At 67.4% G+C, this 57,054-nt stretch carries 51 protein-coding genes and 1 pseudogene (2 of these 52 only partly in view); 33 read left to right on the top strand and 19 right to left on the bottom strand.

Annotated elements, in window-relative coordinates:
* The 5 genes from nbtC to ACWEKR_RS16535 all read left to right on the top strand — a co-directional run.
* On the top strand, nt 1-57 hold the 3' portion of the coding sequence (gene nbtC / locus ACWEKR_RS16515) for a nocobactin polyketide synthase NbtC (protein WP_452355178.1). 2,985 nt of this gene lie to the left of the window's left edge; only the last 57 of its 3,042 coding nucleotides appear in the window; its start codon lies off the left edge, out of view; the stop codon is at nt 55-57.
* A gap of 35 nt (nt 58-92) precedes the next feature.
* Nucleotides 93-4,628 carry an amino acid adenylation domain-containing protein gene (locus ACWEKR_RS16520; protein ID WP_452355179.1) on the top strand — a complete coding sequence of 1,512 codons (4,536 nt, stop codon included), beginning with the start codon at nt 93-95 and terminating at the stop codon, nt 4,626-4,628.
* A gap of 56 nt (nt 4,629-4,684) precedes the next feature.
* The gene (locus ACWEKR_RS16525; protein ID WP_452355180.1) at nt 4,685-9,721 is read left to right on the top strand and encodes an amino acid adenylation domain-containing protein; all 5,037 of its coding nucleotides are present in this window, start codon (nt 4,685-4,687) and stop codon (nt 9,719-9,721) included.
* 88 nt (nt 9,722-9,809) lie between these two features.
* Nucleotides 9,810-10,886: an MAB_1171c family putative transporter gene (locus tag ACWEKR_RS16530; protein WP_452355181.1), complete on the top strand. Its 1,077-nt coding sequence runs from the start codon at nt 9,810-9,812 to the stop codon at nt 10,884-10,886.
* Between the two features lie 113 nt (nt 10,887-10,999).
* A complete protein-coding gene (locus ACWEKR_RS16535; RefSeq protein WP_452355326.1) occupies nt 11,000-14,482 on the top strand; it encodes a non-ribosomal peptide synthetase in 3,483 nt (1,160 codons plus the stop codon).
* Nucleotides 14,483-14,525: 43 nt separating this feature from the next.
* On the opposite strand, the pseudogene ACWEKR_RS16540 reads toward ACWEKR_RS16535, so the two are convergent.
* Nucleotides 14,526-15,576, bottom strand: a pseudogene (locus ACWEKR_RS16540) (SagB family peptide dehydrogenase); the annotation flags it as partial.
* A gap of 47 nt (nt 15,577-15,623) precedes the next feature.
* The gene (locus ACWEKR_RS16545; protein ID WP_452355182.1) at nt 15,624-16,604 is read right to left on the bottom strand and encodes an ABC transporter substrate-binding protein; all 981 of its coding nucleotides are present in this window, start codon (nt 16,602-16,604) and stop codon (nt 15,624-15,626) included.
* Between the two features lie 144 nt (nt 16,605-16,748).
* Between ACWEKR_RS16545 and ACWEKR_RS16550 the strand changes: the two genes are divergently transcribed.
* Both ACWEKR_RS16550 and ACWEKR_RS16555 read left to right on the top strand, forming a co-directional pair.
* Nucleotides 16,749-18,551 carry an MFS transporter gene (locus tag ACWEKR_RS16550; RefSeq protein ID WP_452355183.1) on the top strand — a complete coding sequence of 601 codons (1,803 nt, stop codon included), beginning with the start codon at nt 16,749-16,751 and terminating at the stop codon, nt 18,549-18,551.
* Between the two features lie 69 nt (nt 18,552-18,620).
* Nucleotides 18,621-19,754: an MAB_1171c family putative transporter gene (locus tag ACWEKR_RS16555; protein ID WP_452355184.1), complete on the top strand. Its 1,134-nt coding sequence runs from the start codon at nt 18,621-18,623 to the stop codon at nt 19,752-19,754.
* Here ACWEKR_RS16555 and ACWEKR_RS16560 read toward each other — a convergent pair.
* The 3 genes from ACWEKR_RS16560 to ACWEKR_RS16570 form a co-directional block, all read right to left on the bottom strand.
* The gene (locus ACWEKR_RS16560; protein ID WP_452355185.1) at nt 19,703-20,140 is read right to left on the bottom strand and encodes a nuclear transport factor 2 family protein; all 438 of its coding nucleotides are present in this window, start codon (nt 20,138-20,140) and stop codon (nt 19,703-19,705) included. The two genes, ACWEKR_RS16555 and ACWEKR_RS16560, sit on opposite strands and share 52 nt — an antisense overlap.
* 104 nt (nt 20,141-20,244) lie before the next feature.
* Nucleotides 20,245-20,553, bottom strand: a complete 309-nt coding sequence (locus ACWEKR_RS16565) for a cupin domain-containing protein (RefSeq protein WP_452355186.1) — start codon at nt 20,551-20,553, stop codon at nt 20,245-20,247.
* Nucleotides 20,554-20,560: 7 nt separating this feature from the next.
* Nucleotides 20,561-22,072, bottom strand: a complete 1,512-nt coding sequence (locus ACWEKR_RS16570) for an MFS transporter (protein WP_452355187.1) — start codon at nt 22,070-22,072, stop codon at nt 20,561-20,563.
* A gap of 51 nt (nt 22,073-22,123) precedes the next feature.
* Between ACWEKR_RS16570 and ACWEKR_RS16575 the strand changes: the two genes are divergently transcribed.
* On the top strand, nt 22,124-22,804 hold the full coding sequence (locus tag ACWEKR_RS16575) for a TetR/AcrR family transcriptional regulator (RefSeq protein ID WP_452355188.1): 681 nt from the start codon (nt 22,124-22,126) through the stop codon (nt 22,802-22,804).
* A 48-nt stretch (nt 22,805-22,852) separates the two neighbouring features.
* Here ACWEKR_RS16575 and ACWEKR_RS16580 read toward each other — a convergent pair whose 3' ends face one another.
* Nucleotides 22,853-24,901 (bottom strand): M13 family metallopeptidase, encoded by a 2,049-nt coding sequence (locus tag ACWEKR_RS16580; RefSeq protein WP_452355189.1) that lies wholly within the window; start codon nt 24,899-24,901, stop codon nt 22,853-22,855.
* 336 nt (nt 24,902-25,237) lie between these two features.
* On the opposite strand from ACWEKR_RS16580, the gene rplN reads away from it, so the two are divergent.
* From rplN to ACWEKR_RS16600, 4 genes are read left to right on the top strand one after another with little or no spacing between them, the layout of a single operon-like run.
* Complete coding sequence (gene rplN / locus ACWEKR_RS16585; protein ID WP_039795505.1) at nt 25,238-25,606, top strand: 50S ribosomal protein L14; 369 nt, start codon at nt 25,238-25,240, stop codon at nt 25,604-25,606.
* Between the two features lies 1 nt (nt 25,607).
* On the top strand, nt 25,608-25,925 hold the full coding sequence (rplX, locus tag ACWEKR_RS16590) for a 50S ribosomal protein L24 (protein ID WP_039795507.1): 318 nt from the start codon (nt 25,608-25,610) through the stop codon (nt 25,923-25,925).
* A 1-nt stretch (nt 25,926) separates the two neighbouring features.
* On the top strand, nt 25,927-26,490 hold the full coding sequence (gene rplE / locus ACWEKR_RS16595) for a 50S ribosomal protein L5 (protein WP_063021292.1): 564 nt from the start codon (nt 25,927-25,929) through the stop codon (nt 26,488-26,490).
* Between the two features lie 4 nt (nt 26,491-26,494).
* Nucleotides 26,495-26,680, top strand: a complete 186-nt coding sequence (locus ACWEKR_RS16600) for a type Z 30S ribosomal protein S14 (RefSeq protein ID WP_014981705.1) — start codon at nt 26,495-26,497, stop codon at nt 26,678-26,680.
* Between the two features lie 162 nt (nt 26,681-26,842).
* On the opposite strand, the gene ACWEKR_RS16605 is transcribed toward ACWEKR_RS16600, so the two are convergent.
* Together ACWEKR_RS16605 and ACWEKR_RS16610 are read right to left on the bottom strand one after the other, a co-directional pair.
* Entirely contained in the window at nt 26,843-28,084 is a 1,242-nt protein-coding gene (locus ACWEKR_RS16605) for a helix-turn-helix transcriptional regulator (protein WP_452355190.1), read from the bottom strand.
* A 224-nt stretch (nt 28,085-28,308) separates the two neighbouring features.
* The gene (locus ACWEKR_RS16610) at nt 28,309-29,517 is read right to left on the bottom strand and encodes a cytochrome P450 family protein (RefSeq protein ID WP_452355191.1); all 1,209 of its coding nucleotides are present in this window, start codon (nt 29,515-29,517) and stop codon (nt 28,309-28,311) included.
* Between the two features lie 720 nt (nt 29,518-30,237).
* Between ACWEKR_RS16610 and ACWEKR_RS16615 the strand changes: the two genes are divergently transcribed.
* The 6 genes from ACWEKR_RS16615 to ACWEKR_RS16640 all read left to right on the top strand — a co-directional run bounded on the left by ACWEKR_RS16615 (nt 30,238) and on the right by ACWEKR_RS16640 (nt 35,209).
* Nucleotides 30,238-30,552: a WXG100 family type VII secretion target gene (locus tag ACWEKR_RS16615; protein WP_452355192.1), complete on the top strand. Its 315-nt coding sequence runs from the start codon at nt 30,238-30,240 to the stop codon at nt 30,550-30,552.
* 10 nt (nt 30,553-30,562) lie between these two features.
* Complete coding sequence (locus tag ACWEKR_RS16620; RefSeq protein ID WP_452355193.1) at nt 30,563-30,862, top strand: WXG100 family type VII secretion target; 300 nt, start codon at nt 30,563-30,565, stop codon at nt 30,860-30,862.
* Nucleotides 30,859-32,199: a WXG100-like domain-containing protein gene (locus ACWEKR_RS16625; RefSeq protein ID WP_452355194.1), complete on the top strand. Its 1,341-nt coding sequence runs from the start codon at nt 30,859-30,861 to the stop codon at nt 32,197-32,199. Before ACWEKR_RS16620 ends, ACWEKR_RS16625 begins: the two co-directional genes overlap by 4 nt.
* Nucleotides 32,200-32,544, top strand: coding sequence for a hypothetical protein (locus ACWEKR_RS16630; protein ID WP_452355195.1), 345 nt, complete (start codon nt 32,200-32,202; stop codon nt 32,542-32,544).
* A gap of 148 nt (nt 32,545-32,692) precedes the next feature.
* Nucleotides 32,693-33,100 (top strand): HEAT repeat domain-containing protein, encoded by a 408-nt coding sequence (locus ACWEKR_RS16635; protein WP_452355196.1) that lies wholly within the window; start codon nt 32,693-32,695, stop codon nt 33,098-33,100.
* Between the two features lie 819 nt (nt 33,101-33,919).
* The gene (locus tag ACWEKR_RS16640) at nt 33,920-35,209 is read left to right on the top strand and encodes a Fic family protein (protein WP_452355197.1); all 1,290 of its coding nucleotides are present in this window, start codon (nt 33,920-33,922) and stop codon (nt 35,207-35,209) included.
* A 153-nt stretch (nt 35,210-35,362) separates the two neighbouring features.
* Here the strand turns inward: ACWEKR_RS16640 and ACWEKR_RS16645 are convergent, their stop codons facing one another.
* The 4 genes from ACWEKR_RS16645 to ACWEKR_RS16660 form a co-directional block, all read right to left on the bottom strand.
* Nucleotides 35,363-35,569 carry a DUF397 domain-containing protein gene (locus tag ACWEKR_RS16645; protein ID WP_452355198.1) on the bottom strand — a complete coding sequence of 69 codons (207 nt, stop codon included), beginning with the start codon at nt 35,567-35,569 and terminating at the stop codon, nt 35,363-35,365.
* Entirely contained in the window at nt 35,559-36,458 is a 900-nt protein-coding gene (locus tag ACWEKR_RS16650; protein ID WP_452355199.1) for a helix-turn-helix domain-containing protein, read from the bottom strand. The genes ACWEKR_RS16645 and ACWEKR_RS16650 overlap by 11 nt, the downstream gene beginning before the upstream one ends.
* A 674-nt stretch (nt 36,459-37,132) precedes the next feature.
* On the bottom strand, nt 37,133-37,459 hold the full coding sequence (locus tag ACWEKR_RS16655) for a helix-turn-helix domain-containing protein (RefSeq protein ID WP_452355200.1): 327 nt from the start codon (nt 37,457-37,459) through the stop codon (nt 37,133-37,135).
* Between the two features lie 29 nt (nt 37,460-37,488).
* A complete protein-coding gene (locus tag ACWEKR_RS16660; RefSeq protein WP_452355201.1) occupies nt 37,489-38,142 on the bottom strand; it encodes a Uma2 family endonuclease in 654 nt (217 codons plus the stop codon).
* Nucleotides 38,143-38,425: 283 nt separating this feature from the next.
* Here ACWEKR_RS16660 and rpsH point away from each other — a divergent pair, with 283 nt between their 5' ends.
* The 9 genes from rpsH (at nt 38,426) to map (ending at nt 43,966) form a co-directional block, all read left to right on the top strand.
* Nucleotides 38,426-38,824, top strand: coding sequence for a 30S ribosomal protein S8 (gene rpsH / locus ACWEKR_RS16665; RefSeq protein WP_039795549.1), 399 nt, complete (start codon nt 38,426-38,428; stop codon nt 38,822-38,824).
* Nucleotides 38,825-38,837: 13 nt separating this feature from the next.
* The gene (rplF, locus tag ACWEKR_RS16670; protein WP_159839641.1) at nt 38,838-39,377 is read left to right on the top strand and encodes a 50S ribosomal protein L6; all 540 of its coding nucleotides are present in this window, start codon (nt 38,838-38,840) and stop codon (nt 39,375-39,377) included.
* A gap of 2 nt (nt 39,378-39,379) precedes the next feature.
* Nucleotides 39,380-39,787 (top strand): 50S ribosomal protein L18, encoded by a 408-nt coding sequence (gene rplR / locus ACWEKR_RS16675; protein ID WP_159839640.1) that lies wholly within the window; start codon nt 39,380-39,382, stop codon nt 39,785-39,787.
* Nucleotides 39,788-39,818: 31 nt separating this feature from the next.
* The gene (gene rpsE / locus ACWEKR_RS16680) at nt 39,819-40,478 is read left to right on the top strand and encodes a 30S ribosomal protein S5 (protein WP_063021309.1); all 660 of its coding nucleotides are present in this window, start codon (nt 39,819-39,821) and stop codon (nt 40,476-40,478) included.
* A complete protein-coding gene (rpmD, locus tag ACWEKR_RS16685; protein WP_039795559.1) occupies nt 40,478-40,657 on the top strand; it encodes a 50S ribosomal protein L30 in 180 nt (59 codons plus the stop codon). Before rpsE ends, rpmD begins: the two co-directional genes overlap by 1 nt.
* Before the next feature lies 1 nt (nt 40,658).
* A complete protein-coding gene (gene rplO, locus ACWEKR_RS16690; RefSeq protein WP_195084588.1) occupies nt 40,659-41,102 on the top strand; it encodes a 50S ribosomal protein L15 in 444 nt (147 codons plus the stop codon).
* Between the two features lie 172 nt (nt 41,103-41,274).
* Nucleotides 41,275-42,597 (top strand): preprotein translocase subunit SecY, encoded by a 1,323-nt coding sequence (gene secY, locus ACWEKR_RS16695; protein ID WP_159839638.1) that lies wholly within the window; start codon nt 41,275-41,277, stop codon nt 42,595-42,597.
* The gene (locus ACWEKR_RS16700; RefSeq protein WP_063021312.1) at nt 42,594-43,139 is read left to right on the top strand and encodes an adenylate kinase; all 546 of its coding nucleotides are present in this window, start codon (nt 42,594-42,596) and stop codon (nt 43,137-43,139) included. The genes secY and ACWEKR_RS16700 overlap by 4 nt, the downstream gene beginning before the upstream one ends.
* A 29-nt stretch (nt 43,140-43,168) precedes the next feature.
* On the top strand, nt 43,169-43,966 hold the full coding sequence (map, locus tag ACWEKR_RS16705; protein ID WP_195084590.1) for a type I methionyl aminopeptidase: 798 nt from the start codon (nt 43,169-43,171) through the stop codon (nt 43,964-43,966).
* Between the two features lie 432 nt (nt 43,967-44,398).
* On the opposite strand, the gene ACWEKR_RS16710 is transcribed toward map, so the two are convergent.
* From ACWEKR_RS16710 to ACWEKR_RS16725, 4 genes are all read right to left on the bottom strand, one after another.
* Entirely contained in the window at nt 44,399-45,199 is an 801-nt protein-coding gene (locus ACWEKR_RS16710; protein WP_452355202.1) for a class I SAM-dependent methyltransferase, read from the bottom strand.
* A gap of 36 nt (nt 45,200-45,235) precedes the next feature.
* A complete protein-coding gene (locus ACWEKR_RS16715) occupies nt 45,236-45,664 on the bottom strand; it encodes a DUF4254 domain-containing protein (RefSeq protein WP_452355203.1) in 429 nt (142 codons plus the stop codon).
* A complete protein-coding gene (locus ACWEKR_RS16720; protein WP_159839633.1) occupies nt 45,661-46,119 on the bottom strand; it encodes a DNA-directed RNA polymerase subunit beta in 459 nt (152 codons plus the stop codon). The genes ACWEKR_RS16715 and ACWEKR_RS16720 overlap by 4 nt, the downstream gene beginning before the upstream one ends.
* Before the next feature lie 349 nt (nt 46,120-46,468).
* Nucleotides 46,469-47,992, bottom strand: a complete 1,524-nt coding sequence (locus ACWEKR_RS16725; RefSeq protein ID WP_228829427.1) for a hypothetical protein — start codon at nt 47,990-47,992, stop codon at nt 46,469-46,471.
* Between the two features lie 168 nt (nt 47,993-48,160).
* On the opposite strand from ACWEKR_RS16725, the gene dtd reads away from it, so the two are divergent.
* Complete coding sequence (gene dtd / locus ACWEKR_RS16730) at nt 48,161-48,604, top strand: D-aminoacyl-tRNA deacylase (RefSeq protein WP_452355204.1); 444 nt, start codon at nt 48,161-48,163, stop codon at nt 48,602-48,604.
* Nucleotides 48,605-48,871: 267 nt separating this feature from the next.
* On the opposite strand, the gene ACWEKR_RS16735 is transcribed toward dtd, so the two are convergent.
* Together ACWEKR_RS16735 and ACWEKR_RS16740 are read right to left on the bottom strand one after the other, a co-directional pair.
* Nucleotides 48,872-49,474 carry a GNAT family N-acetyltransferase gene (locus ACWEKR_RS16735; protein WP_452355205.1) on the bottom strand — a complete coding sequence of 201 codons (603 nt, stop codon included), beginning with the start codon at nt 49,472-49,474 and terminating at the stop codon, nt 48,872-48,874.
* A gap of 3 nt (nt 49,475-49,477) precedes the next feature.
* Nucleotides 49,478-50,281, bottom strand: coding sequence for a GntR family transcriptional regulator (locus ACWEKR_RS16740; protein ID WP_452355206.1), 804 nt, complete (start codon nt 50,279-50,281; stop codon nt 49,478-49,480).
* Between the two features lie 358 nt (nt 50,282-50,639).
* On the opposite strand from ACWEKR_RS16740, the gene ACWEKR_RS16745 reads away from it, so the two are divergent.
* On the top strand, nt 50,640-50,951 hold the full coding sequence (locus tag ACWEKR_RS16745) for a DUF4254 domain-containing protein (RefSeq protein ID WP_452355207.1): 312 nt from the start codon (nt 50,640-50,642) through the stop codon (nt 50,949-50,951).
* A gap of 50 nt (nt 50,952-51,001) precedes the next feature.
* Here the strand turns inward: ACWEKR_RS16745 and ACWEKR_RS16750 are convergent, their stop codons facing one another.
* Nucleotides 51,002-52,273 (bottom strand): nucleotide-binding protein, encoded by a 1,272-nt coding sequence (locus ACWEKR_RS16750; protein WP_452355327.1) that lies wholly within the window; start codon nt 52,271-52,273, stop codon nt 51,002-51,004.
* Between the two features lie 3,328 nt (nt 52,274-55,601).
* Between ACWEKR_RS16750 and infA the strand changes: the two genes are divergently transcribed.
* The 4 genes from infA to rpsK form a co-directional block, all read left to right on the top strand.
* Entirely contained in the window at nt 55,602-55,823 is a 222-nt protein-coding gene (gene infA, locus ACWEKR_RS16755; protein ID WP_003418601.1) for a translation initiation factor IF-1, read from the top strand.
* A gap of 148 nt (nt 55,824-55,971) precedes the next feature.
* Nucleotides 55,972-56,085, top strand: coding sequence for a 50S ribosomal protein L36 (gene rpmJ, locus ACWEKR_RS16760; RefSeq protein WP_011207363.1), 114 nt, complete (start codon nt 55,972-55,974; stop codon nt 56,083-56,085).
* A gap of 248 nt (nt 56,086-56,333) precedes the next feature.
* Complete coding sequence (gene rpsM / locus ACWEKR_RS16765; RefSeq protein WP_039795645.1) at nt 56,334-56,705, top strand: 30S ribosomal protein S13; 372 nt, start codon at nt 56,334-56,336, stop codon at nt 56,703-56,705.
* Nucleotides 56,706-56,714: 9 nt separating this feature from the next.
* On the top strand, nt 56,715-57,054 hold the 5' portion of the coding sequence (gene rpsK / locus ACWEKR_RS16770) for a 30S ribosomal protein S11 (RefSeq protein ID WP_039795647.1). 74 nt of this gene lie beyond the right edge of the window; 340 of the gene's 414 nt are visible here — the first part of the coding sequence; it begins with the start codon at nt 56,715-56,717; the stop codon falls past the right edge of the window.

A 57,054-nucleotide genomic window follows, 5' to 3' on the forward strand; every position in this document is an offset into this window, starting at 1 on the left:
ATGGGCGGCGCGTCCCTCGACGACGTCGTCGCGCTCATGTCCGAGAACCGAGGCTGATGGTGCCCGAGAACACAGGCTCAGGAGGCCGCTCAATGTCGGAGAACACGCAGGCGCCCATGCCCGAGATCGAGGACGTGCTCGCGCTGAGCCCGTTGCAGGAGGGGTTGTTCTCGCTGGCCAGGCTGGCCGGGGAAGGTGATCTGTACGCCCTGCAGTTCGTCTACGAGATCTCCGGCCCGGTCGATGCGGCGTTGCTGCGCCGCAGCGTCGAGGTGATCCTGCGGCGGCACCCCAACCTGCGCGCCTCGTTCTGGGATCGCGACCTCCCGCGGCCGGTGCAGATCGTGCCCACCAGCGTGGAGCTGCCATGGGCCGAACGCGCGATCGACCCGGCCGAACTCGACGCGGTCATCGCCGCGGAGACCCGGGCGCCGTTCGACCTGGCCCGCGGCCCGCTGCTGCGCGTGCTGCTGCTGCGCTTGCCCGACGACACACGGCGACTGGTGCTCACCGCGCACCACATCCTGCTCGACGGGTGGTCGCTCGGCGTGTTCTTCCGAGAGCTGTTCGCCCTGTACCAGACGGGCGGCGCGGCGGACGCGCTGCCCCGGCCCCGGCCTTACCGGGATTACATCGGCTGGCTGTCGGCCCGCGACAACGACGCCGCGTTGCGCGCCTGGCGCGACTACCTCGAGGATCTCGATCCGCTCATCGTCGCCGACCGGGGCGATGCGGCGGTGAACACCATTGTGCCCAGCATCGATACGGTCACCCTGGACGCCGCCGACACCAGCCGGTTGACGGCATGGGCGCGGTCGAACGGCCTGACGATGAACACCGTCGTGCAGTACGCCTGGGCCGTCCTCCTCGGCAGGTTGACCGACCGCCGCGACGTGGTCTTCGGCACCACCGTCTCGGGCCGGCCGGACGAGTTGTCCGGTGTCGAGACCATGATCGGGTTGTTCATCAACACCGTCCCCGTCCGTGTGGCGGTCGGCGCCGAGAACGTGGTGCGCGATTGCGCGCGGCTGCAACGCGAGTCGGCTCCGATGCGCGATCTCGCCTACGTCAGCCTGTCGGCGATCCAGCGGTCGATGGGGTCCGGCACGCTGTTCGACACGCTGTTCGTGTTCGAGAACGCGCCCATGTCCGACATCCTGCGCCCCATCGACCTGGCGGACGGGGTCCGGGTCGAGCCGATCACATCGGAGAGCCTGACGCACTATCCGCTCGCGGTGACCTCGTTCGTCTACGAGGGGCAGTTGGTGGTGACGATCGAGGCGGTCCAGGCGGCGCTGCGCACCCTCTCCGGTCCCGACATCGGGGCGCGGTTGATCTCGGTGCTGCGGCAGTTGCCCGCGATCGGCGAGTACGGGCCCGACGCACTGGACGTGCTGCTGCCGGGCGAGAGCGCGCGGCCACCGGCCGAGATCGCGGCGGACGCGCGAGGCGTCACCTTGTGGGAGCTGTTCGCGCGCCAAGCGGCCGCCACGCCGGACGCGCTCGCGCTCAGCACCGAGCACGACCGCTATACCTACCGCGAATTGGCCGACGCCGCAGTCCGAACCGCGGGTGTGCTCGCAGCACACGGCGCCGGTCCGGAAGAGGTTGTCGCGCTGGCGTTGCCGCGTTCGGCACGGTCGATCGTCGCGATCCTCGCCGTCCTCGCCGCCGGAGCCGCCTATGTGCCCGTCGATACCGCCCTCCCTGCCGCCCGCATCGAATCGATCCTGCGCCGATCCCGTCCGCGCTTGATCCTGGTCGACGGTTCCGCCCCGCCCGTGCTCGGCGACACCGTGGACGGCGCGCGGATACTGCGGATGGACGACATCTCCGGTAGCGGGGCGGCGTTCGCGCCTGCGCCCGGCCGAGCGGACCAGTCCGCCTATCTGATCTTCACCTCCGGTTCCACCGGGGAACCCAAAGGCGTCGTGGGCACGCACGCCGCGCTGGCCGCGTACTTCGCCGACCACCGCGACCGGGTGTACCGGCCCGCCGTGACGCGGCTTGGGCGGCCGCTGCGGATCGCGCACGCCTGGTCGCTCAGCTTCGACGCATCCTGGCAGCCGCTGATCGGATTGTTCGACGGACATGCCGTGCACCTGTTCGACGCCGAGGAAATGCGCGACGCCCACCGCCTCGTCGACGGCATCGTGCGGCACGGCTTGGACATGATCGACACCACACCGTCGATGTTCGCCCAGCTCGCCGCGGCCGGGCTGGTCGACGAGGGCACGACGCCGCTGTCCGTGCTCGCGCTCGGCGGCGAGGCCATCGGGGTGCCGCTGTGGAAGCAGCTGTGCGCGCTGCCCGGCACCGCCGTGCACAACTGTTACGGCCCCACCGAGACGACGGTGGAGGCGGTGGTCGCCGCGGTAGCCGACGGCGAGGCCGAGCCGTCCATCGGGGCGCCGGTCACCGGAATGACCGGCTACGTCCTGGATTCGCGCCTGCGGCAGGCGCCGGTCGGCGTCGTGGGCGAGTTGTATCTCTCCGGCGCGCAGGTTGCCCGCGGCTACATCGGCATGCCGGAGAGCACCGCAGGGCGATTCGTCGCCGATCCGCATCGCGCGGGCGAACGGATGTATCGGACCGGCGACTTGGTGCGCCGTTTGCCCTCGGGCGATCTCGCCTACGTCGGCCGCGCGGACGACCAGGTGAAAATCCGCGGCTACCGGATCGAGATCGGTGATATCGAGACGGCGCTGCTCGCCCTGCCTGGCGTGCGAACCGCCGCGGTGATCGTGGTACGTCGCGCGGGCGGTCCCAGCCTGGCCGCGTTCGCGGTGGGTGACGGTCTGGACGCGGTGCGGCTGCGCGCGGCGCTGGCCGGGCAGCTGCCCGGATACATGGTGCCGAACCGGATCCTGGTCGTCGAGCGGCTGCCGGTGACCAGCAACGGAAAGCTCGACGCTCAGCGGCTCGCGGTGCTGGCCGACGACCGTGCCGCCGATACCGGAGCCGGGGCAGCGCCCGCGCGCACCGGCACCGAACACCGCCTGTGCGCCGCGGTGGCCGAGTTGTCCGGCGGTCCCGTTCCGGGCATCGATGACGATTTGATCAGCCTCGGCTTGGACAGCATCGTGGCCATCTCGCTGGTGAACCGGCTACGGCGTGACGGTCTCTCGGTCAGCCCGAAGGCGGTGCTGAGCGCTTCGACGATCCGGGAGCTCGCCGCGCGGATCGACGCCGGAGGCGACCGGGGACGCACGACGGCCTCGGAGGGCTACGGGCTGGTCGATCCGACCCCGATCGTGTCGTGGATGCACGAGTACGGCGGCTACCGCAGGCTCGCGCTCAGCAACCTGCTCGAGCTGCCCGACGGCATCGATCAGGACGGGCTGATCGCCGTGTTGCAGGCGCTGCTCGACGGACACGACATGTTGCGTGCCCGCTTCGTCACGACGCCGCCGGGATACGAACTCCAGACGCGTGCGCCGGGCAGCGTGCGCGCGCAGGACATCTTGTCCCGGGTGGAGGAAGGCGAGCACTTCGAGGCGACATTGGCGGCTCGTGGTCGTGCGGTCGCCGACGAGATCGATCCCCGCACCGGTGATCTGGTGCGCGCTGTCCGGTTCGTCCGGTCCGGCGCCCCCGACGTGCTGCTGCTGACCATCCATCACCTGGCCGTCGACCCGGTCTCCTGGTACGTCATCTCCGCCGACCTCGCCGCCTACTGGGCCGAGGTCGCCGCGGGGCGCACGCCGACGCCGGCGGTCGAGCACACCGGCTACCGGCGATGGGCCCGGCTGCTCGGCACCCGCGTCGGCACGGAAGCCGTTGTGTCGCAACGCGAATACTGGGCCCGCCAAGTCGCCGCGCCGGATCCGGTGCTCGGGAGCCGGCTGCCCGACCCGAGAACGGACACCTGGGCTTCCTACCGGGTCCACCCCGTGCCCACCTCGACGGCAACCAGCGCGGCGATTCTGGACAACCTCGGTGGCGGCGCCGCGGGAGTACGCGAGTTCCTGCTCGCCGCGCTGACCATGACGCTGGCGAGCTGGCGCCTGGAACGCGGCCAGGACGCGGCGGCGGGCGCGTACGTCGCGATGGAAGGTCACGGCCGGGAGGACGCGGTCCTCGGCGCCGATGTGGACAGCGCGCACACAGTGGGCTGGTTCACCAGCATCGTGCCGGCCAGGCTCGCGGCGGGCGCGCAAAGCGTGGATGTCGCGACGGCGCTGGCGGATCCGGCTCGTGCCGCCGCGCTGCTCGAACACGTCACGGCGCATCTGGCGGACCTGCCGAACGGCGGTATCGATTACGGCGTGCTGCGTTATCTCGGCGAAGCGCCCGAACTGGTGGACGCACCGCAGCCGCAGGTGCTGTTCGACTACCTGGGCCGGTTCGACCTGGCCGGCGCGGGCCGGCCCTGGGCGCCGATCCCGGATCTGGCGCTGCACGAATGCCTGCCGCTCGTGGCGGAGCCCGACTTCCCCCTGCGCTATGCGCTCGACGTGGTTTCGGCGGTGCGCACCACCGGAGAAGGGCCGCAGCTGGTCACCATGCTCCGCTGGAGCGAAGCGGTGTTCACCGCGGCGGACGTCGACCGGCTCGCCGAACTGTGGCACGACGCCGTCGCGGCACTCGAGCGGGCGGTCTCCGCGGTGACCGTCGGCGCCGACTGACCGCGATTCCACCAGCCACTCAGCCCCCTTCGAACCCCCAGCCTGGAGGACCCACCATGTCAGACGAGATCCTCGAGCGGCGCAAGCGGCTGCTCCAGCAGCGACTGCGTGATCAGCAACTCGCACCCGCGGCGAAATCGGAGCCGCGCAGGCGTCCCGGGGAACCGTCCGCGCTGTCCTCCGCGCAACAGCGCATGTGGTTCCTGCAGACTGTGGCGCCGGAGGACACCACGCTCAACGTCTGCGTCGGCTATCGTCTCGACGGTCCGCTGGACGTCGCGCGCCTGCGCGCCGCCTTCGGCACCGTCGTCGCGCGGCACGAGATCCTGCGCACCACCTACCACGTCGGTGCGGATGGGAACCCCTACCAGGTCGCGCACGCCGACCTGGGACCGGGATGGCGGCAGCACGATCTGACCGATCTCACCGAGGAAGGCCGCGGCAGGCGGCTCGAGGTGTTGGCGAGGCGGGAGTTCACGCGCCCGTTCGACCTGACCTCGGAGTCTCCGCTGCGGGTGACGCTCGCGCGCACGGGTCCGGCCGAACACGTACTGGTGCTGACGATCCACCACATCGGCTGGGACGACGATTCCTGGTCGGTCTTCTTCGCAGAACTCAATGCCGCCTACCGCGGTGACTCGCTCGCGGAGATCCGATCGCAGTACGTGGACGTGTCGCCGGCCGAGCGACCTGCCGAGGACGACGCCGACCTGGCGTACTGGCGCGAGCGGTTGACGCCGCTGCCGGACCGGCTCGAGCTGCCCGGCGCGCTCGGCGCGAACGGGGCCACGCGCAACGCCGACAAGTGCGTGCTGCCGTTGCCGCCGGAACTGCTCGATCGGGTCACCGAAGTGGCGCGTGATCGCTCCGCCACCCCGTTCATGGTGCTGCTGGCGGCCTTCCAGGCGCTGGTGCAGCGGTACACCGCGGCGACGGACTTTCTCGTCGCGGTGCCGGTGACCGACCGCCGCGGCCGCGACGCCGAGGCGCTGATCGGCTATTTCGGCAACACGCTGCTCTTGCGCGCCCGGATCGATCCGGCGCGGACTTTCGGCGAACTGGTCGACGCGACGCGCGACGCCGCCCGCGACGCGTTCGCGCACCAGGGGGTCGGCGTCGAACGGGTCGTCCGGGAGGTGAGCGCCGACCGGATCGCCGGCAGCGACGGGCTGGCCCAGCTCGTGCAACTGAGCTTCAGTGTGCGCGGTGGGGCCAACGGCTTCGATCTCGCCGATGTCCGCTCCACCGAACTGTCCTGGGGCAGCGCGGTCGCCCAGGAGCCTTTGGGGCTGATGGTCGTACTCGACGACGCGGGCGCGCGGGTGGAAGCCACCTATCTGGTCGACGAGCTGGACCGGTCGGTGGTGGCCCAATTGCTGCGCCACTACTTGGCCTTGCTCGCGGGTGCGGTGGGCGATCCGCGGCAGCCGGTCCGCGCGATCGATATGCTCGGCGCCGCCGACCGCGCCGAGATCCTCGCCGCCTCGCACGGTCCGCTCGTCGACGCGCCCGCGACCACCTTGGTGGAACTGGTGCAGCGGCAGGCCGCGGCGACCCCGGACCGCGTCGCGGTGGTGTCCGAGAAAGCCGAGTTCACCTACGCCGAGTTGAATCAGCAGGCCAACCGCCTGGCGCACTGGCTGATCCGGCGCGGTGTCGGCGCCGAGCGGCTCGTCGCGCTGCGTATGGCGAACTCCGTGGAGTTCATCGTCGCGGCCCTCGCGGTGCTCAAGTCGGGCGGCGCGTACCTGCCGATCGATCCGGCCTATCCACCGGACCGCATCGAGTACCTGCTGTCCGATGCGCGGCCTGCGCTGTCGTTCGACGCCGAGGCGATCGCCACGGCGATGACGGAGGCCGCCGGGTTGCCGCACACCGATCCGACCGACGCCGACCGCGAATCGCCGCTGCGCCCGTCGAACATCGCCTACGTCATCTACACCTCGGGTTCCACCGGCCAGCCCAAGGGCGTGCCCGTCCCGCACGACGCGATCGCCGATCACCTGGTGAACTTCGCGGCCGACTGGGATGCGAGCATTCCGGAGCGGGTGCTGCAGGCGACCTCGGTGAGCTTCGACGCGTCGCTGGCCGACATCTTCCTCCCGCTCATCGCGGGCGCGAGCATCGTCGTTCCGAAACCGAATGCCTACCGCGACATTCCGTATGTCGCCGAGCTGATCGCCGAGCACGGGATCACCGTGTTGCACATGGTGCCCTCGCTGCTGGCGACGTTCCTCATGCTCCCGGAGGCCAACGACTGGCGGGCGTTGCGGCACGTGCCGGTCGGCGGCGAGGCGTTGCCCGGCGAGATCGCCGACCGCTTCGCCGCGCAATTCGATGCCGACCTGCGCAACCACTACGGCCCGACCGAAGCGGTGGTGTGCTCCACCTCGATGCCGGTCGACGGGCCGCAGGGAACCAGGATCGTGCCGATCGGGTACCCGAACCGCAACGTCTACGTGTACCTGCTCGACGAGTCGATGCGGCTGGTGCCGCCGGGCGTGATCGGCGAGATCTATCTCGGTGGACGCCAGCTCGCCCGCGGCTACCTGGACCGGCCCGCCCTGACCGCGGAGCGGTTCGTCGCCGATCCGTTCCTCCCCGGCGGCAGGCTGTACCGGACCGGCGACCTGGCCCGGCGCACCGCCGAGGGTGAGATCGAATTCGTCGGCCGCGCCGACGAACAGGTGAAGGTCCGCGGTTTCCGCATCGAACTCGGTGAGGTGGAGGCGGCGGTGGCCGACCATCCCGGCGTCGCCCAGTGCGTGGCGATCGTCACCGAGCACGAGCGGCTCGGCCCGATCCTGGCCGCGTACCTGGTACCAGCGCCGGGACACGAGATCGATGTGCAGCAGGTGCGCGCGACGGTCGCGGCGACACTGCCCGAGCACATGGTCCCGGCGGCCTTCGCCGTGATCGATGAGGTGCCGCTGAGCGCGCACGGCAAACTCGATCGCCGCGCTCTACCGGAGCCGGTGCTGGCGAAGACCCGCACCTACCGGGAACCCGAGTCGCCCACCGAGATCCGGGTCGCCGCGCTGTACGGCGAGTTGTTCGACACCGATCGGGTGGGCGCCGACGACTCGTTCTTCGAACTCGGCGGCCATTCCCTGCTCGCGGCCCGGTTGGTCGCGCTGATCCGCGATGCCTTCGGGGTCGACGTCGACGTGCGCGCGCCGTTCGACACCCCGACGGTCGCAGGTCTGGCCGCGCATCTGGTCGCCCGGTATCACGATCAATTCGGGGAGAATCTGGACGAAGTCGTTCCCACCGGACGGCCCGTCGGCGAGGACCTCACGACGCCGACGAAACAGCAACGCCCCGAGCGAGTTCCGTTGTCGTACTCGCAGCGGGCGTTGTGGCTGCGCCGCAAGCTGGAAGGCCCGTTCGGATGGGAGAACTTCCGGTTCGCCATCCGCTTCGACGGCGAACTCGACGTCGCGGCGCTCGCCGACGCGGTCGCCGATGTCGTCGCCCGCCACGAGTCGTTGCGCACCACCTTCCCGGAGCACGACGGGACGCCGTATCAGCGGGTGGCTCCGGCCGGACCGGTCGAGGTGCCCCGCACCGTGCTCGAGGGCGCCGCGGACACGGTCGCGGTCCGTCTGGAGGAGGCACTGGAAGCCGAGGCGAACCATGTCTTCGACTTGGCGGGGGAGTCGCTGGTCCGCTTGCGGCTGTTCGTCCTGGACGAGCGGACCCATGTGCTGTCGGTGCTGGCCCATCACATGGTCACCGACCGGGAATCGTGCCGGGTGTTCATCGAGGATCTCACCGCCGCCTACCGGGCGCGGGTGAGCGGCACGGCTCCGTCCTGGCCGGAGCTGACGCTGCAATTCGCGGACTTCGCGGTGTGGCAACGAAACACCTTCGATCACGCGCCGGGCCGCGACGACCTCAGCGACCACGGCAGGAGCCGGCTCGACTACTGGCGCGGCGCACTGGCGGGGCTGCCGGTGGAGATCGCGGTCGGGCACGATCGCCCGCGTCCCGCGCGGCTCGGCTACACCGGGGTGAGCGCGACGAGGGTGCTTCCGGCCGAGACATGGCAGGCATTGCGAGCGCTCGCCGAGACGACGGGCGCGACGGAATTCATGCTGTGCCAGGCGGCGGCCGCGGTGCTGGTGCACGCGCTGGGCGGCGGTGACGACGTGCCGATCGGGGCCACGGTCGCCAACCGGCCCGGACGGTCGGTGGACCGGCTGATCGGGCTGTTCGCCGACATGATGGTGCTGCGCAACGATCTGTCGGGCGACCCGACGCCCCGGACCGTGCTGGAGAAGGTGCGCGAGTCCGCGCTCAGCGCCCTCGGCCACCAGGACGTGCCCTTCGAGCGGATCGTCGAAACGCTCAACCCGCCCCGGGTACTGGGTCGCAATCCCTTGTTCCAGGTGATCATGCAGTTCGGGCACACCGCGCCGACCGTCGAGTTCACCGCGCGCGGCGAGACCACCCTGACCCCGCTCACGCCGCAGTACGACGCCGCGTTCATGGACTTCCATCTGGACTTCCTGGTGCAGCCCGGCGGCGAGCTGCTGACCCGGGTCGTGGTCAACTCCGAGCTCTACGAGCCCGCCACAGGCGAGATCTTCGCCGACACGCTGGTGCGAATCCTGACCGCGTTCGCCACGCAACCCGATACGGCGCTCGCTGACTCGAATGTCGTGCCGGAGGGATGGGACAGCTCGCGCACCGTGGTACGCCATTCGGCGACCGAGATCGCGGTCGGCGACGCCGAGGCGGGCCCGCCGCAGACCGACACCGAGCGCGCCCTCGCCGAACTGCTCGAGGAATTGCTGGAGATCACCGACGTGAGCCGCACGGACGGATTCTTCGCCCTCGGCGGCGACAGCGTCATCGCCATCCAATGGGCGGCGCGCGCGGGAGAGGCGGGTCTTGCCCTGACGCCGCAGATGATCTTCGAGCACTTCACGCTCTACGAGCTGGCGGCGGCGGTGGATGCGGCCACCGCTCAGGGCGCGGACGTGCCGGCGCGGGCCGCGCAGGAGCATCGGTACGAGCCGATGTCGGCCTCGGGCCTGTCCGGTGACGCGCTGGCTATGCTGCGCGAATCCTGGTCGGCGCAGCGGTGATCCGCGGTGAGCCGGTCGCGCACCCGGCCGGCTCACCGCGATTGGCGCGGCGGGCGGCGGCGATTAGGGTCTGATGCCGATGGATTCGGTGCCTGTTTGGATCATGTTCCCGGTCATTCTGGTGATCGCGGCGATCGCGGCGGGGCGATGGCTCCTGGTCGCGGATACCTTCACCGATCGCATGATCAACCATGCCTGGACCTGGAATCTCGGTGGCCTGGCGCTGTATGTCCTCGCTGCGGCGGCGGGCTTTCCCGGGCTCGGGCAGCGGCTGTTCCTGTGCTGCGGCTTGATGACCACCGCCATGGTCCTGGTGCTCGCGCAACTGGCCGCGGGCGCGGAGCCGGAGGTGATGCTGCGCAGGCAAAAGGTCTACAGCGTCGTCGCCGCCGTGACTTCGGCAGTACTGCTGACGTTTGCACCCGCCGCGCGGGATGTGTTGCACGTCGATCTCGACGAGATCGTGTGGACGCTGTCGGAGCTGCCTATGGCTGCCAGCGGATACCTCCTCGCGCGAGCCAGTTTCCGTGAACTGCGCACCGCGGCTCGTATGGTGAAAGAGAAGCTGACGTATTCGGTCCTTTTCGTCCTTGCGGTGTACTGGGCGGCGGCGGCACTGCTGACTATCGTCCGCGCGCTCTGTGGTGTCCCGCCGAGCCATCCGGGCAACGTTCTGGCGGTCTCGTCGTTCGTCTGCGTGCTCGTCATCGCCACACTCACGGCGATACCGCTTGTGACAGCCTTGTTGGCCCGCGCGGGGCTGGATCGAGCCGGCCGGCGCTGCCGTCGTCTTCGTCCGCTGTGGTGTGACCTGACCGCCGCGGTCCCGGAAGTCGTCTTGAGCCGAACCGACGACGGGGACAGCGGCGCGGCATCCCGGCTGTATCGGATGACGGTGGAAATCCAGGACGCCCTGCTGCATTTGAAGCCGTACATGCCGTCCCCGGGGCAGGGGTCGGGAGCCGCCGACGCCGGGCAAGGTGCCGGCGACTATGCACGTCGAGTCGCCTATGCCGTCCGATGCAGAGCCGCCGGACTGCGTCCGGTGGCGCAGACCGCGCCGCCCGCCGCCCTGCCGACCGGCGGCCACGATCGGGCCAATGGCCTGCGGCAATTGCTCGACTTGGCGCTCGAATGGCCGAAAGCACGGGCCGATGTAGGTTAGGCAAACCTATTTAGGCTCGGCTAAGCTATGCCCCGGCAGTCTCGGTCCGCCGGTTGCGGTGGCAGGCAAGGAGTGGCAGCGCGATGGAGTCGACACAGCGTCGGGCAGAGGGAATGGTGGACATCGGCCTGGAGGAGATCCGGGCCGCGGTGGCCGGTCAACTGGGGCTCGACGCCACGGAGATCGCCGATCACGACGACCTCATCCAACTGGGTCTGGACTCGATCCGCACCATGAAGCTGGCGGGCGGCTGGCGTAAACGCGGCGCGGACATCAATTTCGCCCAACTGGCCGCCGATCCCACGGTGGCTTCCTGGCACGGCTTGCTCGGCGCGAAAGACGCGGCAGGCGACCGGGCGTCCGGCCCGGCCGCGGTCGAGACGGCCGCCGAGGCGGCGGACGACGATCCGGCGGCGCCCTTCCCTTTGGCGACCATGCAGCACGCGTACTGGATCGGCCGCTCCGACGAGCAAGAACTCGGCGGAGTCGCGGCGCACCTGTATGTCGAATTCGACGGCGGCCGGATCGATCCCGCGCGGCTGGAGCGCGCGGTGTCCGACTTGGTCGCCATGCATCCCATGCTGCGCACCAGGTTCCTGCCGGACGGCACACAGCAGACCATGGCGGTTGCGGGCAAGCCGGTGTTCAGCGTCGTCGACCTGCGCGGCCAATCGCCCGAGGCGGCCGAGGCGGCGCTGATCGAGCTGCGCGACCGCAAGACCCACCAGCGCCTCGCCATCGAAGTCGGCCAGGTCATCGACATCACCCTCACGCTGCGCGACGGGGATCGCAGCCGGCTGCATCTGGATGTCGACATGCTCGCGGGTGATGCCATGAGCTACCGGATCCTGATCTCCGATCTGGCCGAGCTCTACCATGGGACGGCCCTGCCGGTCCCCGGTTACACCTACCGGCAGCACCGCACCGAGCACCGCGAGGACGTCACCGCACGCGAGCGCGACCGGCAGTGGTGGCAGCGGCGGCTGCCCGAATCGCCCGGCGCACCGGAGCTTCCCACCGTGGCGGTCAGCGAGCGCACCGACCCGAATCGCACCGTGCGCTACGACCACTGGCTGGCGCCGGAAGCCAAGCAACGGTTGCTCGCCGCCGCACACCAGCGCGGCATCACTCCGGCGATGGCGCTCGCGGCGGTGTTCGCCGAGACCATCGGCGGTTGGTCGGCGCAGAGCCGCTTCTTGCTGAATGTGCCGCTGTTCCATCGCGATCCGGTGCACCCCGACATCGATCGGGTGATCGGCGACTTCACCTCCTCGATCATGCTCGAGGTCGACGTGACCGAGAGCATGTCGGTCACCGACCGCGCCCGCGCGCTGCAACGCAGCATGCACGAAAGCGGCGCGCACACTGCCTATTCCGGGCTCGAGGTGCTGCGTGATCTGGGCAGGCATCGCGGGGAGCCCGTGCTCGCCCCCGTCGTCTACACCAGCGCGCTGAACCTGGGCGAATTGTTCGCCGACAAGGTCACCGAGACCTTCGGCGAACCCGTGTGGATCATCTCGCAGGGGCCGCAGGTTCTGCTCGACGCGCAGGTCACCGAGGTCCGCGGCGGACTGCTGCTGAACTGGGACGTGCGCGCGTCGGCCTTCCCCGAGGGCATGATCGACGCCATGTTCGCCCGCTACTGCGCGGCGATCGGGCGGCTCGGCGACGGCGCGGCGGGGTGGACCGCCGAGGCCGCCGTGCGGCTGCCGGTGGCCCAGGCCGAGGTGCGGGCCGCGGTCAACGCCACCGACGGCCCGGTCAGCGGGCGTTGCCTGCACCAGGGCTTCTTCGAACATGCCGCGGCGCATCCCGAGGCGCCCGCGGTGGCGTGGGGTCTGGGCGACGAGCGAGGGGAATGGCGTTACGGGGAACTGGCCGCCCGCGCGCTGGCCGTGGCGGGCGCGCTGCGCGCCGAAGGTGTGCAGCCCGGCGACGCGGTCGCCGTCCAGTTGCCGAAAGGGCCGGATCAGGTGCTGGCGGTGCTCGGCGTGCTCGCGGCCGGAGCGACCTACGTGCCGATCGGATTCGATCAACCGACGGGCCGTCGTGCGGAGATCCTCCGTACCGGAGCTGTCGGTGCGGCGTTGACCGCCGAGGGCGCGGAGCTGGGCGCCCCGATCACGTGTGTGTCCATCGACGTGGCCCGTGACCATCCGCAGCCGCTCGCGGCGCCCGTCTATCCGGACACCGGCGACATCGCCTACGTGCTCTTCACCTCGGGGTCGACCGGCGTGCCGAAGGGCGTCGAGATCCCGCACCGCGGCGCGATGAACACCATCGATGCGTTGAACGAGTGGTTCGGGGTCGGCGGCGAGGATCGCGCGCTGGGATTGTCCGCCCTGGAATTCGACCTTTCGGTCTACGACATCTTCGGTCTGTTCTCGGTCGGCGGCGCCGTCGTGGCGGTCGATCCGGAGCAACGCGCCGATCCGTCCTCGTGGGTGGAACTGCTGCGCACGCATCGCGTTTCGATCCTCAATTGCGTACCCAGCATGCTGGACATGATTCTGCAGATCGGCGGTGATCAACTGGGTGATTCGCTGCGCGCGGCCATCCTCGGCGGGGACTGGGTGGGTGCGGACCTGGCCCGCCGGCTGTCGGCCCAGGTGCCGGGTTGCCGGTTCGCCGGTCTCGGCGGCGCGACCGAGACCTCCATCCACACCACCATCTGCGAGGTCGAGGGCGAGCCGCCCGCGCATTGGGCGACCGTGCCGTTCGGCGTTCCGTTGCGCAACGTCCGATGCCGGGTCGTCGGGTCCGCGGGGCGCGACTGTCCGGACTGGGTGCCCGGCGAACTATGGGTCGGCGGCGTCTGCGTCGCCGCGGGCTACCGCAACGACCCGGAGCGGACCGCGCAGCGTTTCGTCGAACACGACGGCCTTCGCTGGTACAAGACCGGCGACATGGCCAGGTACTGGCCCGACGGCACGATCGAGTTCCTCGGTCGCGCCGATCATCAGGTCCAGATCCGTGGGTACCGTGTGGAACTGGGCGAGGTGGAGAGCGCGTTGCGCACGGTGCCCGGCGTCCGTCATGCCGTCGCTGCGGTCGTCGGTGCGGGCGCGCCGAAGCTGGTCGCCGCCGTCGCGGGTGACGGGGGCGAGATCGGTGATATCACCGCGGTGGTCTCGGATCTGTTGCCCGCCTACATGGTGCCCACCCGGGTCGAGTTCCTCGAGCAGATGCCCCTGACCGCCAACGGCAAATTGGACCGCCGCGCCGTGGTCGCCCTCCTCGAACCAGGGAGCGACGACGATCAGGACACCGCCCCCCGCGACGACGTGGAGGCCGCGCTATCCGATATCTTCGCGGCCGTCCTTGGCATCGACGGGATCGGCGTGCACGACGATTTCTTCGGCCGCGGTGGCGATTCCGTCCTCGCCACGACCGTGATCGCCCGCGTGCGCGAGTGGCTGCAAGCCGACCACGCGCTGGTCGCGGACCTGTTCGCCACCCGAACCGTCGCGCGGCTCGCGCGGCGGCTGCAGCAACGCGAAGCCCAGCAGGGCGCGGACGGCAGGCTGCCCGCGGTAGCCCGGCTCTACCTCGAGGTGGCCTCGATGACCGACGAGGAAATCCTCGCCCAGACGTGAAGGGCGTAGCGACGCAACCGTTCGCGGCCTTGTCGAGAGGTCGCGACGGTTGCGGGTGCGGCTGGATCATGCTGCCGACGCCGCATTCTTCGAGTTCGTCCAGGCCCGTCGCCGCGGTGAAAGCGGCGGTATCCGGTGCGCCCAGTGCACAGGCGCCCAGCCCCGTCGCGGTCGCCGTGAGATATATCGTCTGCGTCAGGATGCCGACGTGCCGAAGGACCGTGGCGTAGGCGCCCTGCTCGTAGGCCCACGTCACCCGGCCCATGCGGGCTGCCATGAGCAGCAGGACCTGGGGCTGGGGGGTCGGCGTCGACTCCAGCAGGCGCGTCACCGCGGGCGAATCCGCGGCGGCGACGGGGCGCAGCACGTGCTCGAACGAGTCGTAGTGGTACATGCCGCGGGCCGGTCCCGCGACGTTGCGCAACACCGGGTAGAGCTCGAGTTCGTACACATCGCCGCCGGACGGGTAAGGGCGCGAGACGGGTTCTTCGCCCTCCGGTCGTGTGCCGCGAGTCCGCGCGGTGCGGTAGAGCAATTCGGCCAATTGGTCGAGGGTGATCGGATGCGCGTCGTCGAAGGTCCGGGTCGACACCCGATCCTCCAGAACGGCGGTCAGAGTGGGGTCGCCGGTCCGCCGGGCCGCCAGCTCGGGGACGGGCAAGTCGATCGCGTCACCCGGGTAGCTCGCCTTCCGTGCGGGCGGCTGCGGGAATCGGCCCTTCGCCCACGCGGTGGGACCGAAGCGCTCCATGGTATCGGCGCGCTCGCCGGGCGAGCTGCGGCGGTGGAACCACAGATCGGGCAAACTCCATGCGCGCGTAACGAATTCATCGTCCTCGGCATCCGCGTCCGGCACCAGGAATCCGCACCGGTGCAGGTCGTCGGTGAACTGTGTTCGCCGCCGCGGACAGCTCCGACAACATCGCCGGTCCCCGGTTCAGTGCTTCGAGCGCCTGGAGCCGACTCGCGGTCAGGTCGGTCGGTTTCTCCTCACCCCGCGGACCGAGCAGCACCGCACCGGCCGGAGTGGTCAGGCAGGTGACGCCGTCCCGCAACGCGAATCTGGTCTGCTGTGGGTAGGTGGCGGCGGGCAAAGAACGCGTTCCTCCGCTTGTCGGGAACGAACTGACGGGCGCGCCGCCTACTTCGCCGCAGCGGCGAAGGCGGGCTCCAGCTTGTCCAGGATGTAGGGCACCGAGAGCGCCGTCGGCGTGTTCACGGCGCTGATCTCCTGGGTGGTGAGGAACACGACCGAGCCCTTCTTGACCGCGGGCAGGTCGGCGTATCCCGGCAACTGCCGGTACTTCTCGTCCAAGCCGGGGGCGTAGCCGGCCAGCAACAGATCGGCGGTCAGCTCGTCGACCCGCTCGGGGGACAGGGCGAGCCTGCCCTGATTGGCGGCCGAGTCGGTGAGATTCTTCGGAATGCCGAGCCCCAGCTGGGCGAACACTTTCGACGACCCGTCGTTCGGGTCGGTCAGCACCATGAGCTGCGCCGGACCGGCCAGCCAGGTACTGGCGAATGTCTTGCCCCTCAGTCCGGGGTTCGCGGCGGCGATGGCGGCGATCTTGTCATCCACCTTCGCGATCGCCTTGCTCGCCTCGTCCTGCTTGCGCAGCACCTTGCCGAGCGTGGTGACCTGGTCCTGCCAGGGCGCCACCGCCTCTTTGCTCAGTGCGGGCAGCGTCGGCGCGACGCGGGAGAGTTCGTCGTAGGTCTTGGGGTCGGCGATGAACGGGTCGACCAGGATCAGGTCCGGCTCCAGCGTCGCGACCTGTTCGGCGAGGTTTCCGGTGGTGGTGAGCGACTTCGCCGACTCGAGGCTCTCGGGCTCCCACGGCGGCGTGCTCTTGGACGCCATCGCGACGTTGTCCAGGTATCCGATGGGGACGACGCCGAGCGCGAGCGTGGCGTCCAGCCATTGGTTGCCCAGGGCGACGATCTTCTCCGGGGTGCCTTCCACGGTTGTCTCCCCGCGGGCGTGGGTGATGGTCACCTTCTCGCCGCCGGATGCCGAGTCGTCCTCCGCGGATCCACATGCGGTGACGGCGAGAGCGAAGACTCCCGCCAGCACCGCCAGCGCCGCTCGTGACCAACGGCCGCCTGTCCGAACAGACTTCATCTGTCGCACCTTCCTTCCAAGCAAGCTAGCCAAGGCTAACCTATCTTGCTCGGGTGGACGATGGCGCGGGCAACCGCTTCGGGTTGATAGTTACATCCGCTAACTATATAGTTCGCTGAGGTAACGATCTGGTGAGGGGCTGCCGTGACGAATCCATCCATCGACGTCGATCCGGGCGATATCCGCACCATCCGGCGCCGGTTGCGCTACGACCGGGACCATCCGCACTACAAGTGGATAGTGCTGACCAACACCACGCTCGGGGTCCTGCTCACGGCGGTCAATTCCTCGATCGTGCTGATCTCGCTGCCCGCGATCTTCCGTGGCGTCGGGCTCAACCCGCTCGAGGCGGGCAATGTCGGTTATCTGCTGTGGATGCTGATGGGTTACCTGCTCGCCACGGCCGTGCTGGTGGTGATGTTCGGGCGGCTCGGCGACATCTTCGGCCGCGTGCGGGTCTACAACCTCGGGTTCACCATTTTCGCGCTGTCGGCGGTCGCGCTGTCGTTCGACCCGTGGCACGGGGGCTCCGGTGCGTTGTGGATCATCGTCTGGCGCGTCGTCCAGGGGGTCGGCGGCGCGATGCTGACCGCCAACTCCTCGGCGATCCTCACCGATGCCTTCCCCGCGAGCCGGCGCGGCACCGCGCTCGGCATCAACATGGTGGCCGCGGTGGCGGGTTCGTTCTTCGGTCTGCTCATCGGCGGCGTGCTGTCGGAATGGGATTGGCGAGCCGTGTTCTGGGTCAGCGTCCCGATCGGCGTCCTCGGAGCGGTCTGGTCCTATCGCTCACTGCACGAAGTCGGCATCCGCACCGCGGGCAAGCTGGACTGGGCGGGGACAATCACCTTCGGCCTCGGGCTCACGGCGCTGCTCACCGGCATCACCTACGGCATCCAGCCCTACGGTGGGCACGCGACGGGCTGGACCAGTCCGTGGGTGCTGTCCGCGGTGTTCGGCGGCATCCTGCTGCTCGTCGCGTTCTGTATGGTGGAGGCCCGGGTGCCCGACCCGATGTTCGACCTCGGGTTGTTCCGCCACCGCGCCTTCGGGCTCGGCAACTTCGCCAACCTGATGGTCTCGATCGGCCGCGGCGGCATGCAATTCATGCTCATCATCTGGTTGCAGGGCATCTGGCTTCCGCTGCACGGCTACGATTTCGAGTCCACCCCGCTGTGGGCGGGCATCTACCTGCTGCCGATGACGATCGGATTCCTCGCCGCCGGACCGGTTTCCGGCTGGCTGTCGGATCGCTACGGGCCCCGCCCGTTCACCACCGGCGGCGCGTTGCTGACGGGTGTGACCTTCCTGTTGCTGTTGGTCATCCCGGTGAACTTCGACTACTGGCTGTTCGCGTCGATCACCTTGCTCAACGGCATCGGCAGCGGCCTGTTCTTCTCGCCGAACACCGCCGCGATCATGTCCAGCGTTCCCGCCGCCCAGCGCGGCGCGGCCTCCGGCATGCGCGGCACCCTCTTCAACGGCGGCAACGCGCTGTCGATGGGCATCTTCTTCTCTCTGATGGTCGTCGGGCTGGCGGCGAGTCTGCCCTCGGCGCTGGATTCGGGGTTGCGCGCCCAGGGCGTCTCCGCGGGAGCCGCCGCCGAGCTGGCCGGAATGCCACCGGTGGCAAGCATGTTCGCCGCGTTCCTCGGCTACAACCCGATCCAGGAGTTACTCGGCCCGTCGGGCGAACTCGGCAAGCCGGGTGTCGACGCCGAAATCCTTACCGGTCAGGAGTTCTTCCCGAACATGCTCACCGGCCCGTTCCATTCCGGATTGGTGGTGGTGTTCGTCGCGGCGGCCGTGATGATGTTTCTCGCCGCGGTGGCCTCGTGGTTCATCGGTGAGAAGTACGTCTACGACGAGGCGGCCGAGCAGGCCGAAGCCGATCAGGCGGAGGCCGATCGGGCGGCGGAGCCGAGCGCCGCGGTACCCGTTCGCTGACCGGGACCGCCGCGGCAATCGGCCGCTCGAGTTGGCCTCGAGCCGCGCGAGGACATACCGTCGATCGAGATGAACGCTGTTCCGGCTCCGGTGGTGCTGTCGGTTGTCGTCTTCGTCGCGCTCATGACCGCGGGGCGCTGGCTGCTCGTCGACGAGACGGCCACCGATCGGCTGATCAACCGTACGTTCAGCTGGAACCTCCTGGGGCTGCTGCTGTACGAGGTGGTCGTCGCAGTGCATCGTCCCGACCTCGGGCCCCGCATCTACCTCGGCTGTGGTCTCCTGGCACTCGCCAGTTTCTACGGGTTGGCCAGGCTCGTCGACGGTGCCGATGTGGCAACCGTTCACCGGCGTCAGCGGCGATACGATGCGACGGCGGCCGCCGTCGCCGTTTCGCTGATCGTCGTCACACCGGTCGTGCGGTGGGCCTGGCGGATCGACTACGTCGAAGTCGTCTGGACGTTGTCGGCGCTTCCCGGGGCGTTCTGTGGCTTGCTTTTCGGCCGTGCCTGCGTTCGCGAGTTGCGCGCCAGAGGCGTCGCGGTCCGGGAGAAACTCACCTTCGCCGTCTTGCTCGCTTTCTCGGCCTATTGGTTGATCTCGATGACGATCATGGTCGGTCGCTCGCTCGCCGGTACGCCGCCGAGCGAGCCGGGAAAGGCGTGGGCGGTCGCGGCAGTCCTGATGTTCTCCGCGGTGACCCTGTTGGCGGTGATCCCTCTGGTCGCCGCGCTGATGGCGCGGACGGGTTGGGATCGGACCGGCCGTGCCTGCCGTCGGTTGCGGCCGCTGTGGCGAGATCTCACCGCCGTCGTGCCCGAAGTGGTCTTGGCCGAGGATCACTCCGCGCCCAGGGAAGCCACGTCCCAGCTCTACCGGATGACCGTCGAGATCTGGGACGCGCTGCTGCACTTGAAGCCATATGTGCCCGCCGCGTCCGAGCCCGGCTCGCCCGAGTCGATCGAGAACGACGTGCGCCACTATGCGTTTCAGGTCGCACTGGCCGTGCGAGCCAAGCGCGACGGAAGCACGCCGGTTTCGAACTCCGCCGTCGCGGGTACAGCGCAGGCCGAGGTTCGCGATCGTGCGGCGGAGTTCCGGTTCCTATTGGAACTGGCCCGGCTATGGCCGGGAGCCGTTGCCGCGGTGGATTACCGGTCGATCGGAGCGCAGACGCCGACGATCGTCGCCGTATCCCAGTAGAACGGTCGCACCTCGGCGATGCGCCCGTCGGCGAAGCCGATCGTCTGCAAGATCGCGAAGCTGACTTCCCGGCCGGTCGCGCGGGCGCGAGCGTGTACCTCGGTGTGCACCACGGCGGTTTCGCCGGCCGCGAGGAAGCGCTGCTCCCGCATATCGAATTTCTCCCAGGTGTCGCGCATGGCGCGGAAGAACCGTTCCATGCCGTCGTGGCCGCGCCAGGTTCCGCCATACGGCAGGCTCTCGGCCTGGTGCAGCACCACCTCGGTGTGGAAGAAGGGAGCCAGCAACTCGAACGAGGCGCTACCCGGCCCGCCGGCCGCCAGGTATTCCGCCTCTGCCGCGTACATTCCGGTCAGGACGGTCATCGGGTCGGTCATCGATGTCATGCGGCCAGTCTGTCCGCCGGGCGCGGCCATGACCGGCGGCAATCGGACGTTGCGCTGCAGGGTTGTTCCCGCGCATTGCCTCCATGCGCGGGAACAACGGCGACTCACCGTGCGGCGATGGGCTCCTGCCGGGTTTCGTGGCGCAGTCCGATGGACATGATGTCGGACGGTTCGTCGAGTTCGATGCGGTGCCAGCGATTGCGGGGCACGACGAAAGCGGTGCCCGCGGTGAGGCGCACCATCGTCTCGTCGTCGCCCGGCTGCTCGGCGCGCAGGTAAAGGCGCAACGCACCGGCCAGGCAGCACACCGCCTCGTCACTGCTCGGGTGGACTTCCCACTGATCGGCATGGACGTCGGCATCGGATTCGACATGGAATGCCGCGAGTTGCCAGTCGCCGTCGCCGGTGCTCATCCGGCGTTCACCGGCTGCTACGTGGCCGTTGTGGCGGAAACGAATCGCCCGGCTGAAGAGGTCGATCGCTGTCTGGTTCACTGAGTGTCCTTTCGGTGCGTTGTGTCTTCTTCTCCTCCGGCGTCGCTGTGGCCGTGCGGTGCGTCCCGGGCAGCACGGTCGCGGCGACGACGCTCGCCACGGCGAAAAGTCCCGCCGCGCAGCACAGTGCGAGCGCATAACCGTCGTTCAGAGCTGCCGGTGCGTCGCTGTCTCCGGTGCTCGCCGCCGCGACGGTGGCGAGCGCGGCCACGCCGACGCAGCCGCCGAGCTGGCGTGCGCTGTTGAACACGCCGGAGGCCATGCCCGCTTCGTGGGGTGCGACGCCCATGGTCGCGGCGGCGGCCACCGGAGCCAGGCAGAGTCCGAGACCGAAGCCGCCGAGCAGCGAGGGGCCGAGGACGTCGGCGAGGAAGCTGCCGTCGGCGCTGATGAAGGCGAACCAGCCGATACCGGCCGTGGTCAGCACCCCGCCGAGAACGAGCGCCGCTTTCGGCGAACGCCGGCCGCCCACGCGGGTGGCCACCACCGTCCCGGCGATGACGCTGACCGAGAAGGGCACGAAAGCCGCGCCCGCCGCGCCCGCGCTCATACCGAGCACCTGTTGCTGGTACAGCGACAGCAGATAGAACGCGCTGAACTGCCCTGCTCCGGCGAGGAAGACGAACACATTCGCGCCCGTCACCCAGCGGTTGCCGAACAGCCCGAGCCGAACCAATGGCGTCGGTGTCCGTGCCTCGACCGCGAGAAAAACCGCGAGCAGCACCGCCGCCGAGCCGAGCGTGACGCCCGTGGCGGCGGAGAACCAACCGTGATGTTCGCTGCGCACCACGCCCACCACGAGCAAACCTATTCCGCCGGTGCCGAGTACAGCGCCAGGCACGTCGATCCGCGCGCGCCCGCTCACTCGATCGGCCGCCACGCCGGCCACCGCCGCGAGCAAGGCGAGCGCCACGATCGGGACGTTGACGAACATCACCCAGCGCCAGTCGGCGTATTCGGTCAGCAATCCACCCATCAGCACGCCGAGCGCGCCGCCCGCCGCGTTCACCGCGCTCCACACTCCGAGTGCCCGCACCCGGGCGGGCCCTTCCGGAAATGTCGTGGTCAGCGTGGCCAAAGCGGCGGGCGCTACGGCCGCCGCCGCGAGTCCCTGCACCGCTCGGGCGGCGACGAGCTGCCACGGCTCCTGCGCGAACCCACCGCTCAGCGAGGCGACGCCGAACACGACGAGTCCGGCGGTGAACAACCTGCGCCGCCCGAACAGATCACACGCCTTCCCGCCCAGCAGCAGGAATCCGCCGAAGGTCAGCGCGTAGATGTGCACCACCCATGCCAGATCGACCGCTGCGAAGCCCAGATCGGCGCGGATGGCCGGTAGCGCGACGTTCACCACCGCGAGGTCCAACGCGACCATGAACTGCGCGACGGCCACCGCCGTCAACGCGACGCCCGGCCGCCCGCCAGAGTTTTTATACATGTATAGAAAGTAACCGGGTGAGACGCCCCGTGTCCACACCAGGTGCGAAGCATGGGCGAAGATGGGCTCATGCCGAGTTCGTCGTCGCAGCCCCAACGCACCGGCCGACCTGCGCGTATCTCCCGGGCGGAGATCGTCGCGTCGGCCAACTCGGTGATCGAGGCCGAGGGTGTGGAGAAGCTGACCATGCGCCGCCTCGCCGCCGAACTCGGCTGCACGCCGATGGCGCTCTACCACCATGTCCGCGACAAGGAAGACCTGCTGCGGCTGCTGCTCGCGGATTACGCCGAGCAGGTGGTGTGGCCGGAGCTGCCGCGGGATCCGCGCCTGCGCGTCCGCGTGGCGGCACGAGCCATGCACGACGCGCTCGCCCTGCGCCCGTGGGTGGTCGAGATCCTCGCCGCCGACGACCTTCTCGGTATCTCGGCGCTCTGGGTCACCGAATCCATCGTGGACGGATTCGTCGCAGGCGGCCTACCGTTGGATCGCGCTGTCCAGGCATACCGCGCCGTCTGGCAGTTCACGGCGGGCAATCTCATCGTGCGCGCCCGTTCCGCTCGCCGGGCCGAGGAGGATCGCCCCACGTTCCGCGCCCAGGTCTTCGCCGACCTCGACCCCGAGACCTACCCCCGCCTGGCCGCCCTCGGCTCCGAATACGTATCTCTCGCCGCCCAGGACACCTACGAATTCGGCCTCGACGCTCTCATCGACGGTCTGCTCCGGTCCGCATAGCATTCGGGCCCGCCACAAGGGCGGGCTCGAATGCTCGGTCGGGGACGCTCAGAAGGTGACGCGCTGATCCGGCGGCAGGTACAACTTGTCGCCTTCCTTCACCTCGAACGTCTTGTAGAACTCCGCGAGGTTGCGCACGACCTGATTGCAGCGGAACTCGTTGGGGGAGTGCGTATCGATGCTGAGGTAGCGGACGGTGAGTTCCTTCGTCTGCTTCTCCCGCCAGCTGCGGGCCCAGGACAGGAACATGGTGCGATAGTCGGGATCAGCTATGCCGCGGCGCTTTTCGGCGATGCGGAAGGCGGCCAGCGTGATCTGCAGGCCGCGCAGATCGGCGAGGTTCTCGCCCACGGTCAGTTCGCCGTTGACGTGCTGGTTCGGCTCGAGCCCCTCGGGGACGAGCGCGTTGTACTGGTCGACCAGTTGTTTTGCCTTGGCGTCGAACGCGGCGCGGTCCTCGGGCGTCCACCAGTCGCGGCGGTTGCCGTCGCCGTCGTATTTGGAGCCCTGGTCGTCGAAGCCGTGGCCGATCTCGTGCCCGATGGTGGACCCGACCGCGCCGTAGTTGACGGCGGGCAAGGCGTCCTTGTCGAAGAAGGGCGGCTGGAGGTAGGCGGCGGGGAAGACGATCTGATTGGACGTCGACGAGTAATAGGCATTCACCGTTTGCGGCGACATGCCCCATTCGGACTTGTCGACCGGGGTACCCAGTCGCGCGAACGCGCGCTTGACCTCGAACTCGTTGATGGCCAGCAGCGATTCGATCAGCTTGCCCTTGGTGATCTTCAGCGTCGAATAGTCGACCCACTTGTCCGGGTAACCGATCTTGGGATCGATCTTGTCCAGTTTCGCCAGCGAAGCCGCCCTGGTCGCGGGTGACATCCAGGTCGAATTGGTGAAGTTCTCCCGATAGGCCGCGACGACGTCGGCGAGCATTTCCTTGGCCCGCTCCTTGGCCTCGGGTGGAAAGTGCTTGGCCACGTACAGTTTGCCGAGCTGCTCGCCGAGCTTTTCGTCGACGATGCCCACCCCGTACTTCCATCGTTCGGGGCGCTGGTCCTGCCCGTTGAGAATTCTGCCTTTGAAGTCGAAATTCGCGTCGTTGACAGCCTTGGGCAGATACGGCGCGAACTCCCGCAGCACGGACAGTTTCAGGTAGTCCCGCCACGTGGCGATGTCGACCTCGGTCCACAGCTGTCCCGCCGCCGTGATGAACGACGGCTGATTCACCACCATCGTCGCGAACAACTCGCGCGGGCGGTCGGTGTTGCCCGCCAGCCACGGATCCCAGTCGAAGCCGGGGGCGAGCGCGGTCATATCGGCCCAGCTGTAGACGTTGTACGTCGCGTCGGTGTCGCGGTTGCGCACGTTGTCCCAATGGGCGGGCGCGATGCGCTTCTCCAGGTCGAACACCCGTTGTGCCAGGCCGGCCGGGTCGGCGAACCCCGCGCCCGCGGCGATCCGCTCCAGGAAGATGCGGTATTGCGCGAGCACCTCGCCGTATTCCGGCTTCCGGTAGTACTGCTCGCCCAGGCCGAGCCCGGACTGGCCGACCGAAGGGATATAGGCGTTGGAATTCTTCCGGTCGACGCCGATGCCCAGTCCGATCAACCCCCCGATCGGCAGCTCGGCCATCACCTTGGCCAGGTCCGCCTTGGTGGCGACGCCGTCGATCTTCGCCAGCAGCGGCGCCAGCGGCGTCATGCCCAGCCGTTCGATCTCGTCCCAGTCCACCCTGGCGTCGTAGAGATCCCTGATCTGCTGCTCTTCCGAGCCGGGCTTCGGGTCCCGGATGCCGTCGATGATCTCCCGCAGCTGCTGCTCGGTGCGATCGCCCGCCTCACTGCCCGAGCCGTAGCTGACCTTGTCCGGCGGCAGCTGGTACTCGCGCAGCCACTTCCCGTTGACGTGCCGGTACAGATCGTCCTGCGGCCGGATCGTCTCGTCGGCTCCGCTGAGATCGACGCCGGTGAGCGTCCTGCTCGCGGGTTCGGTGTCGTCCGAGCACGCGACCAGGGCAGCGGCGGCGGGAACAGCCCCGAGGGCGATCAGGAAGGCACGACGATCCAGCTTCGCTGGCCGACCGGTAGATGTCACGAGAATCCTCTCCCCGACGCGGCGGTGCCGCAGATGTACGAAGGCAGCCTTGCAGGACACGAGGCTACCGGCGCGGCGCCGGACCGGCCGGGATTGGGGAAACGGGCACCGGTTCCTGGCCCGATTTGGGAACGACCTGCGGATTCCCATACACTAGACCGGTTGCCTGCGGGAGCTGTGCCCGCAATCCGGCAGTGAACCCCCAGTGGTTGGTTCCGCGTTTCTTGCTCGAGCCGAGAAAACCGCTGGCAGGCGCGCGTCCGGAGGGCAACCGACCATGCCCGTCGGGTCGGCAATCCGGCGTGCACATACGTCCAGGTCAAGGAGGACGCTGAAGTGATTCAGCAGGAGTCGCGACTGCGCGTCGCCGACAACACGGGCGCGAAGGAAATCCTTTGCATCCGCGTTCTCGGCGGTTCGTCGCGTCGCTATGCCGGTATCGGCGACATCATCGTCGCTACCGTGAAGGACGCCATCCCCGGCGGCAACGTGAAGCGGGGTGACGTCGTCAAGGCCGTCGTCGTGCGCACCACCAAGGAGCGCCGTCGTCCGGATGGTTCCTACATCAAGTTCGACGAGAACGCGGCCGTGCTCATCAAGGCGGACAACGACCCGCGCGGCACCCGCATCTTCGGCCCCGTGGGCCGCGAACTGCGCGACAAGAAGTTCATGAAGATCGTGTCGCTGGCTCCGGAGGTGCTCTGACATGAAGGTGCACAAGGGTGACACCGTGCTCGTCATCTCGGGCAAGGACAAGGGCGCCAAGGGCAAGGTCATCCAGGCCTACCCGAAGGAGAACCGGGTCCTCGTCGAGGGCGTGAACCGGATCAAGAAGCACGTCGCGAACTCCGCCAACCAGCGCGGCGCCTCCTCGGGCGGCATCGTGACCCAGGAAGCCCCCATCCACGTCTCGAACGTGATGGTCGTCGACTCCGACGGCAAGCCGGCCCGCGTCGGCTACCGGACCGACGAGGAGAGCGGCAAGCGGGTCCGGATCTCCCGTAAGAACGGGAAGGACATCTGACATGACCACGACGGAAAAAGTGCAGCCCCGGCTGAAGCAGCGCTACCGCGAAGAGATCAAGGACGCGCTGAACAAGGAATTCGACTACGCCAACGTGATGCAGATCCCGGGCGTGGTGAAGGTCGTCGTCAACATGGGTGTCGGCGACGCCGCCCGCGACGCGAAGCTGATCAACGGCGCCGTCGAGGACCTGGCCCTGATCACCGGCCAGAAGCCGCAGATCCGCAAGGCGACCAAGTCCATCGCGCAGTTCAAGCTGCGTGAGGGCATGCCGATCGGCGCCAAGGTGACTCTGCGCGGCGACCGGATGTGGGAGTTCCTGGACCGCCTGGTCTCCATCGCGCTGCCCCGTATCCGCGACTTCCGCGGCCTGTCGCCGAAGCAGTTCGACGGCAACGGCAACTACACGTTCGGCCTGAGCGAGCAGTCGATGTTCCACGAGATCGACGTGGACCGGATCGACCGTCCGCGTGGTATGGACATCACCGTGGTGACCACCGCGACCAACAACGAAGAAGGCCGTGCCCTGCTCAAGCACCTCGGCTTCCCGTTCAAGGAGAACTGAGCACATGGCTAAGAAAGCACTGGTCAACAAGGCCAACGCCAAGCCGAAGTTCGCTGTCCGCGCCTACACCCGCTGCCAGCGCTGCGGCCGCCCCCACGCGGTCTACCGCAAGTTCGGCCTCTGCCGCGTGTGCCTGCGCGAAATGGCGCACCGTGGCGAGCTGCCCGGCGTGCACAAGAGCTCCTGGTGAGCTGACGCTCCTGTGAGCGCACCCGGATAACCGAACAGCGAGGGCACGGACTCCACCGAGTCCGTGCCCTCGCTGTCTCCAGGAGTATCTCTGCTATCTCATCGCGCTCGCGGCGCGCCCGCTCGCGCCGCACAGCTGAGGGCCGCGAGTGCCCGGCGAGACCTATGCGGTGGTGTTGTCGAGGTACCGTCGGCGTGCCTGGTGCAGTTCGCGGCTCCACGTTGTTCCTTCGTCGGCCAACCGGCGTTGGAGCGTCCGTGGCCCGATCTCGAGGAGTCGGGCGGCCTCCGCCAGCGAGGGCGTACCTTCGGTGAGGGCGGCCTTCAATGCGGTGCCCACCCGATCCGACCATGTCGGAGAGCAAACGGGCGGCGGCATCGTGGCATAACGGCGCCCGGTCGCGGGGGGAACCCCGGCTGCGTGGTGCGTTTCGAGCGCGGCTGGATGAGGTCCGTCGAGGCCCGACACCGGTCGATCGGTCAGTTCCCTCGATCGGCGCCTCTGGAAATCTCGGGGTGTTTCGCCGTAGCGGGCCTTGAACGCCTGGGAGAACCAGGTTTGCGTGAAACCGCAACGTGCGGCCACCTCGCCGACAGTCGTGTTCTTTCCCGGTTGGGAGAGCAGGTCGCGCGCGGCGCGCAGCGCCTCGTCCTGCCGCACATCCCGGTAGGTAGTTCCGCTCTGCTGGAGGGCGAGCCGCAACTGCCGGGGCGACCAGCCAAGAGCCGATGCCACCGCAGGCAGACGCAAGTCCCCGACACCGACGTGCTCCCGCACGTACTGCCGAACGGCTGCGGCCGTTTCAGCCAGATGGCTTTGTTGCGGGCCCATATCGCCGAGCAGCATCAAGCAGATCAGCTCAGTGATTCGATCGCAGACGGCGTTGAATTCGCAGTCCGCGAGGTCGGATCGCACGGCATGCGTTTCGCGGATCATGCTCTGCACGATCCGGCCCAGGCCCGATTCCATGTCGAGCGTCATTTTCGGTGGTCTGGCGGACGACAGTCGATTGTCGATATCAGCACGCGGTATGCGAACCGCGTTCGTCACCATGCGTGGCATGTAGTACCGAAACGGCTGATCCGGGCTCAACAGCATTGCGCTACCGGGAGTTACGCGCATCACCGTGTCATTCATTTCAAAGGTGTTGACTCCCCCCACAGCCCGCTGCGGCACGACCAGCCAATAGTCTTTACCGCCCTGCCGGGTGTGTGACGGGGTCCGCCAGGCCAGACGCTCGCTGCGTTGGTCGAAGCGCAGGAGAGTGTGAGCGACAGTGTCCTGAACGGTGGCCCGGATCCACCAGTTGCGCGGATCACGATACCGGGACTCGGACGGCAGAAAGCTGTCGCTGAGTGCTTCCCACTCGTCGATGTCTTTCGTAACAAGCTCGGTGTACATCATGATGACGCCTTGGCAGGTGTTATTCGGGACCTACGATTCAACATCACCCGGGAGGGCCAGTAGCTGTCCGGCGTTTCCCGCTGTGAGAAGGGGATCAGCGGGAAACGCTGCGAACGTCGGCGTGACCGACGCTCGATCGATCACGGGCGTCACTCCGTCGGCTACGGACGCATCGAGCCTCGAAAAAGCGCGAAACTCCCCCGCTGTGCGGAATTCACTCCGCACTACGCGCTGGGTTCGAGCAGCACGGGAAGTGTGAGGGGCCCGCAGGTGATGAAATTCGGGCCGTAGATCTGGGTGGGGTCACCAGCCAGGTTCAATCGCGGGAACCGGTTGAACAGCGTGGACAACGCGATGTGGCTTTCCAGCCGGGCCAGATGAGCGCCGAGGCAGACATGCGGTCCCCGGCCGAACGCCAGCTGGTCTCGGTGATCGCGGTCGATGTCGAAGGTACCGGCGTCCGGATAGCGCTCCGGGTCCCGCCCGACGCCGCCGTACCACCCCACCATGGCTCCCGCGGGAATGTCCACGCCGGCGATGGTGATGTCTTGCAGCGCATACCGAGTGGGAAGAATAGCGGCCACCGAAGAGCGGAAGCGCAGCATCTCCTCCACGACGTCCCTCCACCGGTCTTCGGCCTGGGCTTTGGCGAGCTGCTCAGGATGGGTACACAGCGTGACCACCGTGTTGCCGAGCAGGTGCACGGTGGTTTCGTGTCCGGCCATGAGCACCAACCACAACATGTTGACCAGTTCGTCGTCGGTCAAACCGTTCGATTCATTGGCCTCCAGCAGAGCGGAGGTGAGGTCGTCGCCGGGTGCGCGCCGCTTGCGGTCCAGGAGTTCGGCGAGGTAGCCGAGCATATCCGCCATCGCTGCCTGAATCTCGTTGCCGGTGCTCAGATGCGACATGACCGTGGACGCCCAGATCCGGAACTGTTGTTGTTCGGACGCCGGTACACCGAACAGTTCGCCGATCACCCGCACCGGCAAGGGGGTGGTGTAGCTGGCGGCGAGATCGATTTCGGTCTTGTGGTCGGGAATCTCATCGAGGAGCTCGGTGGCGATCTGCTGGATTCGGGGCTCGAGCGCGGCGACCCTGCGTGGGGTGAACGCCTGGCTGATCGTTTTCCGCAGCCGTCGATGATCCTGACCGTCCATGTTGATCATGTGGTCGATATCGGTGAGCGCGCGCAAGGGCCAGTCGGCTGGAATCGTGCCGTCCTGCAGCGCAGGACAGTTGCGCGGATTCCTGCTCAACACGGTGCCGTCTCCGGCGAGGACTTCGCTCACCGCTTTGTGGCTGACGGCGAACCAGGCCACGACATTGCCGGGCAGCTCGATCGGAACGATCGGTCCACTCCGCCGGATCCTGTCGAAGGTATCGAAAACCAACTCGCCAGCGGTAGGCAGCTGAGCGACGGGCTCGGTCATGATGTCTCCCATGGTGCGTTCGGTCACACGGATACGGCCGACGTGTGCCCGCCCAGTGTCGGCCGCGGCGACGCACCGAACCACCGGATCCGGGAATCGCTGCCTCACAACGAAAGTGCGACGCAGAAGAACGAATATGGGAGCGAGATGTGCCACGACGTGGATACCACGAAGGGCGCTGCGCGGATCGTCTCCGCGGCGGCGCCCTTCCCGACTTCAGTCAGCAGGTCAATCGCTGATTGTCAGGGCAGCACCTGCGTGATGACATCCGGCGCCACCGTACCCACGATCGCGCCGATCACGGCGCCCACGATCGCGGTGGTCACCACGCCGCCCCCGGCGCACAGCGCGTAGCCGACGACGAAGATCGCCAGGGTCGGATCTCGTGGTTGGGCTTGGGGCTTTCGATCCTGGTGTCGCTGCCCGTGTGGTGACGCCGGGCTTGCCGCATCCGGCGCGGAGCGTCTGGGATGTGGCGATTGAAGAGGCTGCCGTCGAGCCGGCCGGAGTCGTGCCCACGCGGGTGTCGTTCCGGCACTGCCGTCTCGCGGGCAACCTTGCCGGCGAGCCAGCCTCGGCTCGACCGCCCGTATTGTAGGGACATCATCGCGGCCGACCGCCGCAGCAGCGTAATTCCGCCCTATCGGGCGCGCTTTGCGCGTCGCCAAGCCCGGAGTAGCTTGTCAGTTAGAACCGTTCAGTGGCAGAGGGGGCGCAGGGGTGGTCGGGGAGCAGCCATCACTGTCGGTCGATACCGACGCAGTAAAAGCGCTGGGGCGCTTGGCATTCGATGTCGCCACTCAATGTCGCGACGGGTACTCGGCGCTGGAGACCGATGTCCGCGACATGCTGGGAAGCTGGACCGGTAGCAACGCAGGCGCCTTCGCGGCCGGATGGGAAGAGTTCCATCAAGGGGCGGTGCAGGTGTGGGACGCACTGTACGAGTTGGCGGAGAAGCTGGGGATCACCGCGGACACCGTGCGCGGCGCCGATCAATCCTTCGCGGCGGGCGTCAGCTCGCTCGATCTGCCCTGAGGGGGACCGTATGTCCGATGAGCAGGCGTTCTCGATCGATCTCGACAAGCTCGAAAACTTGGCCGCCAGAATTCGAGGCTTCGCGGGGTTGCTTTCCGATCAGCTGGCGGCGATCGACCAGAAGGTCAAGGAGGTCGACGCCGCATCGGCCGGTGCGGCGATGGCGGCCTACCGTGAGGCGCACGACGAGTGGTTGGCGGGAGCCACCGACATCGCCGAAGGGCTCACTGCTTTGGAGGAGGCCGTGAAGCTCGCCCACGACGGCTATACCGGCGCTGTTGCCGAGGGATTGAGGATCCTCGGGGTATGACGGCTCTGGCTGTCGATCCGAAGGCGTACTACCAAGCGGCCACCAACTGCTTCGACGCGGCATCCGCGCTGCGGGACAGCTTTCTGTACATCTTCGCGGAGCTGGCCGAATGTGGATCGATGGCGGGCGTGGACGAGAACGGCCAGGAGTGGGCACGCTCGTACAACACCTCCGCCTACGAAGCGGTGGGATTCTTCCAGGACGTCCACTCCACGCTGTACGCATACGGCGGCGCCCTCAACGACATCGGCTTCACGCACGCGCAAGCCGACGCCACCATGAAGGGCGCACCGCAGCCGGACCGGCCCACGGACCCGGGAATGCCTGTGTTCGGCCCGTTCTCGGTCCCGGCTTCGGCTGGTGGCCCTGGTCAAGGGATCGTCGACAAGGGCATCAATATCATCAGCCATATCGGCATACCCGTTCCCGACGGCGACACCGGAAGACTCGCGAAGGCAGCCGACGCCTGGGACCGCCTCGGCACGATCTACCAGAATACGAACGCCCGCGACAAGATCACGATCGCGGCAAGCCTGTTCGACAGCGTCACCGCCGACGACGCGGGCCACATCCGAGATGACCTCAAATCCCTGGCGCACTCGATCGATCAACTGCTGACCGCCTGCACCCAGATCAGCCAATCCTGCCTCGCATACAAGGAGGCGCTGACGGAACTTCGCAACGAGATCAAGGGCTTCTTGAATTCCCTCGCCCAAGAACTCGCTATCGACGCCGCGATCACCGTGGGCCTGTCGCTGATCAGCTTCGGTGCGGGCGCGGTCACCGCCGCCAAGGCTCTGGACACGGTGCGGAGATGGGCCGGGAAGATCAAAGACGGCATCATCGCCTGGCGAGCCCGCAAGGCGCTCCAGATCGCGGGGATCCGCCAGGAGGCGAAGGACGCCGCCGTCAAGGCCAGGAAAGTCGTCACTGACCTGCGCGATCGACTGCGCGGGAAACGCGCCGGTGATGTGACCAGTGCCCCTAAACCACCGTCGAAGGCGATCGTAGACGAGAAGAAGTACGAGTATCTCTTCGGTAGGGCGGCAGAAGACGCACACAACTCACCAAGATCGTTGCAGAATCTCTCCCAATTGAACCGTGTAGGAGTTTTCGACAACCAGGCTGGAAGGGAACTGCTCAATAGTCATTTCGATGAGGTCGTCCGCACTGACAGTAATATCGCAAGAACCTTCTCGAATGATTATGGAGACTTCCAAGTGCGGGAATCGCTGTTCGTCGGTCCGAACGGTATTCTAAAGTTTGAAACAACATGGCAAGCGACGCCGGAAGGCTTACGCTTGACAACTGTGATACCGAAGGGTGGAGGAGCGTAGATGGCCGATCATGAGTTCGTTGAGCCGGAAGAGTCGGAGTTCTTGGAGGCTTTCGGGGCCGATCGTGTAGCCATCCCCGGAGCTACTGCTTCCTTTGCGGTGAGTATAGACTCCGACGATAGGAACAAACTGGAATTATCATACGATGTAATAGCGCGATCCGCGCGAGTGCGTTGGTTACAGGACTCGATGCTCGTGGTGGATATTTTCCGAGAACAGGTGAACCGTATTTCGGTCGAAGGCGGCGGGGTAATCAAAATCTCGACTAGTGGAGTCGATCTTTCGGGCGAACTAGCTGTGGAGGTGTATCCGATCCGGATCAGAGATGTGTCGTTGGCCCGGTGAATTCTGTCGGTCGTATGCTGCTCGCGGCGGAACGCTCAGTCTATATAGTCCATCATGTCGCACCGGATGGCGCAGTGTACGTGCAGGGATGGATTGACGAAGCTGGCCGGGCCTGCGGCATCGGGCGAAATTTCGTGATAGGAGCAGTGTGAAATTAGCGCGTGTGCTGGCTGATTCGCACTCGACGGACTGGAAGGTGCGTGAGGGTGCTGCTACCGAACTCGGGAAAATGCTCCCGTCGGAGCAAGTGATCCAACGACTGTCCGAACTTCTCGGTGACGATGATATGGCAGTAGAGCTGGAAGCGACTGAGAAGCTGGCTCGTTTCGGTGGCCGAGCTGGACTCGTGGCCATCCTCGGCGAGTTGGGGCGACGTGTCGACGATCCCGATTCTGACTATATCGCCTACCGTCTGCGAGAGCTGCAGATCAACGATCGGATACCGATTCTACAGGATTCTCGTAAGATCATGAATCTATCTCCCTCGTCTGAAGTAAGCGAGGGGATAAACCAGATCGAACAGCTTTTCGGGTATCTGACGCCCAAAGATGAATAAGATGCGATCGGTTGGTAATCTTATCTGCCGTGAATGGCTCGGACAATTGCCACGTCGATGGACATGACTTTGTCGAAAGTCGGCCGATATCCTCATCGAACTGGGTTCTCCGGTCGCGAGATGACTCGGACTATCCCGTCCTTTCTAATCTGTACCTCGAGGACAGCTACGTCCTCGATGTCATCGAGCGGCCTGGCGAAGTCGTGTTCATCCTTGAAGCGGCGCTGACGCCTGAGTATTCGAGGTATCGCGCCCCGAGCCCCCGGGAGCAGTATTGCTACATCCGTGGCGACCTCGCATTCGTGAAAGTGCGTCGTGTCGAATGGCTGGAGCGATCTTTCTAGAAGTATAAGGACGCTTGAGGATCGGAAGATTGGGGAAACATGGATGTATTGACCAACACTGACGGGTGTATTACATGGAGGGCGATTGGGGGAAGGTGCGAATCTGGAGCAACAACGATCCGCAATTCGAATTTTCGGAGAAGCCGTGGTGAACGTTCACGTGGGTAGACATGAGCTGTGGCTGGTGCTAGGGCATTGAAGGCGTATTTGTCGTGATTGAGAAGCCGGAATGAGGTATCGCGATCTCCTGATCGGGCCTGAGGGCTTTCGATTCCGATGTCACTTCCCGTGTGGTGGCGCCAGGCTTGCCGCATCCGGTGCGCAGCGTCTGCGATGTGGCGATTGGAGAGGCTGCCGACGACCCGGCCGGAGCGTGCCCGCGCGGATGCAGTCCCGCACTGCCGTCTCGCGGGGAACCTTAAAGGCGAGCCAGTCTTATTAAAGGTTATCTGTTAACCTTTAATAAGGAGGTGGCATGGCAAAGTTTGCGCGACGGCGGTGGGCCGGCAACTTGGATGGTGGCGGCCTGTCTCGACGGGACCGTGGCTCTGGCACATACGAGGTGTACCTGCCCGATTCGCTGACTGGTCGCCGCATCGTCTTGACCAGCGAGACTGCCGCCGACGTGGTCGACGCGGAGGTGGCGATCACTCGTCTCGATACCGAGGCGGTAGCGCTTGTGGAGACCGAAGCGTTGTCTCGGTTGCTGCTGCGCGCCGAGGCCATCGCATCGTCACGGATCGAGGGGCTGGTGGTCGGCGCACGTCGGCTATTGCGCGCGGAAGCGGCGCGCCAGCTCGAGGGCGAATCATCGGACGTGACGGCCGCCGAGGTTCTGGCGAATATCGACGCTATGGCACTGGCCACCAGTGCGGTCGGCCGTGGTGAGCCGATCACCGAGGATGTCCTGCTCGAAATCCATCGGCGGCTGCTCACCGGCACCAGACTCGCACAGCACGGCGGGTGTTTCCGAGACGCGCAGAACTGGATCGGCGGCAGCTCCTTCAATCCCTGCTCGGCCGCATTCGTTCCGCCGCCCCCAGAGCTCGTCCCCGAACTGATGAAGGACTTGATCGCGTTTTGTAATAGCGACGATCTGCCCGCTGTCGCGCAAGCCGCCATCGCCCACGCGCAGTTCGAGACGATTCACCCGTTCATCGACGGCAACGGCCGAACCGGTCGAGCATTGATCCATCTGATTCTGCGCCGCCGTGGCGTGGCCGAACGCGTCGTCGCGCCCGTCTCGCTCATCCTCGCCACGTGGAGCGACAGCTATATCGACGGTCTGACTCGCTTCCGGTACGTCGGTGCGCCCGATTCCCCACAGGCCACCGACGACTTGAACATCTGGGTGGCGCGCTTCGCCGCCGCCTGTACTCGCGCGGCGCAGGATGCGACCGCTTTCGAGATGAAAGCGGCTGAACTGCAGAGATCGTGGCGAGATCGAGTGGCGCCGGTACGGGCGAACTCCGCGCTGGATCTGCTGCTCGGCAAGCTGGTCGGAGCTCCGATCCTCACCGTCGCCACGGCGGCGAGGCTGACCGGGCGTAGCTTTCCAGCCGCAAACGCGGCAGTACAGCGTCTGGCCGAAGCCGGAATCCTGCGCCAGCTCACCGTCGGTCGACGAAACAGGGCCTTCGAGTCGCCTGAGGCGATCAGTGCTTTCACCGCCTTGGAACGACGTCTTGCCAGCCCGGAGGGCGACACTCGAACATCGGACCCGGCACGCCCGGTGCCGTCGAGGAAGATGCAGTCTGGCCGCTGACCTGCGGCCGACGGGGGCGGCTCTCCCGATTCGAGCGTCCACGAGCTTCTCATGACGCCAGCGTCATCACGCACGGCTCGTCGTTCGACTGGGAGTTGGCTGCTGTTGGACTACTGATCGTCTGGCGCTCGGGAAACGATCCAAGGCACGGAATTATCGGCAGGTGAATTCGCCGTCTTTGGTTGCGGACAGGAAGGTGTCCCAGGCGGTGGGGGTGAAGGTCAGGGTGGGGCCGGTCGGGTTTTTGGAGTCGCGCATGCCGACTGTACCGTTGTTCAGGTGGGCGATCTCTACGCATTGGCCGTTGGATTCGCTGAAGCTGCTCTTGAACCAGCGCGCTCCGGATAGGTCAGCGGTCACCGTCAAAACTCCTTGCTGCCCGGCGGAGCAGGTCGCGCGTGGTCTTCTCGTCCAGGGCCGTCTCTCGGATGGCGTCGGCCATCTCAGTGTAACGCTGCACCAATTCGGGCCTTTCCAGGTAGAGATCACTGCTCATCCCGCCGTCGAGGTAGACGACCGGAGGTTCGATCGGTCTTCCTCTGCTGTCGGTGCCGAAATCCAGGAGCACGAACGAGCCGTGCAAGATGCCGCGCGTGTATCCGGCCGAGTACGGGTGGATTCGCAGAGTGACGTTCGGCCGGGTGCTGACATCGGCTAGATATCGATGTTGCGCGGCCATCACCTTCGGCCCGCCCACCACCCGGTAGACCGCTGATTCATCGAGAAGCACATGAAGGTCCACCGGTCGGGTCTTGCGGGTGACCGCCACCTGCCTGTTGAGGCGAAGACGTACTCGCTGCTCGACCTCCTCGTTGGGACCGTCGTGCAGAAAAGCACCTATCAGCGCGTGGGCATAGTCGGCGGTTTGCAGCAGTCCAGGCACCTGCACCGCGTATGACGTGAGCCGGTGCGCCGACCGCTCCATCCCGACGTACATGTTGAAAGCGTCTGAGAACAGTCCGCCGAGCGGCGTGATGCCGTCCTCGTCTCGCGCCGTCGCCGCGCGCGACGCCAGTCCCACCGCCTGTTCGGTCTGCTCGGCGGTCACCTCGTAGAGCATGCACAGTTCGCGCACGTCCTGGCGGCGTGGTTTCACCGCTCGTCCGGTTTCCAGGCGTTGTAACCCGTTGAAGCTGAGTTGAACTTCCTTCGCGGCGATGGCGATCGTCAGGCCGCAGCCTTCCCGCGCCTCGCGCAGAAATCTGCCGAGCTGGCGGCGCAGCAGCGTCGGCGACTCGACTTCGGTCATCGGCTTTCCCCCAGGCGAATGAATCCAGCACACGGTCTGAACTGGATCCATTGATACACCGAAGTTCGATGCCGTCCAGGCCTTTCGGCGAAGTTGTCTGGAATACGCGAATCAGGTCGAAGTGGGCCGTGCCCGGCTGGTGTGCTGTGCCTGCGCCGGGTCGCTGAACAGGGCTTTGTCGGTTCGAAGCGGCGAGCTTTCCGCGATAGGCGCGCTTCCGACTCATTCGACGGCAGGGGAACACCATGCAGGAAGGCTCCTTTCGAGACACTCCCACCACCAGGTGCGCGTTCTATCGCCGTATCGGCGGACTCGCCGCAGGTGTGGACCCGCACACCGGCCGCATCACGGTCCCGGCTGGGAGCGTATGGGGATTGGGGATGGCGGCGTATCTCGGCCACGAGGTCCGCGAGGAACTGCGGCGGCGGGGAAGCGCTACCGGACCGATCGTGTCCTACCCGAGGTCGGGCTGCTGGGTGTTTCTCGTGCGTCCCGATCTTCCGGACTCGACCGCGTCCTCGATGACGGCCAAGTCGGCAGTATCAGCGTGGACCGTGATTTCCTCGAGAGGCATATGCACACTGTGGCAGAGGTGTGCGCGAAGCTGTCGCGAGCCATATGGGAGGCGGTTCATGTGCGAGGGGACGAACGCCGGAAGCCGGGAGCGGCGAGCGCTACGCCGCGCTGGTGTGCGGCGTGAAACTGACGCGCGCGTCGTCGGCGTCGATGGCGATGTTCAGCGAAGCGTCCAGGGCTCGTGCCCGCTTTGTCAGTAGCGGAAGGGTGGGGACGGCGTCGGATCCCTCGATCCGGGAGATCTTCGCCTGTGTCAGTCCCGCCCGGTCGGCGAGATCGGCTTGGGTGAGGCCGAGCTCCGTGCGAGGGTTGTATACGGCGGCGGCGAGCTCCATGGCCAGTCGGATTTCATGACGCACTTCGCTGACGGCCTCGGGCTCGGTCAGTCCCTGGTCTCTACCCGTCTTCCATCGACTGTGGGGCATCAGCTCTCCCTTCTCGACCGACCTGCGCGTCAGAATTCCAACTCCGACCAGGGGATGTGGATGGGGAACGGGAAGTCGATGGTGATGGCGTCGGAATCGTTCGGTGACCATTCGCCGATCAGGAGATAGTTCGTCGGGTAGAGCGGGCGTACGCCGGGTGGGAGCTCGCCGGGTTCGGTTTCCAGGGCGTACGCGCGGACTGTCGCGATGGCCCTCTTCTTACGCGCGAGCGTCACCTCCCAATACCAGGGGATGCCCCCATCGGCGTACCGCCGCTGCTCTTTGTACGGATCGATAGCGATGTTCGCCGGAGAACTGATGTGGCCGACAAGCAGCACGTCATCGGCGCGGATGTCCTGGTAGGGGGTATCGAGGCGGCGGTAGACGAGGACGTCGGGGGTGGCGAAGTCCGACTTGCCGGTCTTGCCGAAGAAGACGTTGGTTTCGAAGTCGACGCGCCACCAGCTTTGTGGCTGCTCGGCCATGCCATCGCGGGCGCAGCGCTTGAGTGCGCTGGTCAGCGAGAACGTGAACGCTTGATATTCGGCGGGTCCCCGCTGTCGCCACACGACGCGCCCGTTGCGCAGTTCGATCTGTCCGGCGATCTCCTCGGGTAGCTGCTCGAGCTCCTCCCAGGTCATGGACTCCGGAAGGTCGGGTCGTTCGACGCCTGAGCTCGACATAGGCCCATGTTAGCCCGGTCACGGGCTGTTTCCGCTGGTCATGGGTCCAGTGCAGCAGGCACCTCACAGACCCCGATTTTGCCTCGGTGAACCCCTTGCCTACACTAGAGCGGTTGCCTGGGCACCTCCATGCCCGCATGCGTGCGCCCGGGTGATCGAACCTCCTCCGGTCGGCAAGGGTCGGCCGGACCATCCGAATTGTCGTAGGCCCACCGCTGGGCATGCCGATGTGCATGTCAGCGCTGTATGGGAACCGCGGCGAGAAAGGTGTCTAGGTCGAACCATGACCATGACTGATCCGATCGCAGACTTCCTGACACGTCTGCGCAACGCCAACTCGGCGTACCACGATCAGGTGAAGGCTCCGCACTCGAAGCTCAAGGCGAACATCGCCGAGATTCTCAAGCGCGAGGGTTACATCGCCGATTACCGGACCGAGGACGCGCAGGTGGGCAAGACCCTCATCGTGGACCTCAAGTACGGCCCGAGCCGTGAGCGCAGCCTCGCAGGCGTGCGCCGTGTCTCCAAGCCCGGTCTGCGCGTGTACGCGAAATCCACCAACCTGCCCAAGGTGCTCGGCGGCCTCGGCGTGGCGATCATCTCCACGTCCTCCGGTCTGCTCACCGACAAGCAGGCGGCCAAGCAGGGCGTGGGCGGCGAAGTCCTCGCTTACGTCTGGTAAGGGAGCAGGGACTATGTCGCGTATTGGTAAGAAGCCCATCGCCGTTCCGGCCGGTGTGGATGTGACCATCGACGGGCAGGACATCGCGGTGAAGGGGCCCAAGGGCGCCCTGTCGCTCACCATCTCCGAGCCGATCACCGTTGCCAAGGGCGAGGACGGCCAGCTCGAGGTCGCCCGCCCGGACGACGAGCGCCGCAGCCGCGCGCTGCACGGCCTGACCCGCACGCTGGTGTCGAACATGATCGTCGGCGTCACCCAGGGCTACGAGAAGAAGATGGAAATCTTCGGCGTCGGTTACCGCGTCGCGCTGAAGGGCCAGAACCTCGAGTTCGCCCTCGGCTACAGCCACCCGGTGCCGATCGAGGCGCCCGAGGGCATCACGTTCGCGGTGGAGTCGCCCACCAAGTTCTCCGTGTCCGGAATCGACAAGCAGAAGGTCGGCCAGATTTCGGCGGTCATCCACGGCCTGCGCAAGCCCGATCCGTACAAGGGCAAGGGCATCCGCTACGCCGGCGAGGTCGTTCGCCGCAAGGTCGGAAAGACGGGTAAGTGATCATGGCGCAAACCGAAAACCAGAAGGCCAAGCGCATCCCCCTGGGCAAGGACGTGTCGACGCAGCGCCGTCTGTCGAAGACGCGCCGTCACTTCCGCCTGCGCAAGAAGGTGGAAGGCACCACCGACCGTCCGCGCCTGGTGGTCAACCGCTCCTCGCGGCACTTGCACGCGCAGCTGGTCGACGACTCGGTCGGCAAGACCATCGCCGCCGCGTCGACCATCGAGGCCGACGTGCGCGCGCTGGACGGCGACAAGTCGGCCAAGAGCAAGAAGGTCGGCGCCCTGCTGGCCGAGCGCGCCAAGGCCGCCGGTGTCGAGGCCGTCGTGTTCGACCGTGGTGGGCACGACTACCACGGCCGAATCGCCGCACTGGCCGATGCCGCTCGCGAAGGTGGGTTGAAATTCTGATGATCGACAACAAGAACGGAAGGAACGTCTGATGCCGGGACGTCAGAGGCGTGACGGCGGAAACGGACCCGCCGGACAGAATGGCAGCGCCCCCGAGGGCGGCCGCGGCGACCGTCGCGGTGGTGGCGACCGTCGGGGCGGCGGCGACCGTCGCGACAACGCCGCCGAGAAGAACCAGCTCGAGCGGGTCGTCGCGATCAACCGCGTCTCCAAGGTCGTGAAGGGTGGTCGGCGCTTCAGCTTCACCGCCCTCGTGATCGTCGGTGACGGCAACGGTCTGGTCGGCGTCGGCTACGGCAAGGCCAAGGAAGTTCCCGCGGCCATCCAGAAGGGCGTCGAGGAGGCTCGCAAGAACTTCTTCCGCGTCCCGATGATCGGCTCCACCATCACGCACCCGGTTCAGGGTGAGGCGGCCGCCGGTGTGGTCATGCTGCGCCCGGCCTCGCCCGGTACCGGTGTGATCGCCGGTGGCGCGGCTCGTGCCGTGCTGGAATGCGCCGGTATCCACGACATTCTGGCGAAGTCGCTCGGTAGCGACAACGCCATCAACGTCGTGCACGCGACTGTCACTGCCCTCAAGCAGCTGCAGCGTCCGGAAGAGGTCGCGGCGCGCCGTGGCCTGCCGCTCGAGGACGTCGCCCCTGCCGGCATGCTGCGTGCGCGCGCTCAGGCTGCCGGAGGTGTCAAGTAATGGCAGATCTCAAGGTGACCCAGATCAAGAGCTCGATCGGCGCCAAGAAGAATCAGCGGGACAGCCTTCGGACCCTCGGTCTGCGCGGTATCCGCAAGACCGTGGTCCGCGAGGACAACGCCCAGAACCGTGGGCTGATCAACGTCGTGCGCCACCTCGTGACCGTTGAGGAGGTCTGACATGACCATCAAGTTGCATCACCTGCGTCCGGCGCCCGGCGCCAAGACCGAGAAGATCCGCGTTGGTCGCGGTGAGGCGTCCAAGGGTAAGACCGCGGGTCGCGGTACCAAGGGCACCAAGGCGCGCAAGAACGTGCCTGCCGCCTTCGAGGGTGGGCAGATGCCGATCCACATGCGGCTGCCCAAGCTCAAGGGCTTCACGAACCCGTTCCGCACGGAATACCAGGTCGTGAACGTCGGCAAGATCGCCGAGCTGTTCCCCGAGGGCGGCGAAGTCGGCAAGGCCGAGCTCGTGGCGGCCGGCGCGGTCCGCAAGAACCAGCTGGTCAAGGTTCTCGGCGACGGCGAGATCGGCGTCGCGGTCCAGGTGACCGCGGACAAGGTCACCGGTGCGGCGAAGGAGAAGATCACCGCCGCCGGTGGCACCGTCACCGAGCTGGGCTGACGGTACTCTGCATGACAGCGGCGCCGGACGAGTGACGAGCTCGTCCGGTGCCACTGTTAGAGTTCAATTGTTGTCTGCCAGCCTCGCCGTGGTTTTCGGCGTCCCTTCTGTGTCGAGCAGGGACCATCGCTGAATATCCATGTCATGACCATGTCGTTCGCCAGGAGGATCAGTGCTTTCCGCCTTCGTATCGGCCTTCCGGACTCCGGACTTACGGCGGAAGATTCTCTTCACGCTGGGGTTGATCGCGTTGTACCGGCTGGGTGCTTCGCTGCCGTCCCCCGGCGTCGACTACCAGGCGGTCCAGGAGTGCATCGACCTGGTCTCGGGCGGTGACTCCGCCGGTATCTACCAGCTGATCAACCTGTTCTCCGGTGGTGCGCTGCTGCAGCTGTCGGTCTTCGCGATCGGCATCATGCCCTACATCACCGCGAGCATCATCATCCAGCTGCTCACCGTCGTCATCCCGCGGTTCGAGGAACTGCGCAAGGAAGGCCAATCCGGCCAGACGAAGATGACGCAGTACACCAGATATCTCTCGATCGCCTTGGCGATCCTGCAGGCCACCGGTCTGGTCGCGCTGGCTGCCCGCGGCCAGCTGCTGCAGGGCTGCCAGAAGGACATCCTGGCCGACACCAGCATCTTCGGCATGATCATCATCGTGCTCGTGATGACCGCGGGCGCCGCGCTGGTGATGTGGTTCGGCGAGCAGATCACCGAGCGCGGCATCGGCAACGGCATGTCGCTGCTGATCTTCGCCGGTATCGCCGCCCGCATCCCGAGCGAGGGCAAGGCCATTCTGGACAGCCGCGGCGGTCTGGTGTTCGGTCTGGTGTGCGTCGCCGCGCTGGCGATCGTCACCGCCGTGATCTTCGTCGAGCAGGGCCAGCGCCGGATCCCCGTGCAGTACGCCAAGCGCGTGGTGGGCCGGAAGATGTACGGCGGCTCCTCGACCTACCTGCCACTGAAGGTGAACCAGGCGGGTGTCATCCCGGTCATCTTCGCCTCGTCGCTGCTGTATCTGCCGAACCTGATCGCACAGCTGACCGGGGCGCAGAACAACCAGAATCCGAGCTGGTGGCAGGAGATCATCCAGAAATACCTGGTGAATCCCGGCAACCCGGTGTACATCGCGATCTACTTCAGTTTGATCGTGTTCTTCACCTACTTCTACGTCGCGATCACCTTCAACCCGGAGGAGCGCGCCGACGAGATGAAGAAGTTCGGCGGCTTCATCCCGGGCTACCGGCCCGGCAAGCCGACCGCCGACTACCTCAACTTCGTTTTGAGCCGTATCACCCTCCCCGGCTCGATCTACCTCGGTCTGGTTGCGGTGCTGCCGAACCTGTTCCTCGACATCGGCGCCTCCGGCGGTACGCAGAACCTTCCGTTCGGCGGTACCGCGGTGCTGATCATGGTGAGCGTCGGTTTGGACACCGTGAAGCAGATCGAGAGCCAGCTGATGAATCGAAATTACGAAGGGTTCCTCAAGTGAGAGTTGTACTGCTCGGTCCGCCGGGCGCCGGTAAAGGCACCCAGGCCGTCCTGCTGTCGGAGAAGCTGGGCGTTCCGCACATCTCCACCGGGGACCTGTTCCGCGCGAATATCAGCCAGCAGACTCCGCTGGGCCGCGAGGCGCAGAAGTACATGGACGCGGGCGACCTGGTGCCCAGCGACGTGACCAATCGCATGGTGGAGGCGCGGGTCAACGAGCCCGACGCCGCCAACGGGTTCGTCCTCGACGGATACCCGCGCACGGTGGACCAGGCCGACGCGCTGGAGAAGATCCTCAAGGACATGAACACCAAGCTCGACGCGGTGCTGCGCTTCGTGGTGCCGGAGGACACCGTGGTCGAGCGGATGCTCGCCCGTGGTCGCGCCGACGACAACGAGGGCGTGATTCGCAATCGCCTGCGGGTGTACCGAGAAGAGACCGAACCGCTGCTGGACCACTACGACGGCCTGGTCGTCTCGGTGGACGGCGTCGGCGAGGTCGACGACGTCAACGCGCGAGCACTGCGCGCGCTGGGCCACTGAGTCAGCTCGCGATGGAGCACTGAGGCCGGATGGTCTTCCACCGTAAGAAGAAGGTCGTGCCGTTCCGGACGGCAGGTGAACTGGATGCCATGGCGGCGGCCGGCGCGATCGTCGGCCGCGCCTTGGTGGCCGTACGCGCGGCCGCCAAGCCCGGGGTGTCCACGTTGGAACTGGACGAGGTCGCCGAACAGGTGATCCGGGAGGCGGGCGCGGTTCCGTCGTTCAAGGGCTACCACGGCTTCCCCGCGTCCATCTGCGCCTCGGTGAACGACCGTGTGGTGCACGGGATTCCGACCGCGAAGGAGATCCTCGCCGAGGGCGACCTGGTCTCCATCGACTGCGGGGCGATTCTCGACGGGTGGCACGGTGATTCGGCCTGGACCTTCGGCGTCGGCACGATCATCGAGGCCGATCGGCTGCTCAGTGCGGCAACCAAGGCTTCGATGGAGGCCGGTATCGCGGCGATGCTGCCCGGCAACCGGCTGACCGACGTCTCACACGCCATCGAGCAGGGCACCCGGGCGGCCGAGAAGGAGCACGGACGCGCCTACGGCATCGTCGACGGCTACGGTGGGCACGCCATCGGGCGGGAGATGCACCTCGACCCCTTCCTCGCCAACGAGGGCGAACCGGGAAAGGGCCCCAAGCTCGTGGTCGGCTCCGTACTCGCGATCGAGCCGATGCTCACGCTCGGCACGACCCAGACGAAGGTGCTCGACGACGACTGGACCGTGGTCACCGTGGACGGCAGTCGTGCGGCACACTGGGAGCACACGGTCGCCGTCACCGAGGACGGACCCCGGATCCTGACGCTGCGTCCGGAGTAGCGCACGACGGGCGGGCGCCGGACGGTCGGCGTTCGGTAACACTGCGCGGCGAGGAAACGATCCGCACCGACGCCAGGAGTCCTGGTCGATCTCGCCGCTTTCGCGTGCCGACACCATGCGCCGACACCGGGCGATACCCAGCTTCCGCTGGATCGGTGACGTCGTTCCTTGCACCCGCGTCCTGCGCGTTGAGCCGAAGCGTGGGTCCGGGGAGTGCCCGTGCGGGCGGAACGTCTTACTTCTCCTCGGTTCGATACTGTTCTGAACGATGCCGTCAGCGTATGGCCGGGCAGGTGGCGGTGACGTGAGTAGACCGCTACTCGAATTCGCTTGCCGCACGCCGCAGTTCACTGTCATCCGGGCCTGCCCGCCGACTCCGTGATGGCGCGGGGAAGGCCGTGGCCAGGGTGTTTCGTGTGCGTGAGTAGCCGTTCAGTCTACGGGGCGAAGCGTCGATCGCAGCACCGAAGTCAAGATGGGCAAGTCGAATTCGCCCTCTGCCGTCTCCGGCCGCTCGCGCAGATAGGTGGTGATCCGAGCGAGCACCTCGGCCCGCTCCTGCGGGGAGATCACCAGCGTGTGCGAATGCGTGCCGATGGTCGCCGTCAGGGACTCGGCCGTGCGCCGATGCCGGTGCGGGAAGGTCTTGTGTTCGAACTCGTGCTCGCGGAACAGCGGGTGGTCGGGTAGCTCGAGCTGTCCGAGCAACGGCAGAGCCGTGGACGCGCTGGATCCGGCGACGCGCTTCAGGCCGGCGACCCAGTCCACGGTGCTGTCATCGGTGTTCCACAGCGCTGCGAGAACGCCGCCAGGCCGCAGCACCCGGAGAAACTCCGGATAGGCACGGTCCAGGTCGAACCAGTGAAATGCCTGCCCCGCGACGATCGCGTCCACCGAATCATGCGGAAGCGGAACGGCTTCGGCCGTCCCGTCGTGCACGGTGACGGCCGGGAGCCGGCGGATCAGTTCGGCGCGCATGTGTTCGTCGGGTTCCACGGCGATCACCGTCGCACCGGCGTCGAGCAGTCCGAGGGTCAGCTTGCCGGTTCCGGCACCGAGATCGAGGACGGTCAGCGGTCGCCGATGGGCGACGGCGGCCAGCGCCCAGCGGATGGCGCCCCCGGGATAGTCGGGACGGTGCTCGGCATACGCGGCAGCGTGTGCTCCGAACGAACCCGCCCTTCTGGCGGGCAAAGCGAGTTCGTCGTCGGCGCGGTCGTCCGGGCTCCCCATCCCTACCACCATACGGATGGGGAGCCGCGGCCGAACCTACGATGCGCCAGGAAGTCTGCGCACGCCCGCGCAGACCTCGGCCGCCAGGTCGTCGTAACCGACGGCCAGCTCGGCCAGGCGCTGCCAGGCGTCCCACAGATCCCATTCCGACGCGCTGGCCAGTGCCGCATAGGCGTTCGCCGTGAACTGAGCCAGCCGATCTATCACGGCGCCGACGGTCTCGGTGTGCACGTGCGCCGCGCCGTGCGCGGGCGGCAGCTGCACCGTGATCCAGCGGTCGATGTCCCGAATCAGGCTCGCCCGCAACGCATCGATCTCGTCGAGCGAGTCGGATCCCGCGCTGAGCCTGCGTTCGTGCAACGTGGTGAGTTCGTGTGCACAGCGCAGTAGCGGATTGCTTTCGGGTAGTTCGCCTCGGCAAGCTTGCAGCACTTGGTGTTTCGCGGGCAAGGCCCCGGTTGTCATCGCCTGGCCGTTCTCGTGCAGGACCGGACGATGTCGACGATGGACGCGCCGGAGGGGCGGAAATCGTTCTCCGGAGCAACGATCCAGTGCCGATAGTCGGCGTCGGCGGCGGCGGGCGAAGGCAAAGCGATCTCGCCGCCGCTGGGCACGATCGAGACGTTCAGGCGGAAGAGCTCGGCGAACAACCGGACGTCGTCGGGTAAATCGGGGCGAGTCAAGAAGGTCCAGCGTTTGGACCGGACGTGCGAAATGATCGGACCCAGCTCGCTGCGGCGCCGGGTGAGATCGTCGCGAACCTTTTGCCCCAGCGCGGCCGGCATCGTGATGGCGCCGACGAATCCGGCGCGCAGGACGATTCGGCCGATCTCCGGATGAACTCCGGCGGGCAGGTCGCAAGTGTGTCGATAGTAGGCGCATCGGGCGGTCGGGGTGTCCGCCAACGCCAGTTGGTCCATAGAGCCCTCGGGTAGCTTCGTGTGACTTTTTCCAAGCCGCCCGGACGGCGTTGCGGCATCCGTGCTGTGATCCGGTACACCGTGCGAGCGTTGTCTCAGTAGAGCACTCCATGGAGCGGATCAAACATTCCGTTCAATTAGTTCGCGAGAAATTCGTTTGCCTGCTGGTTACCGGAGGGGGCGGTGACCGGCAGGCTTCGCGGCATAGCTCGGCGTTCACTTCGGCGTACGTATCTGCTGGTCAAATGACCTGTAAAGATGCGGGGGCGGGAGCCCCCGGCATTTTGTTCACCGCCGGTGTTACTTTGCCGCAAATCGATCCCGCGGCAGCGTCATCCCGGTTCCGGACTCAGGGCGTGGTACGGAAGAACAGCACGCGGTCACCGTGCTCGGACAACGGCGTGTTGACGCTGAGCTGGCGCAGGCCGCAGTCGGGCAGATAGGTGAGGTTGGCGAACACCTTCGTGTTGCCGAAGGCCGCGCGCAGTTTGCTCTCGGTCGCCCGGTCCGGGTTGTACAAGGCCAGCGTTTCGAAGTCCAGTGGCGCGAGCGGTTTGTCGAGCGGAGCCTGCCCGGCCGGACGGCCGAGCGCGGCGTACTGGGTGGCCGCGCCGCGCTCGTACCAGCACAGTTCGTAGGCCACGTTCTCAGTCACCGTGATCGCCGCGACGGGCCAGTCCTGGGACAGGCGCAGCGCCAGCGGGTGTTTCGCCACCGGGGCGAGCTCCCAGTTCAGGCTCATGACCGTCACCCAGCCGCCGTAGGGCTGGTCGATCAGCACGATGTCGTCGCCGAGGGTGGCGGAGGTGTTCAGCTTCGGCTCGCGGGTCTGCCACTTCGACCCGTGCGTACCGAGGTAGCTCTCCCGGTCGAGCGGGTAGGCGTCGTCGACGGCGTAGGCCGCGATGATCGCGGCGCGCACCTGGGCGATGGCGTCCCGTTCCGGCAAGTACACGCTCAGCGCGCCGAACGTGGAGCCGATCTGCACGGGCATCGCGGGCTGATACTGCTCGGCGCCCGGCGCGAGCGGCCGCAGGCCGACCAGGGCAAGTTTCCAGTTGATCTCCTCGACGGTCGACAGGTCGCCGGAGGATTTGAACATGATCTGCTGCTGGGTGAGCCGCCCCGCCTGCTCCAGCGTGCGGCAGCCCAGCTCGACCAGCGCCCGGTGCGACTTCGGGGTCAGGTCCAGGTCTTGGATGCCGCACGCGCGCAGCCGGATCGACATCGTGGTCGACGTGAACGCGGCATACCGCTCCCGGTACATGGCGATGGCCTGCTTGCGCGACCGTCCGACCATGAGTGTGCGCAGCAGCGTGCTCAGGCTGGCCAGATACTTGCCGGACAGCTCCGGGTTCGCCGCTGCCAGTGCGGCACGGATGCGGGCGGCCTCCTCGGTCGCGGCCACGGCGGCGTCCTGATCCAGCCTGCCCAGCCAGACACCGCACTTGGACAGACCGTCGGCGCACGGGCCCGCGACCTCCGGGTGCTCTCGCGCCACTTGGCGGTAGACCTCACAAGCGCGACGGATCGTCGTGGTGGCCAGCTCCCTGCGGCCGCTGTGCCGTGCCGCCTGCTCGAACGAGCGCAGCGCATCGTTCAGCTCGCCGGCGAGACGGGCGGTGAGCACCTGGCCCCTGGACAGCAGCCGCAGGCGGATCGCCACCGCCTCCTCGGCGGGCGCCAGCGCCTCCCGCGTGCGGTCGCGCGTCGAGCCGTTGGTCTTGGTGGCGATCAGACCCTTGGCGAGTTCACCGAGGGAAGTGGCCAAGCGCAATTCGGATTCGACCGTACGGTCGAGCGCCGCATACCGATCCGCGGCGATCTGACGCTCCATCGCGTCCAGATCCATCGCGCTCCTTGTTTCCAGCATGATCCTCCGCCAACGCGCGGCAAACCCGCGCAACGCAACTTTCTGCGCACCGAGTTTGTCACGCTTACCGTCCGCGCGCACCTGTATCCGGCCAGGCAGACCGGGTTGCCCGACGGTAGGAGACCCATGCGGCCGCCGCCGCCATCGCGGAGGGCATGATCCAGAGTTGTGCGAGCCCTCCTACAGCGCGTGAGTTCCGCGCAGGTCACCGTCGACGACCAGGTCGTGGGCCGGATCGACCCGGCCGCCCACGGCGTCCCGCACGGACTGGTCGCGCTGGTCGGCGTGACGCACTCCGATACCGAGGCGACCGCGAAGGCACTGGCCGACAAGGTGTGGCGGCTGCGCATCCTCGACGGTGAGCGTTCGGCCGCGGACCTGCACGCGCCGATCCTGGTGGTGAGTCAGTTCACCCTGTACGCGGACACCAGGAAAGGCAGGCGCCCGTCCTGGTCGGCGGCGGCCCCCGGCGCGATCGCCGAACCTCTGGTCGACGTCTTCGCGCGGGCATTGCGCGAACTCGGCGCAACCGTCGCGACGGGGCGCTTCGGTGCGCACATGCACATCGACTTGGTGAACGACGGCCCGGTCACCCTGTTGCTGGAGGCGTGAAGTCGTTGTCCTGCCACGAAACCCCAGGGCGGGGACGGCATGCGGCGGTCCGGTACCTGCTCGACCTGGGCACGAAGTACGCCCGCAGACACCGAGCAAGTTCCCGTTCACTTCGGCGTGGTGAGTGATCGGTCATCGGTGTCACCGTCATCGGCATCGTCGGCCGACATCCCTCGCAAGTGGCCGTCGGAACGGATCATCGTGTCGCGCCAGGCAGCCGGACATCTCTGCTGGGCCGTTCACGGTATCGCCGCTGCGGTGTTCCGGTCAGTTGTTGGGCGGTGGGCGCAGCAGCGCCGCCGTGGCCGAGCGCCCGACAGCCGGAACGGTCACGGGCAGCTCGGAATCCCAGCTGTCGGCTCTCCGTTCGAACAGCGCGCGCGACGGTCCCACCGCCAGCGGCCCCGCGATCCGCACCAATCGGAACCCCGCCGAACGGTAGTAGTCGTGCAGGTCGGTATTCGTGGTCCAGGCGTCGAGCCGCACCCACGCGCGTCTGCGCAAGCGGGCGAGCATGCCCGCGTGCGCGAGCATGTGGTGGCCCACGCGCTGGCCGGCGAAGCGCAGGTCGACGATCATGAAATGAACGATCACCGCGCCCTCGAGTTCCCATCGCGACCACAGACCGGCGTCGGCACGGTCGTTGACCGTGATGGTCCCAGCGGGCTCGCCCGCCACTTCGGCGATCCAGGTCTCGCCCGCGTCGAGCGAGCGTCCGACGCCGCGGGCGAAGATCTCGATCGGCAGGCCGCGTCCGGCGACCGTCCACTGGTCGGAGCCGCGCGCGGTGAGCCACGCCGTGCGCTGTACGCGCAGGCGGCAGATCATGCCGAGATCTCCGATGGTCGCCTGGCGCAGCGCGATGGTCATGGGCTAGGCCCAACCGGGCCCGGGCGAGCCGGCGAGCGTGCTCCGGATGACCGCGGTGCCCTCGGCGTCGCCGAGTTCGTACGCGAGCCGATTCCCGGTGGCGAGGGAGCGATGCCGCGTGGCACGGGTGACTCGCTCGTGGGTGGCTCCGATACGTAGATGGTCGAGCAGGATGGTGCCCGCGGCGACGCCGAGCACCGAGGCTTCCTCCGCGGTGGCCGGCCGTGCGACGAGCGTGTCGCGGTGCGCGGTCTCGGCGTGTCCCCGGTCGGCGAGGCGGCGGGTGGTGCCCTCCGGAATGTCGTGCGGAGAGTCGATTCCCGTGGCTTCGGCCAGATCCCTGGGATAGAAACTGACCTCCCAGGACCACGGTTCGTGGTCGAGGTACTGGACCACGGTCCTGGCCAGGACCCAGGAATCCGGCGGTACACCCAGCCAAGACGCGACGTCGGGGCCTGCGGGCTCCATCTTCGCGCTGAACTCCTTCGACGGCTCCCGGCTCGCGGCCCGCGCGATCTCCTCGAAGATGTCGTGCGGGGTCTGCGGCCGGTCGGGGCGGATCGAGTCGGTCACCACGGATTCCAGAACTTCTTGGTTTCGAACGATGGTTCCGCGGGAAGTAGCTGTATAGACCAAATTTTCGGTCACCAGCACCTGGATCGCGTTGCGGGCGGTGGTTATCGAGACCTGCATCTGATCGGCAAGCTCGGAATGACTGGGCAGTCGATCGCCCGGTTTCCACTTGGCTGCGCGGATCTCCTCGCGGAGGAGGTCTGCGATCCGGTGATAAGTCGGACCGTCCGGCATCTTGCTCCTCGGTTGGTCATGCAGGTAACGAAGTGTACTCTTCGCGACTCCATACGGCCGGTTAACGCTTGACAGGGGCCTTCAGAGGTTTATTGTAATGAAGTCCTGATCCGGGGTTGTGCGGCGATGACGGCGAGGCAACGTGGCAGGTTCGGATACAACGGTCGTAATGGCCCTCCCTGGCACACCGAGGTGTGTCGATCCTTCGGTGCGCTCTTCGGCGCCGGGGCTACTTCCCACGTCCGACCTATTGGTTCGGGCGTGTCGCGGGCATCGGGTGGTCGGTGGCCCGCTGTTGTGGTTCGCACGGGATCTGGCAGTGCTACATGAGCGCCGCCTGGTCGGCCGCGGTGGATCGGTGGACACCTCCGTGGCGGTGATCCGCGAAATCGAGCGTCGCAGAGTCGAATTGGTGATGGCCATCGACGACTGGGTGGTGCGCAGTGTGCCGCAGCATCGGCTCGGCGCCACTTTGCACACCGAAACGGTGGGTGCGGTCATCGATCGCCTCGCCGAGTCGTCGGTGCGCGCGCACCACGCGTTGATGACTTTGAACGCGCACGACGAGCTGCTGCACAACGCGTGGCACCATCTCGCCGAACTCGCCGACGCCTACGACGATCTCGTGCGCGACGTCATGGCAGGCAGGCGGCGCCTGCCCGAGTGGTGAGCGGCTGATCCGTTCGCCCCCTTGCCCGCCGGGCCACTGCCCGGCGGGTGTCAGGGTCGGTAGCGACGGTGATCGGTGGCGAAGTCGTCCGCGACGGTAGCGGCCAGCTCGACGTAGGCCCGCTTGGTCTGCTTGTGCAGCCGATGCAGATCGATTTCGGCGCCTTCGGACATGTGCGGGTCGAACGGGATGATGTGCACCGCGCGGCACCGGGACAGGAAGTACTCCCGTAGTTGCTGGATACCGACATTCGGTGATCCGGCCCGCGGCGAGTTGATCACCACCACCGCGTTGCGGACCAAGTGGTCGTGGCCGTGCAGCGACAACCAGTCCAAAGTCGCTGCGGCGCTGCGGGCTCCATCGATCGCGGGGGAGGAGATCAGCACCAGCGAATGGGCTAGGTCCAGCACACCCGCCATCGCCGAATGCATGAGCCCGGTGCCGCAGTCGGTGAGGATGATGTTGTAGAACCGCTGCAGGATCCGGGCGACCGCGCGGTACTCGTCTTCGCTGAACGCCTCCGACGCGGCTGGGTCACGTTCGCTGGCAAGCACTTCCAGGCGGCTGGTCGCCTGCGAAGTGTGCCTGCGCACATCCGAATAGCGCTGGATGGTGGAATCCAGGAGCAGGTCGCGCACGGTGGAGCGAGTCTGCAACGGCACCCGCTGCGACAGTGTGCCGAAGTCGGGATTGGCGTCGACGGCGATCACCCGGTCGCCTCGGATGGAGGCGAAAGTGGAGCCGAGACCCATTGTGGTGGTGGTCTTCCCGACACCACCCTTGAGTGAGAGCACCGCGATCCGGTAGTCGCCGCGGACGGGTTGCCTGATCCGCGCGACCAGTTCTTGCAACCTGCGTTCCTCGGCGGACATGCCGGGGTTGATCGCGCCGCCGGACACGTGGTGCACCGCCTTGCGCCACCCGGATCCCGCCGGTGCCTTCTTGGCCCGGCGCAGTGGCACATTGTCCAGCGAAGGCTGCTGGAACTGCGGTGCGCCCGGATGCTGCGCGGGCGGCTGGGGGTAGTCCGAGGAGGGCTCCTGGAACTGTGCGCCCGGATGCTGCGCGGGCGGCTGGGGGTAGTCCGAGGAGGGCTGCTGGAACTGCGCGCCCGGCGGCTGGGCATAGCCGGACGGAGTGCCCCACTGTGGAGGGGGTTGCCCCGCGACTCGCTGCTCGGCGGGATACGGCCGTGGCCCGGAATGCGGTGCTACCGGGCCGGATTCGGGGGCAGCGGCATTGCTCCACTGGTCGACGGGGGCGTGTGGAGCGGCCGCCTGCATCTGGAAGCCGGCGAATTGCGTTGCGTGACCGGTGTTCATACCGCTCGCGGCTTGGGGTCCAGGCTGCGGGCCGTCCACGCTGTAGGCCGGATCCGCACCTTGCGGCGGAACCGGCTGCTGATCGAAGTGCGGTGCTTGCTCGGTCGACGCGTGCGGAGCCGACCGGTCGTTCGGGTCGGCGGAGAGCCGGTGCCGTCCACCGACGGTGCGCGCCGGCGCAGCGCCGACGTCGTTCGCGCTGGTCCAACCGGGCGTCGGGATCCCCGCATCTTGTTGCGCGCGAGCCGCGTCCACCGAGCCGGGCCCAGCCGACGGCGCGGCGGGATCCGACGCAGGGGCTGCGGTAGGCGCAGCACCGGTCGCGAAGCCGCCGTGGGGCGCGGGCGGCACGAGGACGGCGCCCTGTTCACGGTGCGGTCCAGTCGCGGCGGTCGGTTCCCCAGCGCCATGGTCCACGAGTCGCGGGTGCGCTGCCGGTGGTCGATCGGCGGGTACCGGCGCCGAGTCGGCGGGTGCCCGATCGGCCTGTGCGGCGGCGTCATGCGGCGCGAACTGGTGCGGCCGTCCGGTTTCCGGCGGTGCGGCGTGTCCGAGCCAGGGCGGCGGACCATCCGCGCCGCGCGTCGGCGGGCGGTGCTCGTCCTGTGCCGGTGCGGGAACGCCGCCCTGCGGCCGCTCGCGCGGCGCAGGCGGGTCGGGCAGCGGCGGCAGTCGGCGGGGCGCGTCCGTCACGGATGCCTCGGCCTGCTCGGACCGCGATGCGGCGAGCCACGGTGGCGGACCATCGGAACTCACCACGGCGGAATCCGATGCGGCGGTCTGAGCTGCCGATGCCTGATCGTCGACCTGCGGTGTGGGGTGGGTGTCGCCTGTCGTGGTGGTGCTGGGGGTGGGCGATGCTTGATGGTCGCTGTGCGGTGTGGGGTGGGTGTCGCCTGTCGTGGTGGTGCCGGTTGTAGGCGATGCCTGATGGTCGTCGTGTGGTGGCAGGCTGCCTTCGACCGGTGGTGTGCCGCTGCCGGTGTCTGTCGCCGACGCTGCCGAATGGTCGGCGCGCGAACTTTGGGAGGCATCCGGCGAAGGTGTGGTGCCGCTCGTGGTTGGGGCGGGACCGGCTGCTGATGTGGTCGGCTGCTGAACCTGCGGCGCGTCAGAGATCGGCGCGGCAGCGGTGTTCCCGCCGTGCGGTTGCCCGGCCGAGTTCTCGCCGCCGGGTGACGCTGCGGCCGACGTGGCCCCGTGGCTTCCGGCCTGCCCGAACCCGGCCGCTTCCTCGGACGCCGAGTTCTTCTCGCCGGGCGTGGATGTGGGTTCGCCGAATCGCCGGGTCTGCTCGTCGGCGGGGAAGCCGGGCCGTTCGCGGCTCGGGTCCGCTGCACCTTGCTCGATCCGGGGATCGGATGCCTGCCACCCCGTGTGCTCCTCCGCGGTCGGCGCCCCAGCCGCCGGTCCGCCGCCGACTGCGGAGCTGGGCGCGGTCGACGATGGGGGAAGCGCGCCGGTCGGCAGCGGGCCGCCTTGCCACGTGTGGTGCTCCGCGGCAGCGCTCGGCGTCTCGGCCGACGCTCCGCCGGTCGGTGAAAGGCTCGGTCCAGGTGCGGTCTGCTGCGCCGGCCCGCTCACGCCGGTCGGTGTTCCGGCTGGACCGGGGCGGGTGGTCGGCGCCGCCGGGTCACTGCCGGGCAGGGGCGCGACCTGCGCGTCCGAGGTCGAGGGTCCGCTCTGCCGTGCCGTGTGGTCGGTGCCGGTTGTTCCGGCTGTGTCTGGGCCGGTGGTCGGTGTTGCGGGGGTGGTGTCTGTTGGTGGCGTGAACTGTGTGCCGGTCGGCGCGGGTGTGTGCCCGCTCTGCCGTGCCGTGTGGTTGGTGCTGGTTGTTCCGGCTGTGTCTGGGCCGGTGGTCGGTGTTGCGGGGGTGGTGTCTGCTGGTGGCGTGAACTGTGCGCCGGTCGGCGTCGACGGGTGTCCGCTCTGCCGTGCCGCGTGACCCGGGCCGGAGGGGGACGTCGCAGGGTGACCGGGCAGCGGACCGGACGTGTCGGCGCCGGTCGCACCTGCCGGGCGGTCGCCGGTGGGCCACGTTTGGGTCGGGCCGGTGGGCGACAACCCAGGAGACCCGCTACCCGGGTGGGCTGTCTCGTGTCGGGCCGGGCCCGGAGCCGCCGGTGCAGCGGCCTGGCCGGGTGCCGGCGGGGCCGGCCAGTGGTTCGGGAGCACTGCCGACAGCGCGGCGTCGAGCCGGGGATTGCCGGTGGACGGCCAACCGCTGTGCTTCGGTCCGGCCGGAGGGCGGCCGGGTGCGCTTTCGCCGCGTGGCGGCCGGGCGTGCTCGCCGCCTGGCGCTGGAGTGGGCAGCTCGTCGGCCTGTTGCCGGGGCGGCGGTGGCGGGAGATCCGGCCTGCCCGCTTGCCGGTCGTTCGGGGCGGCCGGGTCCGCGGACCTGCTGCCCAGCGGCTGGAAACCGGGTGAGGGCTGCGACGGGTTGCGGGTGGGCAGACCGTGCTGGGGAGCGCTGTGGTGCTGGGGCGGCGCTTGCCACTGGCTGCCCTGCGCCGGCGCCGGCCGGTCGTAGCCGGGTTGCTGCTGCCAGGACTCCCCTGCGAACGGGCCGGGTGCGGGCTCGTCCGGACCCGGCGCGGGCGCGCGGTTCGCCTCGTTCTGCCGCTGTTCCTCGTCGGAGGGCTCGTCGTGCTTGTCGCGGCGCCAGCCCTTGCGGCGCTTCTCCGGACGTGCGGCCTCCGGCCGTTCCGCCTCGGGCGCTCGGTTCTTGAAACGGCCGCGCCTGCGGTTGGGGGTGTCCTCGATCAGTTCGTCGTGCGGGAGGTTCTGTACCGGCGCCTCGTAGCCGCTCTGGCCGACGTCGCTCTCCGACAGCCACGGCGGCAGCATCGGCAGGCCGTCATTGCTACGACTCACGACTGCCCTCGCCGCCGCTCGGCTCGGTCGTGACCAGGAGTGCTCTGCCGGTGACTCGCTCGCTACGCTTACTCACGGCCTCGCCTCCCTGCCGCTCGCTTCGACCCGACCGAGGAGCGCCTCCGCCGGTGCCCCGCTCGCTGCGCCGGCTCACGCGTCCCCCTCGATCCGTTCGACCCAAATACCTGGACAGCGGCCAGTTTACGCGACAACCAGGGGCCGTCGCGGCACAGCGTCCGATGCCTGCCACGGGTGGGAAGTCGGCTGCGAAACCCCTGGCGACGCGGGTATACAGGGAGGCATTTTTGCCCGATCCGGAACGGATCGGTAAGCTGGAGCGGCGGTGCACCTACGCGCCGCCTGTTTGTGTGCGAGCGGTCCGCTCCGGCGACCGATCCATTCGAGCAGATCAGGCAAACAAACCAGGTTGAGCGTAACCGGGATCGCGGAGGACATGGCGAAGAAAGACGGGGCCATCGAGGTCGAGGGTCGAGTTGTCGAGCCGCTGCCCAATGCGATGTTCCGGATCGAGCTCGAGAACGGGCACAAGGTTCTCGCGCACATCAGCGGGAAGATGCGGCAGCACTACATTCGCATCCTCCCCGAGGACCGTGTGGTCGTCGAGCTCTCGCCCTACGACCTGTCGCGTGGCCGGATCGTATACCGCTACAAGTGATCGCGCCCGCCGCGATCGCATCGGTGCGACCCGGCAGTCCCGGCGCGAGCCGGGGCCGAGTCGAAAGACTCACCTCAGAGCTTCCCCAGTCGCCGACTGGGGAAAAACTGTGTTCACACCCCTGTGAACCACAACAGATTGGACGGACGTGAAGGTTCAGCCGAGCGTCAAGAAGATCTGCGAGAAGTGCAAGGTGATCCGCCGTCACGGCCGGGTCATGGTGATCTGCGACAACCTGCGCCACAAGCAGCGCCAGGGCTGAGCGAAGACGAGGGCGACCTCGTCCCACCCGCCCGAGGCTTGCCGAAGGCGCCGCTCGACGCGACACCAGCCAAGCACCGAACCGCAGTTCGGATTGGCAAGAAGAACTCCCAGCACCAGCCGCACGCTGCGGAAATCAGGGTTCGCCCTGGGGCGTGTGCGCCTACCACCGGTTCGGAGGCCGGTGCCCCACCACGACGAGGGGACGGACAGGGAGCAGACCTCCGCAACGATTAAGGAAACTGCCAGATGGCACGTCTCATGGGCGTCGACCTCCCGCGCGAGAAGCGCATGGAGATCGCACTGACCTACATTTTCGGCATTGGCCGTACCCGCTCCAAGGAGATCCTCGAGGCCACCGGCGTCAGCCCGGACCTGCGTTCGAAGGATCTCAGCGACGACGATCTGACGAAGCTGCGTGACTACATCGAGGCTTCGGAGTTCAAGGTCGAGGGTGACCTGCGCCGCGAGGTGCAGGCCGATATTCGCCGCAAGATCGAGATCGGCTGCTACCAGGGTCTGCGCCACCGTCGTGGCCTGCCCGTGCGTGGCCAGCGCACCAAGACCAACGCGCGCACCCGCAAGGGCCCGAAGCGCACCGTCGCCGGCAAGAAGAAGTAGGGATAACCGATGCCTCCGAAGAGTCGGGCCGCGGGCCCGAAGAAGACCCAGAAGTCGCGTCGCAGGGACAAGAAGAACGTCCCGCACGGCAACGCGCACATCAAGAGCACGTTCAACAACACGATCGTGTCGATCACCGACCCGAACGGCAACGTCATCTCCTGGGCGTCGTCGGGTCACGTCGGCTTCAAGGGCTCGCGCAAGTCGACCCCGTTCGCCGCGCAGCTCGCCGCCGAGAACGCCGCCCGCAAGGCGCAGGAGCACGGCGTCAAGAAGGTCGACGTGTTCGTGAAGGGCCCCGGTTCGGGCCGCGAGACCGCGATCCGCTCGCTGCAGGCCGCCGGCCTCG

Source organism: Nocardia sp. NPDC004573 (assembly GCF_053602135.1).

Excerpts from the sequence above, each read along its gene's own strand:
- infA (WP_003418601.1), top strand. The coding sequence starts at position 55,602 with ATGGCGAAGAAAGACGGGGCCATCGAGGTCGAGGGTCGAGTTGTCGAG.
- rpsH (WP_039795549.1), top strand. The coding sequence starts at position 38,426 with ATGACCATGACTGATCCGATCGCAGACTTCCTGACACGTCTGCGCAAC.
- ACWEKR_RS16570 (WP_452355187.1), bottom strand. The coding sequence starts at position 22,072 with ATGTATAAAAACTCTGGCGGGCGGCCGGGCGTCGCGTTGACGGCGGTG.
- ACWEKR_RS16610 (WP_452355191.1), bottom strand. The coding sequence starts at position 29,517 with ATGACCGAGCCCGTCGCTCAGCTGCCTACCGCTGGCGAGTTGGTTTTC.
- ACWEKR_RS16710 (WP_452355202.1), bottom strand. The coding sequence starts at position 45,199 with ATGGGGAGCCCGGACGACCGCGCCGACGACGAACTCGCTTTGCCCGCC.
- ACWEKR_RS16575 (WP_452355188.1), top strand. The coding sequence starts at position 22,124 with ATGGGCGAAGATGGGCTCATGCCGAGTTCGTCGTCGCAGCCCCAACGC.
- ACWEKR_RS16715 (WP_452355203.1), bottom strand. The coding sequence starts at position 45,664 with ATGACAACCGGGGCCTTGCCCGCGAAACACCAAGTGCTGCAAGCTTGC.
- ACWEKR_RS16725 (WP_228829427.1), bottom strand. The coding sequence starts at position 47,992 with ATGCTGGAAACAAGGAGCGCGATGGATCTGGACGCGATGGAGCGTCAG.
- map (WP_195084590.1), top strand. The coding sequence starts at position 43,169 with ATGGTCTTCCACCGTAAGAAGAAGGTCGTGCCGTTCCGGACGGCAGGT.
- ACWEKR_RS16625 (WP_452355194.1), top strand. The coding sequence starts at position 30,859 with ATGACGGCTCTGGCTGTCGATCCGAAGGCGTACTACCAAGCGGCCACC.
- ACWEKR_RS16560 (WP_452355185.1), bottom strand. The coding sequence starts at position 20,140 with ATGACATCGATGACCGACCCGATGACCGTCCTGACCGGAATGTACGCG.
- ACWEKR_RS16640 (WP_452355197.1), top strand. The coding sequence starts at position 33,920 with ATGGCAAAGTTTGCGCGACGGCGGTGGGCCGGCAACTTGGATGGTGGC.
- ACWEKR_RS16750 (WP_452355327.1), bottom strand. The coding sequence starts at position 52,273 with ATGAACACCGGTCACGCAACGCAATTCGCCGGCTTCCAGATGCAGGCG.
- ACWEKR_RS16520 (WP_452355179.1), top strand. The coding sequence starts at position 93 with ATGTCGGAGAACACGCAGGCGCCCATGCCCGAGATCGAGGACGTGCTC.
- ACWEKR_RS16740 (WP_452355206.1), bottom strand. The coding sequence starts at position 50,281 with ATGCCGGACGGTCCGACTTATCACCGGATCGCAGACCTCCTCCGCGAG.
- rpmD (WP_039795559.1), top strand. The coding sequence starts at position 40,478 with ATGGCAGATCTCAAGGTGACCCAGATCAAGAGCTCGATCGGCGCCAAG.
- ACWEKR_RS16720 (WP_159839633.1), bottom strand. The coding sequence starts at position 46,119 with ATGGACCAACTGGCGTTGGCGGACACCCCGACCGCCCGATGCGCCTAC.
- ACWEKR_RS16655 (WP_452355200.1), bottom strand. The coding sequence starts at position 37,459 with ATGCCCCACAGTCGATGGAAGACGGGTAGAGACCAGGGACTGACCGAG.
- rplE (WP_063021292.1), top strand. The coding sequence starts at position 25,927 with ATGACCACGACGGAAAAAGTGCAGCCCCGGCTGAAGCAGCGCTACCGC.
- rplO (WP_195084588.1), top strand. The coding sequence starts at position 40,659 with ATGACCATCAAGTTGCATCACCTGCGTCCGGCGCCCGGCGCCAAGACC.
- rpsE (WP_063021309.1), top strand. The coding sequence starts at position 39,819 with ATGCCGGGACGTCAGAGGCGTGACGGCGGAAACGGACCCGCCGGACAG.
- ACWEKR_RS16735 (WP_452355205.1), bottom strand. The coding sequence starts at position 49,474 with ATGACCATCGCGCTGCGCCAGGCGACCATCGGAGATCTCGGCATGATC.
- ACWEKR_RS16650 (WP_452355199.1), bottom strand. The coding sequence starts at position 36,458 with ATGACCGAAGTCGAGTCGCCGACGCTGCTGCGCCGCCAGCTCGGCAGA.
- rplR (WP_159839640.1), top strand. The coding sequence starts at position 39,380 with ATGGCGCAAACCGAAAACCAGAAGGCCAAGCGCATCCCCCTGGGCAAG.
- ACWEKR_RS16525 (WP_452355180.1), top strand. The coding sequence starts at position 4,685 with ATGTCAGACGAGATCCTCGAGCGGCGCAAGCGGCTGCTCCAGCAGCGA.
- ACWEKR_RS16630 (WP_452355195.1), top strand. The coding sequence starts at position 32,200 with ATGGCCGATCATGAGTTCGTTGAGCCGGAAGAGTCGGAGTTCTTGGAG.
- ACWEKR_RS16620 (WP_452355193.1), top strand. The coding sequence starts at position 30,563 with ATGTCCGATGAGCAGGCGTTCTCGATCGATCTCGACAAGCTCGAAAAC.
- ACWEKR_RS16605 (WP_452355190.1), bottom strand. The coding sequence starts at position 28,084 with ATGATGTACACCGAGCTTGTTACGAAAGACATCGACGAGTGGGAAGCA.
- ACWEKR_RS16545 (WP_452355182.1), bottom strand. The coding sequence starts at position 16,604 with ATGAAGTCTGTTCGGACAGGCGGCCGTTGGTCACGAGCGGCGCTGGCG.
- rpsM (WP_039795645.1), top strand. The coding sequence starts at position 56,334 with ATGGCACGTCTCATGGGCGTCGACCTCCCGCGCGAGAAGCGCATGGAG.
- rplF (WP_159839641.1), top strand. The coding sequence starts at position 38,838 with ATGTCGCGTATTGGTAAGAAGCCCATCGCCGTTCCGGCCGGTGTGGAT.
- ACWEKR_RS16555 (WP_452355184.1), top strand. The coding sequence starts at position 18,621 with ATGAACGCTGTTCCGGCTCCGGTGGTGCTGTCGGTTGTCGTCTTCGTC.
- rplX (WP_039795507.1), top strand. The coding sequence starts at position 25,608 with ATGAAGGTGCACAAGGGTGACACCGTGCTCGTCATCTCGGGCAAGGAC.
- ACWEKR_RS16660 (WP_452355201.1), bottom strand. The coding sequence starts at position 38,142 with ATGTCGAGCTCAGGCGTCGAACGACCCGACCTTCCGGAGTCCATGACC.
- ACWEKR_RS16565 (WP_452355186.1), bottom strand. The coding sequence starts at position 20,553 with ATGAGCACCGGCGACGGCGACTGGCAACTCGCGGCATTCCATGTCGAA.
- ACWEKR_RS16535 (WP_452355326.1), top strand. The coding sequence starts at position 11,000 with ATGGTGGACATCGGCCTGGAGGAGATCCGGGCCGCGGTGGCCGGTCAA.
- ACWEKR_RS16600 (WP_014981705.1), top strand. The coding sequence starts at position 26,495 with ATGGCTAAGAAAGCACTGGTCAACAAGGCCAACGCCAAGCCGAAGTTC.